Origin of the sequence: Snuella lapsa (genome assembly GCF_039539345.1) — a bacterium.
Lineage (GTDB): Bacteria > Bacteroidota > Bacteroidia > Flavobacteriales > Flavobacteriaceae > Snuella > Snuella lapsa.
The window spans coordinates 1-57,671 of record NZ_BAABCY010000085.1 but is presented as its reverse complement, the minus strand read 5'-3'; the positions used below and the strand labels follow the sequence as shown (position 1 = coordinate 57,671).

Here is a 57,671-nt window from a genome sequence, read left to right as displayed (position 1 = left end):
GCCTATTTATCTAAAGAATTTGGTGAAGCCAATTATATAGCTTACATGGACAAAACACAGGCCTATATAAGTAAAACCAAAACACCAAAGGAGGAAGTTATTAAAAAGGCCATTTCCTATTTAAAAAACGTAGAAGGTGTAAAAGAAGTTTTTGCTCCCGGATTGAATGAATGGAACGTAAAAAATAGTACTATAGGCTATTTTATCGCGAACAGTTATAACCCCGAAGAATCTGGAGACATATATTACCACATGTATTCTGGGTGGATGGAACAAAGAACTTATGGTACAACACATGGTACAACTTATACCAGTGATACCCATGTGCCTTTATTGTGGTTTGGAGCCAAAGTGCCAAAAGGCGAATCGGTAAAACAGCATAGCATAACCCAAATAGCTCCAACGATATCAATGATGTTAGACATTCCATTACCAAATGCCAGTGATCGTAATACTATAGAAGAGTTATTTGAATAGAGAGCCTTTAATTTTCTTAATGTCTAAGAAACAAGCAAAGTTAAATATTGAAAAGCTCATATGTAAGAAATATTTTTAGAAGTTCACGACACTATCCAAAGCATCATCAGTATCTTTTTTCAAAAAACTCGACTGATAGGCAATTGTAGTTGTAATAGATGAATGACGGTATAACTTTTGTAACATTTGAATAGGAATCTTATCACCAGATATATTACCAAACGTATGTCTAGCTATGTGCATACTTAACTTTTTATCTATTTTTAATTCTTTAGCAACCAATTCTAATCTTCGGTTTAAATTTCTTGTTACAGTTTTAATTCTCGTCAACAACTCCTTAGAATCATTAAAATTAGTCCCCCTTAAATAAGGAAAAATAAGGTCATGATTTCCTATACCGGGCTTATTGTATAAGTCCAAAATTATTTCGGCTTTACGTGGTACTTTGAGGGACACAACTTTCTGATTTTTATTCATTCTATACAATAAGCGGCCATCTTTAAAATCGGATTTCCGTAATTGTAACATGTCACTTACTCTTATTCCTGCAAAATAAAAACTAGTTAGCCAAACATTAACAGCATCTTGTTGAGCAAAGGATAAATCCTTAGCAGTTTCGAGCTTTTTAACTTCCTCAATAGATAAACCAACTTTATCCGATTCAGGAATACGAATTTGAATCTTTCCTTTTCCAAAAGGATAATTACTGTTCTCAGCCAAACCCTCCGAGATAGCAAGGTTATAAATCTTACGAATCATTATCATATAATTAACAGCTGTCCTCGGCTTTCTCTTTTTCTGATTAAGTAGATAGCCTTCAAAATTTTTTAACAAAAAGACCGTTATCTCTTTAAAATTCAATTTATCCTTACCTACGAATTCTTTAAATTTAGTAACCCTTCCCTTTTGTGTTAAATATTGAGAGTGTTTTTCTGCTTTCTTTAAATTTTCAAGATGTAATTCTGCTAAGCGAAAGAAATCTATTTTATTCTTTCCTTTAACGTTAGCTCTTACTTGAGAAGCCGAAACAAATTCCTCATTAATTTCTGCTTCTAACAATTTATCATTAACCTCAGATAGCTTTTTTAAAATTAAACGATTTATACGAGTAGCATTGGGATGAGATTTCTTTACTTTTTTGTTTTGCTCATCCCAAAACTTTAAAGCTATGTGCTGGCCTATAGAAATAAACGACGTTTTTCTATCTTTTATGATACGAATTGTTATAGGGTATAGATTTTGCGCATTTACTTTCTTGCGTAAAACTGTTTGAACGGTAGCCATGGTTTAAAATTATTTTTAAAAATACAAAAAATCAGGTACAACATAGGTACAACATTTATTAGTTTTAAACGATATTAATTGACTTTAATCGATATGTGTAAACCTGTAATTAGTTCATTATCAATTTATTTGTTGTATTTTGATGTTCTATTGTATATTTTCATAACCCGGAGGTCGCGGGATCGTGCCCCGCTCTCGCTACAAGTAAAGAAAAAGGACTTCAAGAAAATGAAGTCCTTTTTTTGTGACAATAATAGCTAGGATATAGGAAGGTGTCAAGTAAATTTTAAAACATCTAATTTTTGTCATCCATTAGCAGACGAAGTAAGGAAAGTTGGTTGGAGTATATTGAAAAGCTTTATGAACTTTAGTTAGATCTATATTTCGTGGGTGTTACCCCATATTTTTTTTTAAAGCAAGTACTAAAATATTTAGGATTGGAAAACCCGGTTAAATCACTAATTTCATTAATTGTATAACTACTATCTTTAATTAATTGGGCAGCTCTGGATAGTTTTACAGATTTTAAAAACTCATTAATGTTCTGACCGGTTAGAGCCATTATTTTTCGATATAAAACGGAGTGAGACATACCTATTTCTTTGGCAAGCATCGCCACTGTGAATTTTGAATCTGCCATATGCTCCTCGATAAGCGCCATCACTTTCTCAATAAATTGTTCGTCAACATTATTAATAGCAATATCTTTTGGTTTTAGCAATACTTCTTTTCTAAAGGTTTCTCTCAGGGTTTTTCTGGATGCTATTAAGTTTTTTACCCGGGCATTTAATATCTCCAGGTTAAAAGGTTTCGTCACATAGTCGTCTGCACCGTACTCCAAACCTTCAATTTGAAAGGCATGAGATCCCCGGGCGGTTAAAAGAATTATTGGGATATGTGATGTTCGGGGGTCGTTTTTTAATTACTCACAAAGTTCCAGGCCATTCATTTCGGGCATCATAATATCAGAAATAATTAAGTCAGGAACAGATTTAAACGCTTTCTGAACACCTTCAGTGCCATTGGCAGACGTAATGACTTTAAAGTCGTTTGAAAAGTGACTTTTAATAAGGTTTCTAATTTCAAAGTTATCTTCTACAATTAATAGTATAGGTTTTTCGATTGAAGAAGAACTAACATAAATAGTATCATCGTTTATAATGACACCTTCTTTTATTTCATCCATGGAGATCTCTGTTTCAATAGCAAAGGCCGTAATTTCATCATCACTATAAAATGTTTCGGTTATAGGGATTATGACATTAAAAATTGTGAATTGATTTAATTCGCTTTTAATTAAGATCTCTCCATAATGGATGTCAACCAAATTTTTGGTAATGGTTAAACCGATACCGGTACCTGTTGTTGAATTGTTCTTTTCTGATTCTATTTGATAAAAGTTTTGAAAAACCTTCGATATGTTATCTTGTGAAATTCCTTTGCCGTTATCTTTTATTTTAATGATGAGCCGCTCGTCTTTTTCATCCAGGTCAACATTTATATCAACTTTGTCTTTCGCAAATTTGAATGCGTTCGATAAAATATTATAAACTATGATTTCCAATTTATTCGTATCTATCCATCCCTCATCGCAACTATTGGAAACGGTTAATTGAAACTGAATATCCCTTTCTTTGGCATATTGATAAAATGGAATACACAGCTCATTAAAAAAATCTTTTAAATCTACTTTGGTAACCTTCAATTTGGCTATGCTGGATTCCATTTTTCTGAAGTCTAGTATTTGATTAACCAAATTAAACAGTCTTTGCCCGTTTCTATTCATGGTCATAACAAGATTACTAATCCTGTTGTTGGCATTCTTAATTCTGGTTAACTCTTCCAGAGGGGCAAGAATAAGAGTTAAAGATGTCCTCAACTCATGCGAAATAGTTGTAAAGAAGTTTATTTTAGATTGGTGTAACTCTTCATCTTTTTCATGCTTGTATTTTTCAATTAGTAATTCGTTTTTTAATCGTATTCTATTTTTTGCATTATAGTAAATGAATAATATAAGAGAAATAAGAATTACAGAATAAGTAAAATAAGCCAGGTTGGTTTGCCACCAAACAGGGGTTATTGTAATACCTATTTGTTTTTCGGAAACGGTCGCGTTTTCTAAACTATTCTCATCAATGGCTTTAACTTTAAATATATAAGAGCCATGTGGAATGTTGGAGTAACTGGCAAAATGATACTCGGAAGGTGTGCTGATCCATCGGGCATCTATACCCACAAGCATATACTCGTACTTAATATTGTGAGGGGCAGAGTACCCCGGGGTGGCAAAATCAAAAGAAAAATTATTTAAGTTATAGGGCAATGTGATATTATTGATAAAAACTATAGACGTGTCTAGTGGTTTATTGCCTTCAATTAACTCGTTAACGCGAACTGTTTTATTAAAGATTTGAAAGTTGGTTAGCAATAAATTAATGGGTTCTGGTTTTGTTATAAGTTTGTTTGGATAAAAGGAAACCAGCCCTTTTTTACTTCCAAAAAACAATTTCCCATCAGGTGCTTTAGCTATTGCGCCAGATTCAAAATCGTTTGTGAGCAACCCATCAAACGTATTGTAGGTTAAAATATTATTGCTCGATTTTTTTAGTGTTGTTATGCCTTTATTAGTACCAAACCAAAAATCGCCACTGTTGTCCTCCATTACACCATAAATAGAATTACTGGGGAATCCGTCATCCGTGGTGTAATGTTTAAAGTTTTTATCTTTATTATTAAGCTTGTAAACGCCCTCACCTTCAGTAGCTATCCATATATTCTTTTCAGAATCTTCATATATATCTTTTACGGGTTTGATTATGCGATGTTGGAGATTGAACCCAATGTCGTCAAGTGAAAGGAACGTTTTATTTTTTAAATTTAAAATTTGAATACCTTTATCTAAAGTCCCAATCCATATGTTGTCTTCACTGTCACATAAAAGACGCAAAATTTTATTGGTTTTTAGACCACTGGAATTATCATTTTTAATACTATAGTGTGTAATTTCATTTTTGTTTTTCTTGTAGCAATAAAGGCCCTCGTCGTAGGTGGCAATCCATATATTACCCTGAAGATCCTCAATTAAGTCAAATACCAAATTGTGTTTTAAGTTAGGGGCACCAATTGGGTTAAACTTGGGAGAATAAAAAACTGTTTCTCCATTTTTCTTATAGCTAACCCCTTTTTTAAAGTTCCCTGTCCAGACATAACCATCGGAGTCTTCCATGACAGTCATTACAATGTTTGAAGGTAAAGAAAGCTCATTTGCCGGATCATTTTTATAATTTAAAAATAAATTGTTCGTTATATCCAATCGATCTAAACCACCGCCACCAGTACCTATCCAAAGTATATTGTTATTTAAGTATAATGAAACTACCACGTTAAAACTCAAACTACTTTTAGGTAAAGAAGGGGATAGTTGATAAGTTTCAAAAGGCGAGGTGTTGGTTCGATTGACCGTTCCGTCTCCCATCCCTAACCAAAGGTCAAAGTTTGAATCAACAAATAAGGAGTAGGACGAATCATTAGTAATACTATTAGTGTTATAGATGTCGTTCTTGTAAACCGTAATTTTTCCCGTATTCGAATTTAAAAGGTTAAGACCACCTCCATCAGTTGTAAACCAAATTTCATTGGGTTTACCTTCTTTTACATCGGTTATAATATTTGAGCTAATTGATGGTTCATCCTTTTTGTAATTATAACTTTTAAAAGATTTCTTTTGGACATTAAAGTTAAAAAGCCCCTCTTCTTCAGTTCCAATCCATAGGTTACCTCTATGGTCAAGACATAGACGCTGTCCATTTCTAGTACTTTGATAATCTTTTTCGCTATATTTATAATGATAAAAAACACTTTTAGTCCTATCATAACAATCTAGAACACCTGTATTGGAAGTAATCCAGACATTATCATTTTTAGCAATGATAGAAAAAATGTCGTTGTTGATTATAGAGTTGATATCATTATTATAATGTAGAAAATTTTCAACTTCATTTAGTTTCTTGTTCAAATAAAAAACACCTTCACCGATGGTGCCGATCCAAAGGTTTTTTTCGGAATCTTCGGTAATGGTGGTAGTGTAGTTTTTTCTGTAAATAGATAAAGGGTTGTTCCTGTGATTAGTAAATGATTCATCCATCGGATCGAACTTATTGAGACCACCTTGTCTTGTGCCTATCCATATAAATCCATCGCTGTCTTCGAAAAGTGCAGTAATGTAATTGTCGCTTAGGGACAATTTATCATCATCGAGCGATATAAATATTTTAAAATTGAATCCGTCATACCGGTATAGTCCATGAGTTCCACCAAACCACATGAAACCATTTCTATCCCTCAATATACTATTAACCGAAGCCAAACCATCTTCTATTAAGAAGGCTTTAAAATTTAATTTATCACTTTGAGAAACAATAGTAAATGGGAAAAAGAATATAGCAATTAGTAATATATTGAGTATTTTACTATTAACGCCCATTGTAAGCCATAATTTGATTGTGAAAATAAGATAATAATTTTTTTTAGATAAATCTATAAACTGCCAATAGTTAAAAAAGAATGATAATTATACTATTGAGATTAATAATTAAACCAGAAGATGGGCATAGGTAAATAATTTTACCATCATATAACTAACAAATTTATAATATGAGAAAAACTTATTTTAAAATGAATTTGGTTTTGAGTTTGCTACTGTTGGTAACAGTAAGTATTTATGCCCAAAAACAAGTTTCAGGAAATGTAACCTCTTCGGTTAATGAACCGTTGCCAGGTGTTTCTGTTATTATTAAAGGGACGACAATTGGAGTTTCAACGGATTTTGATGGTAATTATGTATTACAAGATGTCTCAAACGAAGCTACTTTGGTGTTTTCTTATTTGGGATTCAAAACTAAAGAAGTATTAGTGGGTAACCAAACAACGATTAGCGTGTCCCTAGAAGAAGAAATTGCTACTTTGGATGATGTTATTGTAGTTGGGTATGGCACCAAGAAGAAACTTGAAGTCGCAGGGGCCGTGGCCCAAGTCTCCGGAGAACTAACAAAGAAGAGCCCGGAAGTAAACTTTGTTACTTCTTTGGCTGGTCGATTGCCGGGGTTGGCGGTGACTCAAACGGGAGCACAGCCTGGACGTGAAGGAATAAGTATTCTTATTAGAGGAACGGGAACCTTTGGAAATAATCAACCACTGATAGTAATAGATGGTGTTATTGGAGCCGATGGTTTAAGCGGACTTAATTCTGAAGATATCGAGAGCATATCAGTTTTAAAAGATGCATCTGCTTCGGTATATGGATCCAGAGCGGCTAATGGTGTAATTTTAGTTACTACAAAACGGGGTAAATCCGGAAAGCCGGTTTTTAACTATACCATTAACACGGGTATTGTGTCACCAACCCGATTTGCGGAACGAGCAACAGCTTTGGAGTTTGCAACCATGTCCAGATCCATTCTGGAAAGAGACCCCAGTGCCAATGTTATATCGTTTACGGATCAGGAAATAGCAGAATTTGCTGCTCCGGGTTTTAAAAATACGGATTGGTATAAAACAGTATTTGATAGAACTTCAGTACAAACAAGACATAATTTGTCTCTTAGAGGAGGTAACGAATCCATTAGTTATTTTACCTCTCTCAGTACCTCCCAAAGGGAAGGGATAATTGTGCAGGATAATGTGACAGATGTGAAGCAATATAATTTCAGATCCAATTTGGATGTTAACCCGACCGAAAGGATAAAAATTTCATTAAATCTTGCAGGACGGTATGATAAGAACCAGTTTTTTGGTGCGTCTCCCGGAGATGTGGGGAATGCCGCGGCCAAAGGACTTCCTTACGAAACGCCTACAACGTCAGATGGTAGGCCTTTGCGATTGAGGTTAACAAACTTAAATTTAAACCCATTAGCCATTGCTCGTACCGAAAGTGGCTATCAGCGTGAACGTAATACCTTATTTAATGGAAAATTGGGCGTTGCCTATAAAATACCAGGAATTGAAGGTTTAAATGCTGAAGTATGGGGGGCAGTTCGTTTTCGTCAAGATTATGATAAGCAGTTCGATAGATCCTTTTTACAATACGATATAGACGCCAATGGAAATATTGTAGAAGATATTATCTCCAGAGATGTTAAAGTGACTGAAGATTATGAAAGGGATTTAGAGCTAACAGGTCATATGAACTTAAGGTATGCCAATGTTTTTGGGAAACATTCTGTAAATGCATTTTTGGCAGTTGAACAAAGCGAACAGGAATTTAATAGTTCTAACTTGTCACGAAGAGATTTTTTGGCAAGTACCATAGATCAGCTTTTTGCAGGAGGCACCCAAAACCAAACAACTGGGGGATTTGCTTTTGAGAATGCAAGATTAAGCTATATTGGAACACTTGCCTATGATTTTAATAAGAAGTACTTTGTAGACTTTGGTTTTAGACATCAAGGTGGTTTTAATTTTGCTCCTGGAAGAAAATTCGGGTTTTTTCCTTCTGTACAGGTAGCTTGGAGGCTATCTGAAGAGAACTTCCTGAAAGACAGTAATACCATAAGTAATTTAAAATTAAAAGGAACTTGGGGAAGAACTGGTAACGATTTAATTGATGCGTTTCAATATTTGAACCGATTTGGAAATAATGGATCTTTTCCTTTGGGTACGGGTACTTTATCCAATTATCCTGTAGTGAGTCAAATAGGTACTGTAGCCAATCCATTTGTAACATGGGAAACATCTGAAACGTATAATTTTGGTCTAGAAGCTGGGTTTTTTAAAAACAAATTAACCTTAGATTTAAATGTCTTTACTGAGGACAGGAGTGATATCCTGGCACCCAGAAACGTAAGTATCCCGTTATATACAGGAGTTACTCCAGACCAAAGACCTGATGAAAATATTGGCATAGTTAAAAATAAGGGGTTTGACGCGATATTAGGCTATAGAACAAAATTAGGTAATGTAGATTTTTCGGTTGAAGGAAATGTAGCTTATGCCGAAAATGAGTTAGTATTCCAGGATGCAGTTGAGCCGGCAGAACTCTATCAGAATTTAGAGGGGCGACCTATTGGAAGCAGATTAGTATATAATGCTATTGGCATTTATCGAAGTCAGGCAGACTTAGATAATAATCCAGGATTGGCAGGTGCTGGAATTGGTGATCTCATATATGCAGATACCAATGAAGATGGTGTGATTGATGCAAATGACAGAATCGCTTTTGAACCAGACCCAAGTATACAGTTTGGGTTAAACTTAGGTTTCGACTACAAGAATTTTGAACTAAGCGTATTCTTTCAGGGGGTAGCCAATACAACAGCAACACAAACGGCTATTTTTGGGCAAGGTGATTTATCGTATTTATTAAGAAATGCCTACACTCCTGACAATCCTAATGCATCATTGCCCAGATTAGGCGCCACAGAATCAGCGAGAAATGGTTATTTGGGGGGAGATAATGCCTCTAATTTCTAGATCCGGGATGCTTCTTTTGTGAGGCTCAGAAATGTTCAATTAGCCTATACCTTACCTCAGGAAATTGTTTCGAAAGTAGGATTGTCCAATCTGCGTCTTTACGTCAGCGGTAGTAATTTATTCTTGTTTGATGACTTTAAAAATGATGGATTAGGAGATCCCGAACAAGGTATTGCCATATTAGGTACCGTACCAATTCAAAAGATTTTCAATTTCGGAGCCAGCTTAACTTTTTAATTAATAAAGAATAGAACGTTATAAAATATTATAGAATGATGAAAAATACTATTAATCATAAGAAAAGGGCTGGAGCGATTGCAATGTTATTTATTACTGTAATAACAACGGTCTTAGTATTCTCTTGTAGTGAGGATGTATTAAATAAACAGCCATTAGCAGACATCTCTGATGATGATATATTTAACGATGATGTATTATTGGATGCCTATGTTTTGGGAAATTATAGAGCCTTTAGGTTCTTTCAGTTCGGAGCCTTTTTTACCGAAGCAGGATCTGATAATGCTATGTATGTAGGAGATGGTGGAGGTCTTCAATTATATGGTAGAAATGAACATACCGCTGATAACTCTGAAGATTTTACCCAAAATGCGTGGCGTGAAAATTATGCAAATATTAGAAAAATAAATATTTATTTTAATAGGATAGAAAATACAGGAGCCTCTCCTGATTTAGTGAAAAAGTTAACTGCCGAAATGCGCTTTATAAGGGCATGGTGTTATTTCGACTTAATCAGTTTCTATGGCGACGTACCATTAATAACAGATTTGGTCGACCTTGGATCTGAATTTGATAGGACAAGAACACCTTATAATGAAGTGTCAGCTTTTGTTGTCAATGAATTAAATGCAGCTATTCCTGATTTACCTACCGAAGCGTTCGATGAAAATACAGGAAGAGCAACCAGAGGAGCAGCCATGGCATTAAAATCCAGAGTGTTGTTATATGCGGCTAGTGCATTGCATAACCCTGATGATGATCTAAGCAAATGGCAAGCAGCTAGTGATGCCGCTGAAGCAGCTATGAACTTATCTGAATATGGCATTGACCCAGATTATTCTAATATTTATAATGAAACACGCTCGCAAGAGGTGATGTTTGCTAGGGGGTATACCAACGAGAACAAATCGGCGGATGCCAGTTTACCAGGTGTTTGGACATGGAACTTTGTTATAGATCGCTATTATTTGCCTGCAAACTATTTTATATCAGACCCACGTTTCACAATGGCCATACAAAGTATAGTTGATGCGTATGAAACTATTGATGGTAGTCCGGTAGACCCACAAGATCCATGGGCCAATAGGGACCCTCGTTTAAATATGACCATTATACATCACAATAGTGTTATAAATAAAGAAGGGACACCCATAACCATAGAGTATCATTATGATAAAGACGATCCTAACAATGCTGCTAAAGCAGGGTTGGCTTCAAACCTTAATGGGGGAACACCGACGCATTATAACATTTTAAAGCAAACCGATACCTCTAAGCCATTGGCATTAGAAAACCCAGATCATCATGCACCATGGGTATATTTTAGGAAAGCAGAAATGTATCTGAATTATGCCGAGGCCCAAATAGAATTGGGTAATGACGCTAATGCGCGTAATGCTATAAATATAGTCAGAAGTAGAGCTAATGTTAATATGCCGGATGTTACAGAATCAGGTGAGGCATTAAAGCAGCGTTATAGAAATGAACGTCGGGTCGAATTTGCTTTTGAGAACCTGAGATGGTATGATATTACACGTTGGAAAATAGGAGCAGATGTTATAAAACCTGCTGTAGGGCTAACGGTATTAAGAGATAATTCGACCACCCCTCCAACAGATACCTATAGCTATGATAGGGTGATCGATGCTTTAAGAAAGTGGGATGATAGAAAATATTTTTTACCTATCCCAAGAGCAGAATTAGAGGCGAGTCCATCGTTATTACCTCAAAATTCAGGGTATTAATATTAATTAAAATAGAAAATTTATGATAAACGAAAGCATTAATTTTAAAGGTAAATTGATGCTTTCGTTATATAAATTCTACCGAAAATTATTGAAAATGAAACTAAATAATATTGTAATACCCTTAATTGCAACATTAATAATTATCGCTTGTTCAGATAGCAAAAGGCCGGTGCTTAAAAATAATAAGTTATTTGAAGAAATTGATAGTAAAGTATCTGGAGTCGATTTTGCCAATATCTTGCAAGAAAACGATTCGATCAATTATTTTAACTATGGCTATATGTACATGGGAGGAGGAGTTGCGGTTGGTGATGTAAATAATGACGGATTGGAGGATATTTTCTTCACGGGGAATATGGTTGAAGACAAATTGTATTTAAATAGAGGGGATTTACAATTCGATGATATTACAAAAATAGCTAAGGTTGAAGCAAGCAGTAATATATGGACAACAGGTGTTACCATGGTCGATGTAAATGCAGACGGTTGGTTAGATATTTATGTGAGCGTATCTGGTATATGGGCCAATACAAAAAATCTGTTGTTTGTAAATAAAGGACTAAATGAAAATGGTATACCCGTGTTTTCAGAAGAGGCAGAACGTTATGGTGTCGCCGATGTTGGCAATAGCGTGCAAGGTACTTTTTTTGATTACGATAATGATGGCGATCTTGATTTGTATGTTATAAATTACCCACCTACCGATTTTAAGACTTCAGTTCCAGAATATTACAAACTAATGAATAGTGTAACCGAATTACAATCAAATTCATTGTATAAAAATAATGGTGATAATACGTTTACAAACATAACTGTCGAATCTGGATTACTGGATTTTGGACTTTCACTTTCTGCTGCCATTGGAGATTACAATGAAGATGGTTGGTTGGATATCTATGTGTCAAACGATTTTGCATCACCTGATAATTTTTATTTTAATAATGGTGATGGCACATTTACAGATCAAATAAAACAAACGGTAAACCAAACCGCATTTTTTGGAATGGGATCAGATGTTGCCGATTTTAATAACGACGGTAGATTAGACTTTTTTCAATTGGATATGACGCCTGAAGACAATCGAAGATCTAAGGCCAATATGCAGAGTATGAATGTGCCCATGTTCAATCAGATGGATTACTATGGATTTCATACACAATACATGCATAATACCTTGCAATTAAACATTGGTAATAATAAAAATGGTCTTCCTCTTTTTAGTAACATTCCAAGATTAGCAGAAATGGCTTTGACAGATTGGAGCTGGGGAGCGTTATTTGCCGATTTTGATAATGATGGCTGGAAAGACCTTTTTGTGACCAATGGTACTAGAAGGGAAATAAATAATAAAGATTATTTTAAAAAGATAGGCAAACAGTACAATGAAAAGAAAACGGAGGGAACCAATTTACTGCCTTTAATAGAGGGCATTCCTTCAGAAAAAATCGATAATTATGCATTCAGGAATAATGGAAATCTTACCTTTTCAAACATAGGCGAACAATGGGGACTTAACTATAAAGGGTTTTCCAATGGCGTTGCTTATGCCGATTTAGATAATGATGGCGATTTAGATTTAGTAGTGAATAATTTGGATGAAACGAGTAAAATTTTCAAAAATACAACGTCAGATTATAATTCAAATAATTATCTCAAAGTGCGTCTTGAGGGGGGCGATAAAAACCTGCTAGGTGTCGGGGCAAAAGTATCTTTATTTTATGAGGGGAATATGCAATTACAACAGGTTATGAATTCCAGGGGGTTTCAATCGGCAGTGCCCTCAACACTGAATTTTGGAGTAGGGACAGTAAAGAGCATTGATAGTCTTAAGGTGATTTGGCCCGATGGGAAAGAACAAAGTCTTGTAGCTCTGGGAGTAAATAAACAAATTGAATTAAACTATGTTAATAGTAATTTCAAGTCCCCGTTAACCATTTCAAAACAGCAATTGTTTAAGGATCTAACAAATAAATTGGGGATAGGCTATAAACACGAAGAAAATAAATTTGACGACTATTTCTATCAAGTATTGTTGCCCAATAAAATGTCCCAATTTGGACCAGCATTGGCTGTGGGAGACGTTAATAATGATAATTTGGAAGACTTTTTTGTAGGCGGAGCGTCAGGGCAGCTAGGAGTGATATACCAACAAAGTAAGCAAGGAACCTTTGAAAAGATCATTTTGGATGAAAGTTGGACTGAAGATAAAATTAAAGAAGATGTTGGAGCACTGTTTTTTGACGCTAATGGAGATGGTTTTCAAGATTTGTACGTGGTTAGCGGTGGTAACGAATTTTATAAAAACTCAAAGCCTTATCAAGATCGTTTATATATCAACGACACCAAAGGGAATTTTGTGAAAAACCAAACAGCACTGCCAGACATGTACGTTAGTGGTTCTAAGGTGGTAACAGGTGATTATGATAACGATGGAGATATGGATATTTTCATAGGAGGACGTCATACACCAAGACATTATCCATTACCTGCGAGCAGTTATATCTTGAGGAATGATAGTTCCGATTCCGAAGTGCTTTTTACAGATGTCACCCAAGAAATTGCACCTAATTTGAAAGATATAGGAATGGTCACAGACGCGGTTTGGACTGATTTTAATAATGATGGGGATTTAGATTTAGTAATTGTTGGAGAGTGGATGCCTATTACCTTTTTAGAAAATGAAAGAGGGAAGTTTACGGATAAAACAAAAGATTTTGAATTGGAGAAATCTACTGGCTGGTGGAACAGTATTGTTGCCAAGGATTTTGATAATGATGGCGATGTGGATTTTGTAGCAGGCAATTTAGGCCTGAATTATAAATATAGAGCTACAGAAAAAGAGTCCTTTGATGTTTATGCTGATGATTTTGATAACAATGGAAGTGTTGATATTGTTTTAGGATACTATTATAGAGGTGAACAATTTCCAGTTAGGGGGCGTCAATGTTCCTCAGAACAAATACCGGCTATTAAGATTAAATTTAAAGACTATAATTCTTTTGCTGAAGCCAATTTGGAAGATGTGTATTCAACCCAAAGCTTAGAAGAGGCATTACATTACAAAGCCTATAATTTTGCAACTAGTTATATAGAAAATCTGGGAAGTGGCCATTTCAAAATGAACATATTGCCAAACGAAGCACAGGTGTCTTCGGTGAATAGTATCTTATCTGAAGACATAAATAAGGATGGAAATTTAGATCTTGTCTTGTCTGGAAATTTATATGCCTCAGAAGTTGAAACGCCACGTAACGATGCCTCATATGGTTTATATTTAGAGGGTGATGGTAAAGGTAACTTTAATCCTTTACTTCCATACGAAAGCGGTTTGTTAGTAAAAGGTGATGTTAAAGACTCTAAATGGATTAAGTTAAGTAATGGTGATCAAGCAATTCTTTTTGCAAAAAATAACGATAGTTTACAAATAGAGAAAATAAATCGATAATTACCTCATTATAGACTAATTGTCAAACCTCAAAGACAGATATTTAAACCCTACAATAACCCTGTGTTACTAGATTTGTTATATAATTTTTTCATACAGTTTGTTGAATAGTTATAATTGGTTTAGAGTAAAAAGGGTAGGTGCCTACCCTTTTTAATGATACATTAAGACAAAATTATATTAAAAATGGTTAAATCCAAAAGAGCTTTTTTATTTATTACTGTTATAAGCACTCTTATGGGGTGCCTCGGTAAGAACAAGTTGAGGAAAGATAATGTACTAGCCTTTACTCCAATCGAAAGTTTAGTGCAGCGAATTGCTCCAAATTTTTCAGGTAGGTTTGCTTTTGACATAATAGAAAATGTTGAAACAGATATTTTTGAAATCCAATCAAAGCATGATAAGATTTTAATTAAAGGTAATAGCTATAACGCTTTGGCGGTAGGCCTCAATTATTACCTAAAAAACTATTGTCGTACCTACGTGTCCTGGTATGCCAATGATAAAATAGAGCTCCCCGAAGAATTACCCAAGGTTCCCAATAAGATAACAAAGACTGCTCGCGTAAACAATCGCTTCTTTTTAAACTATTGCACTTTTGGGTATACCATGCCTTGGTGGCAGTGGAAAGACTGGGAACGCTTTATAGACTGGATGGCTCTTAATGGAATAAACATGCCATTGGCTATTACAGGCCAAGAAGCTATATGGTATGAGGTGTGGAAAGAATATGGATTATCCGATAACCAAATCAGATCTTTTTTTACAGGACCTGCGCACTTGCCATGGCATAGGATGTCTAATTTAGATAAATGGGGAGGACCATTACCTCAGTCATGGTTAACACACCAAAAAGAATTACAGAAAAAAATTGTAAAACGAGAACGAGAACTAGGAATGACTCCAGTGCTTCCTGCTTTTGCTGGTCATGTGCCGGAAGCCTTAAAAACTGTATACCCAGAAGCCAAAATAAGCCAGCTGAGTTCGTGGGGAGGTTTCAAAGATGAGTATCGCGCTTTCTTTTTAGATCCTTTAGACCCTGTATTCAAAGAAGTACAGCATAAATTTTTAACCAAGCAAACTGAATTGTATGGAACGGACCATATTTATGGAGCAGATCCTTTTAATGAAGTACACCCGCCAAGTTGGGAACCAGAATATTTGGCGACGGTGTCCAATACCATTTACAGTTCCATAACCGATATAGACCCTAAAGCCACTTGGTTGCAAATGTCCTGGATATTCTATTTTGAACGTGACCATTGGACTAACAAACGTATAGAAGCAATGGTAAAAGCCGTGCCACAAGATAAAATGATGCTGTTGGATTACTACTGTGAAAATAAAGAAGTTTGGAAAATGACGGATTCGTTTTTCAATCAGCCGTTTATATGGTGCTATCTGGGCAACTTTGGAGGTAATACCATGATGGCTGGAAATATTGATACGGTTGAAGAACGTATAGAAAATGCATTAGCGACCAATAAAAATATGTGGGGTATTGGCTCAACCCTGGAAGCATTTGATGTGAACCCTGTGATGTATGAATTTGTATTTGAAAAAGCGTGGTCAGAAGGAAAAACGGATACTAGGAAATGGATTAAAAACTGGGCGGATATGCGTTATGGTTCAAGTATTGAAAGTAGTCGTGCAGCCTGGGAAATTTTACATCGCGAAATCTATAAGGATTCGGCAAGATTAGGACAGGCTACCTTAACCAATGCAAGACCTACTTTAGCGGGAAGTGGTAACTGGACCACAGACCCGACAATTAATTATAATAATGAAGATTTGTTTAAAGCTTGGGAATTATTATTGGAGAGCCCAAGTAATACTTCAAGTTACAAATATGATATTGCTAATATTGGCAGACAGGTATTGGGTAATCATTTTGCAGTGCTTAGAGACGACTTTACCAAAAACTATAATGCTAAAAACCTTGATGGGTTGAAAGAGAGTGGGGAAAAGATGTTGGTGCTATTTGATGATTTAGATAAGCTTTTGGCAACACAATCGTCTTTTCTAATAGGGAAATGGTTAGAAGATGCTAAAGCTTTTGGAGCTAATGAAAAAGAACAAAAATATTATGAACATAATGCCCGTAATATTGTTACCACTTGGGGGACAGCCTCACAAAGCTTAAACGATTACGCCAATCGCTCTTGGGCTGGGTTGACCAAAAATTTTTATAAAAAGCGTTGGCAAATGTTTGTTGATAGGGTGATTAAGGCCGTTGAAAGCAACGAGGTATTTAATGAAGAAGCATTCTATGATAAAGTAACCCAATTTGAGTGGGATTGGACTCAGGGTAATGAAGCTTATAGCCGTGAACCTGTAGGAGATGCGTTAGAAATTTCAAAGGAATTAATAGAAAAATATAAAGAAGACTTGGAATGAGAATGGTTTCTAATTTAGCGATGGTACAGTATATAGTTCTTATGTGTTTTTTTGGATACGGATGTACTAAAAATGATAATGGTAGTGATATAGCCCAGTCTAGTCAGGAAACCAATATTAAAATAGGGTTTTTAAAGACAGAAAGAGGAGATTATAGCGCAGGAGATCAGGTAAAATTGGAAAGTTTTATTATTGAGAACTTGTCATCTACACCAGTAAGTATTTCCAGTGTTCTTGTAAGTATAAAAGATTTTAGTTTAAATAGGGTTTTGTATGAGTTGGAACTAATGACGGATGTAGAGATAGAAGTAGAGAAAACACATCAGGTTTCAGGACGATCAATTTTTACAATTCCTTCAGATTTTAAAAACGAGCCCTATGGAGTGTATATTAGAACGATTTTTTCCGATGGCTCAGCGAAAGAATTTTATAAAACATTTTTTAGGGTTAAGGACAACCAAACATTGCTCACTTATAAAATTGATAAAGAAGATTATAATGGTTTATCAGTTTATAAATTAAGAGGCGGTTTAAGTGCTGAATATACTATTCAAAAAGCAACAGCATCATTTGCTTCAGCAATATCCCATACATGGACTACTCCAATTGAAAGTGTGGTTTCAACGCCAGACTTTTTAGAACGATCCATTAACTATACCGTAGATTTTTACAATGAAGCCGTTGGTTCAACAACACCCATAGAAACTGTTATCATTTCAACAGGAATACCAGGTGTACAGTACTTGGCAAAAAATATGAAAGCCATTGTATTGCCATTACATTATTTAGTGGCATCGGGAACTGTTAAAGAAGCCCAAACTATTTTAGACCAAGCTAACAATACAGGATATTCTGTTTACGGAACCATTGGTCATGATTTTTCGATAACCAACACACAGAGTGTGGGTTGGATAAAATTATTGGAATTACCAGAGCAATATAAAAAGTTTATCAATGATCATCAGGTGAAGAACGTCATTCTATTAGGGCACACCGGGACAAATGATGGTGAAACTGCCGCACAAAAAGTAGCAGATACAAGAAGTAAGTATGAAGCTGGTTCTTTATATTTAATGCGTTTTTCGGGAGATGCATCAGATGGTTATTTAGAGCAAATATTAAGTGATTATAATAGAACAAGACTATCTGCTGTAACAAAGGTGGCAGATTGGGAAGCAGGAATAATTCCAGAACAAATAGACGGTTTTAGTAATACACTAAAAGCAGAAACAGGAGTTACCGTAACTTCGGTTACGGCAAGTGATGGTGTACATCTATGGAATTTAGGAACTTATACTTCGTTGGCCTTAGCAAAAAAGAATCAGGCTATTTTTGAAGTTGGTGGGCCTGCTGTAAGAGGAATTTCAACAAATCAATATATGCTTGGTAACCCTGGCTACGAAAGTTATATACGATATATTCCCTTTTTATATTTCGCGGGAATATCAGCAGAATTTCAATATGATAATTGGTTGGGCACCAAAATAAAATCTGCAATTAATGCTTATTTTCCAGATATCGTATTTGAGAACTTAACATTTTGGACAAATCGTTTAGATATGGATGTTTTGTTGAGGTCTAAAGGGTTGACCGTAAGATCAAGTAACTATCAAGAAGGACAAATTTGGAATCTTGGCAATGGTATAAACAGTTTAACAGAAGTGAGAGCAGATGATATAATTAATACCACCACTCCATCCGCATTTAAGAGTTGGAATGAAAGTTTACAGTATCTGGATGTAAGCGATTTGGAAGATATATCCAATAGATTTCCAGAAATCGTAGTAACAGCCAAATAATTAAAATAACATTTTAATATGAGAATAATAACGTGTATAGTCCTAATATTGACAATGGTTTTTATTGGATGTAAAGATTACAAGCAAGAAAATGTAGTTAGAGAAGGAGAACATCCCATAAAAATAGAAGTTACTTTGAATAAAGGAGCATATAATGCGGGAGAAACCATTAATGTCCGAATAGGTATTGAAAATCATAATAGTAAATCAGTGTCAATAGAAACAATAAGTCTTAAAATCGTAAATATTTCAGAGGGATTAAGCTTTCGGACATTGGAACTAAAAGAAATAGAGAACAGATGGGATGGTAAGAAGAAATATACGGAAATAACAGAGATAGATTTACCATCTAATATAAAAAAGGGAGCCTACGGTATTTATTTGGTTTTGAAGGAAGAAGGGTATATAAAAGAGGAAACCTATCAAACTTTTTTTAGAGTGATCGATAACAATGAACTAACCGTTTTTGATATTGAAACAGAAAAGGTTGACAACGTCCCTGTTTTTAAATTAGATGGAGGAATGAGCGCTGAATATATTGTTGAAAAATCAGCAGAAAACCTCTCTTCTGGAATATCGCACTCCTGGAAAGTCAATGCCCCAGGTTCAGGCCCAAATCATGTGTTGGCAACACCCAATTATTTAGAAAAATCTGTTAGCAAAACGGTAGATTTCTATAATGAAACTTTAGGAATTAATACAGAAATAGAAACTGTACTAATAACTACAGGCTTTCCATCAATTCCCTACATTTCAAATACTTTAAAAGCTCCAGTATTACCCATGCATTATTTAGTAAGTGTTAATACAGTTAAGGAAATTCAAACCATTTTAAAAACGGCAAATGATAATGGTATTGCATCCTATGCAACTTTAAGTCACGATCCATCTGTGCCCTATGCCGTGTCCTGGGTTAAATTATTGGAGTTGCCAAAAGAATATAAGGACTTTATAAAGCAGCATAAAGTAAAGAATGTGGTTGTACTCGGAGCCACAGGTACAAGTGGAGGAGAAACCAAAGCAAAACAATTATTGTATGATGGTTCTATAAAAGGAGAGTATGCAAACAAAAGTATTTACATCATGTATCCAGGAACTTCCCCAGATGATGTAAAAACCTTAAATGAAAAAATAGTCGATTTAAAAGATTTTAAACAACAGGAGAGCTATATAAGAATAGCCGATTGGGAAAGTGGCATTAATCAAAAACAAATAACCAATTTTAAAGAGGGAGCAAAGAGTGTAAGTCCTTCTATTTTTGTTGTAACAATAACAGCAGAGGATTTAGGAAGATTGTATGCTTTAGGAGGCTATAGTACTATAGCTATGATGAATAAAAATAAAGAAAAGTTTGATGGGGTTAAAGGTGTGGTATTTAACCCATATTTAATTTCCCATCCCGTAATTGAAATGAAAAAGGGTTTTGTACCCTTATTATATTGGCAACTGGTAGGAGCCGAATACACTGTGTATAATATGGAAAATGATCTTTTTAAAGCCATTAAACATTTTTATCCAACTACAGATGTAAAAGAGTTGAGTTTATGGTTAAATTCTACCCGCAATTTTGGAGCTAAGTGGTCAGCTAACAATTTGATGAATGAGTTGACCAAAAAAGGATATTCTAATTTTATTGAAAACAACTATGAAGTCGATGAGGTTTGGAATTTGTCGGATGGGCTAGATTCACCGTGTGAGTTGTTATTTAAAGAGATAAAAGAAAGTTCAGGTTTTGATAGCTTAAAGCATTGGAACAACTCATTAAAGCCGTTAACCATTAAAGATATTGAAGAATTATCGAGCATATTTGGGGGATTTCAGGTAGAAACGAATTGAGAGCGGAGCGAAAAGGGTAATAATAGTGTATTGATTTTAATACTGTTTTGACAAGTAAGGCATCAACCTAAACAGAAAGGATCAACAGTTAACACTATAATGGCGTATTAGGTTATTTATAACCCTAGTGTTTATATGACAAATGGACAATTAAGGGTACCAATGTCCAATGGTTAATTTGCCAATTGTATTAACATCCCAATAAAACCAATAATTAAGCAAAGGGGCGAAAATATTCTTGAATCAGCTTTTCCAAATTTGGTATTCTTTATTTTTTTTAAGAGACCTAGATATTTAAAATCTCCAATGGCACGTAAAATAAAAATAGAAGGAATGAACCAATATGTATAGTTTACCATCCAGTTTGAAAGTTGAATTGTAATAGCCCCAGATTTTATAAGGTACAATGCCCCAAATAAAACTAATATTATACCTACTGTCAAGGTAGCCAATTTGGGAACTGAAGGTATACGTGAAGTATTGTCTTTTGATGGGATAACCATTTCTAAACCTCTTTTGCCTCCAAAAAACCAATAGAAGTGGAAACCGCTAAGCGCTGTAAAAATTAAAAATAAAACTACGGATAGGATTTTAATGGTCATAAGTTTGGGATTTGAAAGATACGTTTAAATTGTTTTTTGTTGATAGTAGTTGGTGTTAATTTTAACAACAGGTTACGACAACCTCTAAGTATAGGATTTGAAAGGTGTGCCATTTTTCCAATGCGCCAACTCGTTTTTACTACTTGATGCGCTTTGGGTAATCTTAAATTTTGGTAGATTTCAAAAGCTTTCATGGTATCGTATTTACTCAGACATTCTGAAAGAACATAAGCATCTTCAACGGCTTGACAAGCACCTTGTCCCATGTTTGGTGTTGTTGCATGGGCAGCATCTCCAATGAGGCAGGCATTTTTTTTATACCATGCATAGGTAGGTTTTAAATCTGATATTTCTGCTGTATTTATTAGTTCCATTTTGGTAGCGGCAATAATGGACTTAATAACTGGATTGTAGGTGCTAAAGTATTTTTCAATAGCGTTTAAGGACAATTCATTTTTGCTACTGCTAAAGGTCTTTAAAGCGTACCAATACACACTATTTTTGTTAATTTGAACAAAGCCAAATCTTCCAGATTCACCCCAAGCTTCGTTTAACTCGTTTTTAAATGCTATTGGTAGATTATATTTAGTAATCCCTCTCCAGCATATTTGATTCGCATGCCTAATTCTTTTATTTGGGAATAGATTCTGTCTAACTACTGAGTTGATGCCGTCAGCTCCCAAAAGAATTGAGGTTTGACTTTGCTTTTTAGTGTTAAATTCTAAGGAATAACCATTAGCGTTTTCTATGACTTTTTTAAGGCTATGATTTAAGTGGATTTCGGTAGAAGTTAAACTATCAATTAAAATCTGCTGTAATGTACCTCTATGAATTGCAATGCTTTTTATATTATGCTTTTGTTCAAAATTAGATAGATCAACTTTTGTAAGCGGTTTCAAGTTAGCCTTGGTGATATTCATTTTGGAAATTGGATATCCATTCTGCTCAATTGTTTTTCGTAATCCTAATTTTTCATAGACTTGCATTGCATTACTGGCTAAAATGATTCCTGCACCTACAGGTTTTAGTTGTTCCGTTTTTTCATATAGCCTTACTTTAAAGCCCTTTTGTTCTAGTGCTATAGCAGTAGTTAAACCTCCTATTCCTGCACCAATAATTGTAATTTCTTTCACGTGTTTATGCTTATTACTCGTTTATTTTTTTAGGTCAAATGTACTAATAAATTAATTATTAGGTCAAGGTTACTAATTTTATTATTTTTGTATAATGAAAAAAACGAAAGCGGTCATATTAGATGTAGCATTAGAATTGTTTAATAATCAAGGCTTATCGAAAGTTACCTTGAGAACAATTGCTAATAAAATGGGGATTAGTCAAGGCAACTTAAATTATCATTTTAAAAAGCGGGAGGACATTATTGAAGCTTTATATTTTCAATTGGTTAAAAATATTGATGAAAACTTTATATCTGAAATTCAACCTAAGAATAGTTTGAATGCTCTTTTTAGTATTTCAAACTCAATAATGAAAAGTTTTTATGAGTATCGTTTTATCTTTCTTGATTTTGTGCAGGTTATGAGAGAAAACGATAAGATTAAAGCGCATTATTTGCAACTAATGAAAGAAAGAGAAGGACAATTTATGAAATTGATTGATTTGTTGATAGAAGGCGGTTTTATACGGCTTGAAATGATTAAAAATGAATATTTAAACCTATATAAGCGTGTTCAGGTTGTTGGTGATTTTTGGATATCTTCTGCTATAACAGCCTCCAATTACGTAACCGAGGAAACGATTCTTGGTTATACTGAAATAATGAATCAAACTATTTTTCCTTATTTAACTGAAAAGGGCAGGCAAGAATATGAGTTGTTTGTTTTTGATTAATAAATGGAAGCCGGAAGCATATTGGATATATAAAGGAAAAGCCTCTGTTTTTAGCAGAGGCCTTTTGTTTAAAACCAAACTTTAGGGAGTGATTAATTCTATTTCTAGAAACAGCTTAATGGTAAAAAGCAGATTGAGGTATGCTCGATTTTGTAATATTGTTAGTTTCCCATTCCAGTTTAAATGGTTTTGCTGTCATGTTGGCATTGTATAAATAAATACGGATAGGATGTAATCCTTTTTGAAGGATCATGGTTTCCGTTTTAGTTGTATTGGCTTGATAGCTATAGTCGGCATCAACTAAAATGGCATCATGTAATTTAATAACAGCTTTACCACTAGCACTAAAACTAAAGGTATATGTGCCGTCCTTTGGCACTTCTAAATAGCCTTCAAATAAGTAAAGGTCTTGCTCTTGTTCGGTATAATCAAAATTATTCAGATTTTTTGTTTTTCCTTTTTTCGAGGGATTAAGAACTTCCAGGTTGGGTAACCATGGATAAATACCGGAATAAGATGTCCATCTCAATCCTTTCTTTATTTTTCTGACAGTAACCGAAGGTATCGTTAAATCATCGTAAGGGCGTTTTGCAGAGGTATTGGTACGACGCATTTGGAGTATGCGAGCTTTCATCGTACTTTGCAGTTCAGACATAGCATTGTTAATAGCCAGATTATTTGCTTGGTGAGTATCGTTTTTAATATCGTATATTTCAAAATCAGCATTAACATCTTCAATATTATAACGAATGCCAACGTAGTCGTCTACACGAATCATTTGCATTTCCTTTCTAGGCCGATTGCGGTTATTTTCATTAAAGGCTTTGTAGTTAGGTGTTTTTCCTCCAACACTGTATTCTACGTATATTTTACTATCCTTTTGTCCTTTACTATTTGTTAATGAAGGTAATAACGATACGCCATCACTGTTTGCAGGAGCAGGTAATCCGGCAGCTTCCATAAATGTAGGCAACCAGTCGTAAGAAATACTAGGCGTATTGTTTATAGTGTTTTTTGCAATCCTTTTTGGCCACCTTACAACCAATGGCATGCGTAGTCCTCCTTCAAGAACATCACGTTTAATGCCATCAAAAGGGCCATAACTGTCGAAGAAAGTGGGGTGGTTGGGAACGTATGGTTTTGGTAAGTATGATTCTTGTGAGGGACCATTATCTGAAGTGAAAACGACTAGTGTATTATCATCTATGTTTAAATCTTTTAATAGCTGTAAAATATCACCAACCGCATCATCTATTCTACGCACGCTTGTAGCATATCGTTTGTAGGTATTGGGCCAAGGGACTTCGGCTGTTGCGGTATTGGTATCGTGATCGTAAGTAGCATTGGCATAATCGGGGTGCATCCAAGAATCTGGCTGTCCGCTGGCAGTATTTATCATGTGTCCAGGAGTTCCTAACCATTGTATACCACCGTTTAGGCCACCTCCTTTAGGATATGCTTGGGTTGGTAGTTCTAAAACGGCATGAGGTGTATCGTAAGCTAAGAACATAAAAAATGGTTTTTCGTTATTTTTAACGGTATTGGTAATCCATTGTTTAGCTTTCGCTGTCCATAAATCGCCAGTAAAACATTTGTCTAATGCTTCGGTTACGTCGGTGTCGTTTTCCCAAACTTGGCCGTGGTTTCTGTATAATCTTTCTTTAGGATAATGTTCGTGTCCATCTACATGTGTCATATAGCCATAAAAATAGTCAAAGCCCCTGTTAGTAGGTCGGGCAGGCCAACTAGCTCCGTTTTCAGACCAACGCTTATCTCCCTGTAACCCCCATTTTCCAATTGCAGCTGTAGTATAACCTGCTTTTTGTAATGTATTGGCTAAGGTATGGTTGTCGGCCAAAGCTTTGTCAAATTGGTTGTTTCTTACATTGGCATGTCCTTGACTCAAGCCACTAAGTAAGGATGCTCTGGAAGGGGCACATACTGGGGCTGCTGAATAATGCTGAAGCATTACGGCTCCTTCGTTGGCCATAGTATCTAGGTGTGGTGTAAAAGCCCAAGGTTTTGACCTGTCATTATTCTTTTTCCTTTCATTTTGATATAATACTCCCAAATCCCCGTAACCTAAATCGTCGGTTAAAATAAAGATAATGTTGGGTTGCTTTTCATTTTCTCGTTTGTTTTTTTGACTATGGCCAGATTGTACAAAAAGTACGCTAAGTATAAGAAGAACGAATGGTGTTAATTTCATTGTTAAGGGATTTTAATGTGTTTTTAATTTTTAGTAGTAGGAGATAGTTTTGTATGATGAGCAAAATTATTTGGTACCAAATTTAAGCTTCCTAAAACATCCAAACTGGCAGCCTTAAGATTGTAGGGGAGTTTGTTGTTTTTTGCAAGTTCTGTTATAGTTGCAATAAATGGTGTTTTATTGGATACGTATAACAAATGGTTTAAAGTCATTAGTGCCAGATGTTCATTGTTGGTTTTACAATAGGATTTTAGTTTCTGTTCGGCAAGCTTATTATGAAAGCTGTTATAAGCTATAACCGAAGCAGTAATGGAAACAGGAGCATAACTGTCATTAATGGCTTCTTGTATAGCTGTTTTATTGGCCTTTAAAATGGTTTCATTTTGATTTCTTAATCCTGTAATAGCCCAATAACGAATGATTTTATTTTCATTGTTAAGTGCTTTAATTTGCATCTCGGCAATAGCCTTTCCTCGCTTTCCAGATAATGCAGCAATTTTGTAGATTTTGGCAATAGGGTAGTTGTGGGCGTCTAAACGAAATTGGTAAGGTGTTGTTGTTTTAGAAATCTCATTAATTTCATATTCAGGTAAAAACATAACATCCTTAGAACTCAAAATCTTTTTATCCAAAGCTTTTCTAAAGCGTTTTAAAACTTTTTGCATTTCTGGTTTGCTCGCTAAATTTTCTGTTTCCCATGGATCTGCTTTAGTGTTGTATAATGTTTCCGCTAAGCGAGGTTTAAAGAGATCGGATTGTAAGTCGTTCAATTTACCGTTTTGTAAATCGTTTCGCATTAGCTGTTTTATATCGCCTATTTCCATAAACCGAATGTATCTAAGTTCTGGCATAAATGGCATATAGTTTCTAGAGTAGGTATAAGTACCATCGGTAATACTTCTTATCATGTCAATACCATTGTCGGAACGGTCGCTAGAAAGTTCTAAGTATGGAGTTGGTTTAGAGTGATTGCTCGATGCAAAAACACGGCCTTTCATATGTTTGGGCACGGGAACTCCAGCAATGGCTAGCATAGTAGGAGCCAAGTCTTCAAAACATATCATTTCATTGGTTATGGCTCCAGTGGTTTTTATAGGTGATAAATGTTTGTATTTTTCTGGAAACCATGCAATAAAAGGAATTTGATACCCATAGTTAATGCCATTAGTCTTGCCCCTTGGCATACCTTCTCCGTGATCGGCAAAACAGAAAATTATGGTGTCGTCTCTTAAACCATCGTCTTCCAAACGTTTTAGTAGTTTTCCAATATTTATATCGGTAAGAGCAATGCTATTGTATACACGAGCAAATTGTTTGCGCATTTCGGGAGAATCCCTATATATTGGAGGCATAGGAAAGTCTTGCTCTCCAATTTGATTTGTTTCTGGCAATTTATCTATTACCAGTTTTTCATAGTTTTTATAAGAAAAGGTCATGGTTCTAGACTGATGCGAATCCATAAAGTTAAAAACAGCGAAAAAAGGTTGATCTTGTTCTCTTTTCCACCAACCAGCTTTGTTCGAGTTTTCATTCCATGCAGCATCAATAAAATCTTTTACATTTTTTATATTATAGTCCGTTTTATAGTTGTTGGAAGTATAATAACCTGCTTGCCTTAAATAGTATGGAAATCCATGTATAAAATCAGGAATGGGGAAACTACTGCGATGGTTACCAGTACCCATTTCAAAGGTACGTACTCCTGTGATTAGGGTAGAACGCGACGGTGAACAAACTGTTCCTGTTGAAAACGCATTGTTATAGCGTATGCCTGTTTGTGCCAGTTTGTCCATTACTGGTGTACGAGCGTCTTTGTTGCCATAGCAACCTATAAACTGGGGAGATGTATCTTCAAAAGTTACCCATAAAATATTAGGACGATCTTGCGAAAATCCTAAAAGTGAAATATTGTATAATATTAAAAATAGAATCTTTATTTTCATTCGTTTAAATTTTATAATTATTTAATAGTGAGTTAATTATAAGATTGAGAATGTATGCAACCGCTACGCTCTCACATTAAAAATTTTAAACATTCCTCTCTCAAAGAGAGTTTGCAAATCTTGTATTTCGCTGTGGGACAAAATTCTTAACTAGGAATTTGTCATCCACATTATATATATAACTAAAAAGCAAAAATGGGTGAAAAACTTTTTAAAATCAAAACCAGAATATAGCAGCTTTACTTTTTCTTAAGAGCTTCAAATTCTTTACACATTTTAGTTTCTTTTTATCTCTATAAACGAGATTTAAATGTTCCTAAGCTAACTAACAACTACCTCGTGTGTTTGTACCGAGGTAGTTTGTTGATCTCATATTGATAGGTTGAAACATGTTGTTTAACTGTTTAAATACGTTTATTAAGCTTCAGTAAAAACTAATTTATCTGTATTAGTAGTTTTTGCTTTTATATTTTTAAAGGTTTGACTTTTCCCAGAATTGAGGTTTGTACACACAATGGTGTATTTTCCCTTCTCAAATACTTTAGGGCTAAATGCATTGTTGTGCATTCTTATATTGTATATCAATGCTCCTTTGTTGTTATAAATGGCTACTAATGGTTGTACTTTGTTGGTATCTATAATCGTTGGGAGCCATGCTTCTGCTTTTTTGCCAAAATTGTCTTTTTCGTTTATGGTAATAGGCCAACCTGGGAATTGGCTATCGGGATCTTTAGGGTTGCTAAATCGTTTATAACAGTCTGTTTTTATAGTTCTGTCCTTTTTGTTAAAGGTTACAATACCGTAGCCGACAGCCCTGTTGTAAAGTATTTTTGGTTCTTTGTGCATATTGTGTGGGTTTCCAGCAGCCAACACCGTTATTTTATTCCCAAAGCCATCAATGTGGTTACCTGTATATGCAGGATTTTCATAGGAGTGCTTTGATGTATCTTCAATAGGAGGCCAGAAACGTCTGGGCCAAACATTGTTAAGTGCGGGTCCAGCAAAAGCAAATCCACTATCTCCGTGAGTGTCTACACCATATTGCACGAAGGATCCTAAATGTTGATCTCCAGCAATATGAAAGGCATGGGCTTTGCGTATAATTTCAACTGCTTGGTCTCTTTTTATAGCTGGCCATCCGTTCGAGTCCATGTCAACTGTTGGCTTATCCCCAACTACATACTCTCCAATTTCTGGTATTGGTAGGGAGGGGACAACTTCATCGTTAACAGCATCTTTGGGTAGGGTAGCAACTGTTGCAAAATTGGTTTGAGACAGTACCGCTTTCATTTTGGTGTCTTTGGACCAGTTTTCAACCCAGTGTTCTAAAAAGGTTTCTTGACGCTCTCCTAGTAGTTCGGCGTCAAGATGTTTATATTCTTTTATATCAAAATCTTTATTCAAGATCCAGCCATTTTGGACCTGGGCACTTTCGGGAAGTATGTGTTTAGGTGCAGACTTGAACTTTCTATCTTCTAGAATGGCAAAGCTTACACCTGCATAGTCCCAGCTGGTATAATAGACTCCGATATTATTTTTTACGGGAGTGGGGTCGTATGGATCTGGTAAATGGCTAGTTTGTGTAAACTGCACCATGTTAACCCATTCGGGAGGCATTTTATAACCTCCAGAATCTTGTGATTTATAACCAAAACCTTCGGAGTTATTAGCAAGTTCACCTCCTTCTCCCCAAACATTGCCGTGGTATACATCATGATCGTCTGGAATGATCGCACAAGGGATATGGCGGAAAATCTCTCGGTAGGACCAACCAAACATCATCCACTTTCTTAAGTAATCTAAACTGGATTTATCCAGTTCGCCATTGTACTGGGCTCCGTAGCCACCTGTAAACTCGTAAAATTGATCGCCCAAAAACATACTAATGTCTGGCTTTAATAATGAGACACTTTCATGGATATCGGCATCTGGAAATCCATAATGTGCGTTACAACTAAAAACAGCTGCCTTTAATAGGTCATTGTCTTTGGGTTCGGCAGCAATTGTTCCTTCATAATCGTATTGGTATAATTCGTTATTTTTTAAAGGTACTTCCAGACGCACACGGTAAGGGATATTTACTTGATGTGCCCAATTAGGCACTTGAAAGTTAACGGCGCGGCCTATGTTGTTTAACGTAGTTTTATGTTGTGTTGTCCAAGCGCCATCCATTTTAAACTGCAATTTTATTTTATGGCCTTTAATTAGCTCTACGGGACTACATTGAGCTGTAAGTTTTAATTTCTGTTTATGCAATGTATATTGAGCAAAGCATATTGGCCCAAAAAAGTTATTTGGATTATAGTAAAGGGCTTCGGAAGCTATGTTCCAGTTTTCGAAGGCAACACTAGGTTGCTCTAAGGTTTTTCGTTTTAAGTTAACATCACTTAATAAGGCAAAATTGCCTTGTAAGTTTTCTGAAGCTATTTCTATATTACGCTGTTCAGTGATAGGCGTATTAGTTTTAGTGTCTATTATTGATACAGTTAGGGCAGCAGTTTCTAAACTTATTGGGGTAGAAGTAATCTCTAGGGTGTAAGTGTTTGGAACCGTTTGGATATTCGTTTCATATTGTTTTTCTCCTATTTTGAGTTTACCATTAGGTGTTAGACCTACATCGAGTCCTTTACCAAAAACGGCAGCTGAGCGGTAATCATCAAAAGGTCCTTTTGCTCCGATGCGTAGTCCAATGCAACCATCGTTGTATTGCGATAAGTTGTTGTTTAAATTGCTAATGCTTACCGAAGTTTGGAACGGTACGTTGCCTTTAGGATTTTGTACTGTTAATAAATGTAAATTCCTATTTGAGGTAGTGACATCACATATAACACGACCTTCTTCAAGCCTCCAGTCTTGCAGACGGTTACCCCAGTATTGGGGGCCTACCCATTTCATGTCTTGCCAGAGATGCCATTCACTTTTAAAATTAACAGGTACAGGTCCTTTAAAGAATGTAGAAAAGGATTTAGAAAAGGCGTAGCCAGAAGTCATAGGTAAGACGGAACCTAATAAAAAGGTTTTAATGTAATCTCTGCGTTTCATATGGATTTTATAATATTAATAAATTTAGTTTTAACAGTTAAGTTGTTTGGACTGTTTGGTCCAAATTTAAGTTTTTTTAAATGCTTTTAGGATGACTTATTCTTCATAAATTGGGTATAAATCCTTCTAAAGGAACAAAGCAGGCATGTTTGATTGTATTCTTGAATAAGCACTACTCAAATAATTTAGCTCATTCTTTCCCAGTAACAGTAAGTGTATGAGGTGTCGTGAAGCATGCCGTACTATGCTTGTAAGTTGTTTAAAACTGGAATACCTTATTTCGATGATAGAGGAGTCCTTCTTAAGTTTGAATATTGTTGTAGATGCTTTACAGGTCATTCTAAGTTTATTGATAGGTGTGATGTGAATTTTAATGTTTGTGTCATGTGTTTATAATTACGCCTCCTTTATATAATACGAGTTTTTTAACACCTTCCCCTATATCATGCTTCGGTAAATAGCAGATCATCGGTATTTGTGTTTGTAAATTGTTTAAAACAAGAACATCTTATTTCGATGGTAGTTGAGCCCTTCTTAGGTTTGAATATTGCTGTAAACGTTTTGTTAATCATTCTAAGTTTATTGATTCGTATGATGTAAATTTTAATTGTACCATGCATTCATTTTTATAGAGTCTATTTCTACTGTTAAAATCCTTAAGCAAATCACCTGGGTAATTGGCGATGCTTATTATATATATAGCTAAAGATTGAAAGTGGGTGAAAAAACAACTTTTTTTATTGTGAATTTATGGGTGTCGAAAGTAAGACTGTTATCTGTGAAGAAAGTTTAATTTTATGAATTTTTGCAAGTATACCCAAGAGCACCTATAGCGTTTTGGCAATCTAAAGCTAGTAAAATAATGTAATTAAGGTGTTTGTTTAACAGCTTGTTGGATGTGAATGCTTAAATGCATTTAATCACTAATAATAAAATAGGAGCCATCTAGTATAAGAAATGGGCATTCTTCAATTCCTTTTGCTTAAGGCAATTTTAGACTGAGGGTAAAAGGGGCTAACGATGTAAGGCAAAAGGTCTATTCTTTAATAATTTCGACTTCAAATAATTTATCCCAGCGTTTTCCGGTAACAAAGATGGTATTGGATGCACTATTATGTGCAATACCATTTAAAACATCTAATTTTTCGTGTTGTGTTACTTTTTTCTTTAAAGAAGAGAAATCTATTACGGCAATAACAGCTCCATTTTTTGGATTAATAATAGCCACACCATCCTTTTGGTAGATGTTGGCATAAATTTTTCCATCGATCCATTCCAGTTCGTTAATTCTACCTATTTTACCTTTGTTAGTATATACCTGAATAAACCCTTGCTCAGTCAAGGTATTGGGATCTAATGTCCATATTTTTTCTGTACCATCACTTTTGTAAATAACGGTATCATTATTACATAAGCCCCAACCTTCTTTACTATTACCATATTTAAAGCTACTTAGCTTATCAAACGAGCTAACATCGTATACAAAACCTGTACCTTCTTGCCAGGTTAGTTGGTATATTTTATCATTTAAAATAGTAAGCCCCTCTCCAAAATATTCATCGGCTAAATTAATATTCTTTAAAACCTCTCCAGTTTTGTAATTCACACGTCTCAGTTTCGATTCTTTGTACTGTCCTGTGCTTTCGTACAAGTTGTTATCAAAAAATTCAATGCCCTGAGTATAAGAGGTTATATCATGCGGATATTCGTTAATAATCTTAAAAGTGTAAATCTTTGGTGCTTCCCCATTTAATAAAGTTATAGAGGTGTTTACGGTTTGTTCGGTATTATTAAAATAGACTTTAGCTTCTAATGTGTGTTTTCCTAATTTAAAGTCGTTTAAAGCAGTTGCTTCTTTAATTGATTTACCATCCAAGGTGTAGAAAACAGAATCAATAGTGTGCTTTTTTTTATTTTCTAAAGTGATCTTTAAGGTCTCGTTTATGGAAATATCCCCTTTAATAGCATTGGTTTTTATGATAAAGTCTGTCTTTTTTTGATTAGACTTAGATCCACAAGCACTAATTAGTGTTATTAAAAATATGATTGTGAGACGTTTAAATGTATTCATGATTTACCTTAAATTTTAAGCAAGATATTTATTTAAAATCGGTTTAAAAAATCATTGTGGAAATTTTAAAAGATTGTATCTTTGCACTGGCAAGTCCTACACAACCAGCTCCTGTTGAATCCTCCAGGTCGGGAACGAAGCAAAGGTAGATGGTCGTAGCGGTGTGATGTAGGTAGCTTGCCTTTTTTTATGCCGTTTTCTTTCCCAATATGTACAACAATGCTAACTTTACGAACAAAAATAATACATGTCTAAAGTCGTTTTAATCACGGGAGGTTCTTCTGGAATAGGTAAATCAATAGGAACGTATTTAATTAAAAAATCATTTAAGGTTTATGGTACTAGTAGAAATCCAGATAGATATAAAGAAAGCCTGTTTCCTATTTTACAATTGGATGTTAAGGATGTAACCTCTATTGAAAAGGCTGTTAAAACGATAATCGATACAGAGGGAAGATTGGATGTTTTAATCAATAATGCTGGAGCTGGGATAACTGGTCCCATAGAGGAAATACCGGAAGAAGAAATTAGAGCTAATTTTGATACTAATTTTTTTGGTCCTATTAATGTAATTAAAGCAGTGTTGCCACAAATGCGGAAACAACATTCAGGGTTGATTATAAACGTTACTTCCATTGCAGGCTACATGGGGTTGCCCTACCGTGGTATCTATAGTGCCAGTAAGGGAGCTTTAGAGCTTTTAACCGAAGCTTTCAGAATGGAAATTAAGGGTTTTAATATAGAAATGACTAATGTGGCTCCTGGTGATTTTGCAACAAATATTGCGGCAGGTAGGTACCATGCACCTATTTTAGAAAATTCACCTTACAAGAAACCTTATGGAGATACCTTGAAGCTCATGGATTCGCATGTGGATTCAGGAAGTGATCCCAATCTAATGGCAGAAGCTGTTTATAAGGTTATCCTAATCAAAAAACCAAAAGTACACTATAAAGTAGGAGTGTTTATGCAGAAATTTTCTATTATTTTAAAACGAATCCTTCCTGATAGGTTGTATGAGAAACTACTCATAAACCATTACAAACTTTAGAAAAATCAATGTTTAGTTGGTTTAACAAAAAATGAGTTTAACCTTACCATTTAAAGTTGTAAATTTGCAGCTCAAAATAAAATATTTTAAGAATGAAGTTTTTTATAGATACAGCTAACCTAGACCAAATTAAAGAAGCGCAAGACCTTGGAGTCCTTGATGGGGTAACTACAAATCCATCATTGATGGCTAAAGAAGGTATTACAGGGACAGATAATATACTAAAGCATTATGTCGATATCTGTAATATTGTCGAAGGAGATGTTAGTGCAGAAGTTATTTCTACAGATTTTGAAGGAATGGTTAGGGAAGGTGAAGCTTTGGCCGAGTTACACGATCAAATTGTTATAAAGCTACCTATGATTAAAGATGGAGTAAAGGCTTGCAAGTATTTTTCGGAGAGAGGAATACGAACCAATGTAACTTTAGTGTTTTCTGTAGGGCAGGCTTTATTGGCTGCAAAAGCGGGAGCTACTTATGTGTCGCCTTTTATTGGTCGTTTGGACGATATTTCTACAGATGGACTTAATTTAATTGCCGAAATTAGACAAGTATACGATAATTATGCTTTTGAAACTGAAATCTTAGCGGCTTCTGTAAGACACACTATGCATGTTATCGATTGTGCTAAATTAGGGGCAGATGTTATGACGGGACCTCTTAGTTCTATTGAAGGCTTGTTAAAGCACCCGTTAACCGATATAGGTCTAGCAAAGTTTTTAGAAGATTATAAAAAAGGTAATAAATAATATACAACCTTCGTAAATGTTAAAAAGCCGGTATTCCCGGCTTTTTATATTTATTGTATTGTTGTTGTTTGTCTTATTTGTTGATTAGTCCCAATAACTGCTCTTCAAAATTCCTTTCAAAAATATTGGTGTTACTATTAACTATCTTTTGGTCCTCGTCTACTAAAATCGTTTTGGTCATGTGCCAGATAGCTAATGCTTTTGTTGATTCGGATGGATTTTGGAATTTGTACTCATCTTTATTTATGATCTTATTCCTTTCTACAATGGTTTTCCATTTTTGAGTATCATAGTCATCAATATTTATGCTTATAAACTTAACTTCAGGATATTTTAGTTTTAATTCATTTATTTTATTATGGCTATCCTTAAAATGATTGTAAAATTTATGAGACCAAAAGAATATTACTGTAGGTGAGTTTATTAATGAATTAATAGGGTTTTCATTGCTGTTATGAAGGTTAATTACTTTTACATTTGGTATGCTTGTACCTACTTTTAATTTACTTAGCGAGTTGGCAAAAAGCTTTATTTCTTCATTGTTTTCTTCACTGGAACTTTTACTTAAATAACTAGCGATTATTTTTTTGTTTGTTGTTTCATTATTATTTCTTGTTAAAAAGTTCATGGTGAATTTAAATAACAATTCATTTTTTAAAGTGTTGTTGGCAACCAAACTGTCTATGAGATTCAACCTGTCTAGATTGTAACAAGTAGAAAGCCAGTTAAAATTATCTTCCTGAGAATGTTTAAAATGACTAGAAAGAGCTAAGTTACTAAGGCTGTATTTTAAAAACGATTTATAAATGTGGTTGTCCTTTAAATTGTTGTCACTATAGTTAATTTGCTGTCTAAAGGCATAGAAGTCTTTTGGAAGCTCCTTTAAAATTTCAGCCTTATTGCCATAATGCACAAACGGATAAATTTCTTTATTATAATAGTAGTTAAAATCAATATTAGCCCTAGCTATACTATTGAATAAATCGGAAGTTTTGTTTTTTCCCTTAAAGGTATCAAGGTTTTTGTCTTTGCTATGCTTTATAGAGTCTACGTGTTTATCGTAGGCTGCTGGTGTTAATTGGCATAATTTGAATATCTCTTTAACCTCGTTTTCATTTTTTAAAAACTCATCAATGAAATAATTGTTCTTTTTAGCACCTATACCAGTATAAACCAAGGATTCATCAAAGTCTAAGGTGTTCAGTCTAAACAAAATACTATCGTTAGGTTCTAAGAGTACTGTTTGGTATTCAAGACCTTCTGAGGATTGTAAGCTAAACGAATACAAACCAGGTATAAGATTGTCGAATTTATATATAAACCTATTGTTTTTATCAAGTCTAACCGTATCTATAACTTCGTTGGAATGATTAATGAAGACAATATCGTTTTTGGGGCTAACAACTTCACCTCCAATATAAGCATAGTCATTCTTACTATCATGTTCGCAACTAAGAACGGTTATTAATATAGTTAATATCCAAAAATATAATTTCATAAATCTCCCTCTAAAAGATGAGCAGCATACGCGCTTTTCTATACAAAAATATAGGTTGTAATTAAAAAGTGTTGTTAATACGCTGTTAAATAAACTAGACTTGGGAATTAAGGAAAATCTGCCATAACCCATAAAAAGCGGTTATCGATTAGAAACAAAGGCATAAACAGCTTGCTTTAACCTGTTAAATTATTAGTAATGGATGTTTCGTCTTACGGTTTGAATTTTCTACTTTTGCAGAAAATAAAAAGACTCATATATGTTATCAGTTTCGAATCTTTCGGTTCAGTTTGGGAAACGCATTCTTTTTGATGAGGTGAATACAACCTTTACTCAGGGGAATTGCTATGGAATTATTGGAGCTAATGGATCAGGAAAATCTACGTTTTTAAAGATTCTTTCTGGAAAGCAAGAGCCTACTTCGGGGCATATTTCATTAGAACCGGGCAAGCGCATGTCTGTATTGGAACAAAACCATAATTTGTACGATGCGCATACAGTTTTAGAGACCGTTTTAATGGGAAATAAGCCTTTATTTGAAATAAAATCTGAAATGGATGCGTTGTATGCCGACTACTCAGATGAAAATGCAGAAAGAATAGGGGAGCTTCAGGTACAGTTTGAAGAGATGAATGGATGGAATGCCGATAGTGATGCAGCCGCAATGTTGTCTAATTTAGGGATAAAAGAGGAGTTTCATTACATGCTAATGAGCGACATGGATGGTAAGCAAAAGGTACGGGTGCTTTTGGCACAAGCCCTATTCGGAAATCCTGATGTGTTGATTATGGATGAGCCTACCAACGATTTGGATTACGAAACTATTTCCTGGCTAGAGAATTTTTTAGCAAACTATGAAAATTGTGTTATTGTGGTGTCTCACGACCGTCACTTTTTAGATGCTGTATGTACACACATCTCTGATATTGATTTTGGTAAAATTAACCATTATTCGGGTAATTACACGTTTTGGTATGAATCTTCTCAATTAGCTGCGCGTCAGCGTGCTCAGCAAAACAAGAAAGCCGAAGAAAAGAAAAAGGAATTAGAAGAGTTTATCAGGCGTTTTTCTGCCAATGTGGCTAAAAGTAAACAAGCTACAAGTAGAAAAAAGATGATCGATAAACTAAATATAGCAGATATTAGACCTACTAGTCGTAGGTATCCAGCAATTATTTTTGAACGAGATAGAGAAGCAGGAGATCAAATTTTGAACATTCAAGGTTTGGCAGCTTCTATTGAAGGGGAAACATTATTTAAAGAAATCGACCTAAATCTTAACCGGGGAGATAAAGTAGTTGTTTTTTCAAAAGATTCGAGGGCGACTACTGCTTTTTATCAGATTATAAATGGGAAGGAGCAGGCTGATGCAGGTGAGTACGCTTGGGGAATAACAACAACCCAGTCTTATCTTCCATTAGATAACAGTGAGTTTTTTAGCAATGATTTGACATTAGTAGATTGGTTGCGTCAATGGGCAACGACCGAAGAAGAGCGCGAAGAGGTTTATATTCGTGGGTTTTTGGGCAAAATGATTTTTAGTGGAGAAGAAGCCCTTAAGAAGTCGAATGTGTTATCGGGAGGGGAAAAAGTACGTTGTATGCTAAGTAGAATGATGATGGTAAGAGCAAACGTGCTTATGTTGGACGAACCTACAAACCACTTGGATTTGGAAAGTATTACGGCATTTAATAATTCGCTTAAAAACTTTAAAGGTACCATTTTGTTTACGACTCACGATCATGAATTTGCCCAAACAGTAGCAAATCGTGTAGTAGAATTAACACCTAATGGCATTATTGATAGATATACTACTTTTGACGAATATATGCAGGATGCAAAAATTAAGGAATTGCGTAATAAAATGTATTCAGTTACTGCCTAAAGAGATAAATATAGCTCTTAAAAACGGTTAACCGTTAAAGACTATAGAATGAAGTTTTTAAAATCCGGAGATTATTATGCACTCCGGATTTTTTAGTTTTTGTATACCGGTATCTTATGCTTTTGTTATGGGAGAGTCAATTTTAGTAGCCTTTTTATAATCAAATAATCACAATTGAAGAACACACAATGCCTAATTTTAAAGTATAATGTCGTGTTGTTAGAAATAGGCTATTTAAAATTATGGCATGTTTATTGAAAATAAAAGTCAAGTCACTAAATATTATGAAATTATGAACAAAATCTACTTTCTATTTTCGTTATTGTTAATGCTAAGCCTTGCTTCATGTGGAAGTTATGGTTATGTACGTTTGGATTACCCTCAAAAACCAATGGTGGTACTTCCAGAAGGTATTAATAACATAGTTGTACTAAACCGTTCATTGACAAAAGAGGAGGACAAAAGGGGAGAGGTGTTGGAATCAATAGCAACAGGTGAAATTGCAGGATCTGATAAGTTGGCTTCCGATGAAGTAATAAAAGGAGCGTTTGATGGTTTACAAAACAAGAGCCATCTTAATATCGTGATACCTGACACATTAAGGATTTATGGTACGGGTACTCGACAAATGCCGGATAAGTTAAACTGGGAACGCGTGGCCTCAATTTGTAATTCAGCACAAGCCGATGCTCTTTTAGTACTGGAGACCTTCGATTCCAATTCCAATATTTTACGCTCTGCTATTGCTGATCAGGTATCGTCTGTGATGACAACAGGAAAACCAAATTTACGACTTCCATCGCGGGTACGCGTTGATGTAAAGAGCTATTGGCGATTATACGATCCCGTAACGAAAAGTATTTCTGATCATTTTCAACAAACCTACTACATGGATTTCGATTTAGTTAATGATTTACCTCCCGTTAATGCACTTCATGAAACAGCTTATGCAGCAGGTCTTGATTATGTTAGTAGGTTTTTACCTGGGTATTATAGGGTAAAACGGGATATGTATAAAAAAGGAAAAGGAAAGGATAAGCGGTTATTTGATAGAGGATGGCGATCTACTGAAGTTGCCAGATGGAAGGAAGCTATTGAAATATGGAGAGAGATTGCAGAAGATACAAATAGCAAATCTGCAGGAAGAGCTGCTTTAAATATAGCTGTTGCTTATGAGGTGTTGGGAGAAACCAACCTAGCTTTGCAATGGGCACAACAAGCCTATAGAGATTATGGGGATAAACTAGGTCGTGATTATTCAAAAACACTTCTTAGAAGAAGAAACTTAGAGTTTTAAAGCTACTTTCAAAGTCATACAGGAGAAGTAAACTACCTCTGTGCAAACACGCGAGGTAGTTAAAAGAAATTATTCTTGATTTCGGATGAGCCTCAGAGCATTTAAATCTCGATTGTCGATTTCAGATCATTTAGTAGCTATTATAGCACTTGAAGGTCCCGTTAAAGGCATAATTTTCGTTTTTGAAAAACCTGTATTTAAAGCCCACTGGTTAAAGTCAGAAGCTGTAAAATCAAAGCCTTGATTGGTTTCAATAGCCATGTTTAAGGACATCATTAAACCAAAGGCATTTTTATTTCTTTCATTATCAATTATATTTTCTATAACGACAAACAATCCACCTTTTGGTAATGCGTCGTAAGCTTTTTTTATTAGCATTAACTTATCCTCCATACCCCAATCGTGCAAAATATTGCCCATGGTAATAACGTCGGCTTTTGGGAAATCATCTTTAAAAAAGTCGCCAGAAACAACATCTATTCTATCATCTAGCCCAATCATTTTAATATTTTCTTTTGCAATAGGACCAACAGGAGGGAGGTCGTATGAAATACATTTTATATGAGCATTGTGTTTGGCAATATGTATTGAAAGATTACCTCCAGAGCCCCCAATATCACAAAGCGTGTTATAATTGGAAAAATCAAATTCATGAGCCAATTTCATAAAGTTGCCCGCTTGTACCCCTCCCATACCATGTATAAACTCCCTTAAAGTATCTTCATTACTATAGAGTGCTTCAAAAATTGGTTGCCCTCCATGCTTTGTTTCGTTTTGAGGCTTACCAGTTTTTAAACATGTTTCCAAATCGTTCCAAAATGGGTATAATCGATTGTTGGACATTTCTAAAATGCCTCCTATATAGCTTAATTTGTTTTTATCTAAAAACATATCTGTATCTTCCGAATTGCTATACAACGCATTCTCTTTAATTCCAGTACGTTTTAAGAACCCTAGAGCTACCAGGGTGTCTAAAAAATCAAAAAGAGATCTTTTGTGCAATCCTAATTTTTCTTGAATTGCCTCACCTGTTAGCGAACCATTTGCTAAATGTGTGAACAGCCCCATATTAACAGCCGATAAAAGGGTTTTTGAGGCCCAAAAGCCCATGCCTATTTGCATGATTTTAGACGGGGTTACTTGATTTGTGTTTTCTGTGTCCATTTTGTTGGTTGTTTAGCGTTTCTTATTGGATGTAATGTATTTATAATAATAAGTTGTTAGATATTAAATATAGTGAATTTAAGCCATTCGGGATGTTTTTCTGGTTATAGATATTAAATGTATAATCGAAAAGAATTCTTCATGGTTCTGACTCCGGGATATTTCGTTTTAAGAAATCCTTTGTTTTTTGTAAATTTCAGTTACTTAACAAAACGAATAAAGATTATTTGTAGATGGAGGTTAAAAACAATAAAATCAACTATGTAGAGTTTAAAGCAACAAATCTTGAAACAATAAAAACGTTTTATAGCCAAGCTTTTGGTTGGGATTTTACAGATTACGGCCCTGACTATGTAGCATTTTCAAATAGTGGCTTAGAAGGCGGTTTTGAGAGAACAAAAGGAGAGATCGTTAATGGCGCGTTGATGGTACTCTACCATGAAGATTTAGATGCGATAAAAGCAAAAATACTAGAAGTTAAAGGAAGGCTTTCTAAAGATATATTTTCATTTCCCGGAGGGCGTAGGTTTCATTTTTTAGACCCATCAGGAAATGAACTGGCAGTTTGGTCTGATAAATAAGCCATTTAAATAGCTGTAAACTACTATTCAAATGGCTTATGCTAACTAGGTAATCAAGGTTTAAAGGAAACGATATCTATAAAATAAAAGATAAACTTAAAATAAGCTGATCGGGTCTTGCATCTAATCGGCTTGTACCAATATTATTATTGTTTAAAAAGCTCGCTTCATTATCGCTAAAACCACGTTCATATCTTACATCTAAACCAATCTTTTTAAAGTTAAGGCCGATACCAAAATTTAATCCAACAGAAAATTCGTTTTCAATGTCATTAATAGATATACCATCAAATTCGGTATCCAAAATGTACTGCAAAGCAGGGCCGCCAAAAACACTAACAGGCCCTATAACTTTTAAACCTACAAGCAATGGGGCATCTAGTTTTTGCATGCTAAAGCTATCATCATTATAATCACTTTTTGTTTTTGTAAAAACAACTTCAGGCTTAAAATAGACCTGGTTTCCTATTTTTCCAAACAATCCAAAGTTGTATCCTATATTTCTATCAGGGTGTTTTGCATTGCTACCAATGGATTCAAAATAATCTCCATTGGCATTGTAGTTTAAACCGGCTTTAAAGCCAAAGCCATGAGCCGTTTGGGATATTACAGAAGTAGGAATGGCTACTAGGAGTAGTAAAATAAAAATGGGATGTTTCATAATAGTATTTTTTTTATTGGTAATACATTAATCAAAAACGTTGCCAAAGCAATATTATTTTCTTTTTATAACATTTCATATAGTTTATAGTAATTATATTTGCCAACGATTGTCTTTAAATTTTAAAGTGAATTATACCAGATCATGTTTAACGATTGGCTCACTTAATAATGTAAAATGGCGTATAGATTAAAGACATGATAAATAGATATACATGAAATTTGAATTAAAAGCTAAAGATTCACAAAGTAAGGCAAGAGCAGGAAAAATAACGACAGATCATGGTGTTATAGAAACACCAATTTTTATGCCTGTTGGAACCGTAGCTTCTGTAAAAGGAGTTCATCAGCGTGAACTTAAAGATGAAATAAACCCAGATATTATATTGGGTAACACTTACCATTTATATTTAAGACCCCAAACCCCAATCTTAGAAAAGGCAGGAGGCCTACACAAATTTATGAATTGGGATAGAAATATTTTAACTGATTCTGGAGGGTATCAAGTTTATTCATTATCATCTAATAGAAAAATTAAAGAAGAAGGAGTTAAGTTTAAATCCCATATAGATGGAAGCTATCATGTATTTACTCCAGAAAATGTAATGGAAATACAGAGAAGTATTGGAGCAGACATTATTATGGCCTTCGACGAGTGTACTCCATACCCGTGTGATTATAATTATGCAAAACGATCAATGCATATGACGCATCGTTGGTTGGATCGTTGTATTGCCCATTTAGAAAAAACACCATTGAAGTATGATTATGGTCAAGCTTTTTTTCCAATAGTTCAGGGAAGTACTTATAAAGATTTGCGTATGCAATCTGCAGAGTATATAGCCAATGCAGGTGCTGTTGCTAATGCTATTGGAGGCTTGTCGGTTGGAGAGCCTGCCGAGGAGATGTATGCTATGACCGATGTAGTATGTAGTATTTTGCCAGAAGACAAACCACGTTATTTAATGGGAGTAGGAACGCCTATCAATATTTTAGAAAATATTGCGTTAGGTGTAGATATGTTCGATTGTGTGATGCCTACACGAAATGCTAGAAATGGTATGTTGTTTACTGCACATGGAACAATAAATATTAAAAACAAAAAATGGGAAGACGATTTTTCTCCCATTGACGAAATGGGCATAACATTTGTAGATACCGAGTACAGTAAAGCTTACTTAAGACATTTGTTTACTGTTAACGAGTTGTTAGGTAAGCAAATAGCTACCATACATAATCTAGGTTTTTATTTATGGTTGGTTCGTGAAGCTAGAAAACATATATTAGCAGGTGATTTTAGAGAATGGAAAGATAAAATGGTGAAACAAATGGATAAACGTTTGTAATTAATATAAATAAGATAATTAATTAACTAAAATTTAAACGTGTGAAAATTTTAGATTGGTACATTTTAAAACGTTATTTGTTTACATTTTTCATGATGCTATTGCTGTTTATTCCGATTGGAATAACAGTCCATTTAGCCGAGAAGATTGGTAAAATCCTAGAAAATGAGGTCCCATTTGGTGAAGTGATGCTGTATTTTTGGGACTTTACCATTTATTTTGCCCATCTTTTATTTCCATTATTTTTGTTTTTATCGGTTATTTGGTTTACATCAAAGTTAGCCAATAATACAGAGGTTATAGCGTTTTTAAGTTCAGGAGTTTCATTTACACGGTTTTTACGTCCTTATTTGATAGGTGCTTTTTTTGTTGGGATTTTGTCTTTGGTATTGGGCATGTATTTAGCCCCCAAAGCAAGTAAAGGATTTAATGATTTTAGCTATAAATATTTTAGAAAAGGTAGGAGCGCTGTACAAAACACTAACGTATTTAGGCAAATTAATGATAACGATATTATTTACGTTAGTAGTTTTAACATAAAAAATAAGGAGGGGAGAGACTTTACACTTGAACACTATAAAGACAATAAATTAGTTTACAAAGAGAAGGCAAGAACGATTAAATATATTGAAAAAGACTCCACTTACAGATTAACCGATTACGTAAAGCGTATTGTTAAAGAAGGAGCGGATAGTTTGGAAATAGTTAGAAGAAAAGATACCCTGTACGCTTTTGATGTAGATGATCTTACGCCTGTTATCTATGCTGCCGAAATCAAACAATATTCTGAGTTAAAAAGTTTTATAGATAAAGAGGAAGCTCGTGGCTCATCGAATGTAGGACGGTATAAACTAGTCCTTTATAGGAAATGGAGCTTGCCAGTTTCTGTATTTATTTTAACCATTATCGCCGTAGCCGTTTCCTCCATTAAACGCCGTGGAGGAATGGGAGTCAATTTGGCCGTAGGTATTTGTATTGCCATGGTGTTCGTGTTTTTTGATAAGATCTTTGGCGTGATGGCAGAACAGTCAGATTTCCCTCCATTAATAGCTGTATGGTTTCCTAATGTTATTTTTGGAATTTTGGCTATTTATCTCTTAATAAAAGCCAAACGCTAGGGTAATTATGAAATTAATCATAAAATTGACTTAAGTATTTAGTGTATTAATAGCTTAATAAGGAGAACTGAATTTAGACTAAGCCTTTTAACAGAGTTAGGGCTTAAAAGAGTAAGTTAAAATGAATAGATTGCTTCACAATAAGCCTAAGCTTAAAAACTTTTTGCATCTTCATTTTTTGGTTTTTATAGCCGGATTTACGGCTATTTTAGGAGAATTGATTAGTATTAAGGCAATCGATTTAGTATGGTATAGAATGCTAATTGCTTCGTTAATTATGTTAATCTATGTTAAGGTTGCTAAGGTTAAAATAAAAATTACTCCAAAAGCTATTTTAAGGCTGTCCGTGGCAGGTGTTATCATAGCCTTGCATTGGATCACATTTTTTGGCTCTATTGACGAAGCCAACGTATCCATTGCATTAGCAATGTTTTCAACAGGAGCATTTTTTGCTTCATTTATAGAACCCATTGTTTATAGAAGACGTATTGTTGGGTATGAAATTTTTCTTGGAGTTCTTGTTGTAATAGGTGTTTATATAATAACCCAAAGCGAAATAAAATACGTAACGGGTATTGTTTTAGGTATTAGTTCTGCCTTTTTGTCCTCATTGTTTGCTGTCCTTAATGGACATTTTTTAAAACAGCATACAGCAACGGTTATTTCTTTTTATGAGTTTTTAAGTGGCGTAATTTTCATTTCTATTTTTATACTGCTCTTTGGTGATGGATTTTCCTGGAATTTTTTTAATATCAGTAAAGCTGATTTTGGCTATCTTTTTATTCTAGCATCCATTTGCACGGCCTATGCATTTATAGCAGCCGTGCAAATAATGAAGTATATAAGTCCTTATACAGTGGTTTTAACCTATAATTTAGAACCAGTTTATGGTATTATAATAGCCATTATTCTCTTTCCAGAAAAAGAAAAAATGAGCCCAATGTTTTACTATGGTGCCTCTATTATTATTGGTACAGTATTCTTGAATGCTATTTTAAAAAACACAAGAATATTAAAAAGAAAAGAATCTTAGCAGTGTATCATAATTAAAGTTTTTATATTTGTACGCTAACCAAATTAATAGCTAATAACATAAATTCTTATGGAATATTTAGAATTTGAACTTCCAATAAAGGACTTAGAGCAGCAATTGCAAAAATGTAAAGTGATAGGAGAAGAAAGCGATGTAGATGTTTCCGAAACTTGTGCGCAGATTGAAAAAAAGCTTACAGACACTAAGAAAGAGATCTATAAAAATTTATCACCATGGCAACGCGTACAGTTGTCTAGGCATCCAGATAGACCGTATACATTAGATTATATAAGAGCCATTTGCGGAGATTCTTTTTTAGAGTTGCACGGTGATAGAAGTTTTAAGGATGATAAAGCAATGATTGGTGGTCTTGGAAAAATAGGAGATCAAAGCTTTATGTTTATAGGACAACAGAAAGGATATAATACTAAAACACGCCAATATAGAAATTTTGGAATGGCAAATCCTGAAGGTTATAGAAAAGCTTTGCGATTAATGAAATCGGCCGAGAAGTTTGGTATACCAGTAGTAACCCTTTTGGATACTCCAGGGGCTTACCCCGGGCTTGAAGCAGAAGAAAGAGGTCAAGGAGAAGCTATTGCCAGAAATATTTTAGAGATGACTCGTTTAAAAGTGCCTGTAATAACCATTGTAATTGGAGAAGGTGCATCGGGTGGAGCCTTAGGTATTGGTGTTGGAGATAGAGTGCTTATGTTGGAAAATACATGGTATTCTGTTATTTCCCCAGAGTCGTGCTCATCCATTCTTTGGCATAGTTGGGAATATAAAGAGCAAGCTGCCAAAGCATTAAAGCTAACAGCAAGCGATATGAAAAAACTAAAATTAGTAGATGAAATAATCAAGGAGCCTCTAGGAGGAGCCCATAGAGATAGAGAGAAGACATTTAAAACTGTAGCGAATACTATTTTGAAAAATTATGAGGCATTAAAAAACTTATCACCAAAAGATTTAGTGTCCCAACGTATGGATAAATATGTTCAAATGGGAGTCTATAAAGGCTAAGCCTTTTAAAATCATATCATCTTAAAATCTGAAGCATATAGCTTCAGATTTTTTTTGTAGTTATTCACAATATTTGTAATTTATTAACAGCTATATTGTTAATGAATGGTTAACAATGATAACCAGCTTTATCTTAAAAACATTTTCATTTTAATTACATTCGTAGTCATGAAACAACCCAGCCAAATTCAAGGATACAAAGTTGATAAAAGCACCATAATTAATCTCGAAAAAGGGAAAATCCCCCCGCAAGCCATTGATATTGAAGAGGTTGTGCTGGGAGCGATGATGATCGATAAGAAAGGCGTTGATGAGGTTATTGATATATTAAATCCAGAAGCTTTTTACAAAGAAGGACATCAACATATATTTGCAGCTATTTTTCAGTTGTTCGAAAACAGTGAACCTATAGACTTATTAACTGTTTCAACGCAGTTAAAGAAAAATGGCAAGCTAGAATTGGTTGGAGGGGATTTTTACCTCATTTCTTTGACACAAAAGGTATCGTCATCAGCGCATATAGAGTTTCATGCTCGTATTATTTTGCAAAAATTTATTCAACGTAGTTTAATTAAGATTTCTAGCGAAATCATTGAAGAAGCTTACGATGAAACTAAGGATGTTTTTGATCTGCTGGATAATGCCGAAGCAAAATTATACGAAGTTACCCAAGGTAATATTAAAAAATCTAGTGAAACAGCCCAGGAACTGGTTATTCAGGCTAAGAAAAAAATTGAAGAGATTTCCAATAAAGAAGGACTCAGTGGTATTCCCACGGGGTTCGATAAGCTAGATAAATTAACTTCAGGATGGCAACCATCCGATTTAATTATTGTTGCGGCACGTCCCGGTATGGGTAAAACGGCATTAACCCTGTCTATGGCAAGGAATATAGCGGTCGACCAAAATATACCAGTGGCTTTTTTCTCATTAGAGATGGCTTCTGTTCAATTGATTACCCGACTAATTTCAAGCGAAACAGGTTTGTCTTCAGAAAAGTTGCGTACAGGAAAATTGGAAAAACATGAATGGGAACAACTTAATGTAAAAGTTAAAGGCTTGGAAAAAGCACCTTTATACATAGATGATACACCATCTCTTTCCATATTCGATCTAAGAGCAAAGGCTCGAAGGCTATCTTCCCAGCATGGTATTAAGTTAATTATTATCGATTATTTACAGCTAATGACTGGTGGTAATAGTCATGGAGGTAACCGTGAGCAGGAGATTTCGATGATTTCCAGAAACCTTAAAGCTCTAGCAAAAGAATTAATGGTTCCCGTTATTGCACTGTCACAGCTATCTCGTGCTGTTGAAACACGTGGAGGCAGTAAACGTCCATTATTGTCAGATTTACGTGAATCTGGTGCGATAGAACAAGATGCAGATATTGTATCGTTTATTTATAGACCTGAGTATTACAAAATTGAAGAATGGGATGACGATGAGCGATCACCAACAGAAGGTCAAGCAGAATTTATAATAGCAAAGCATAGGAATGGAGGTTTAGAAAATATTCGATTGAAATTCCTTGGGCACTTAGGTAAGTTTGATAATTTGGATGACTTTGATTCACCGTTTGAGTTCCATAGTAAAATGAACGCAGGCGATAATGATGACCCGTTTAAGTCATCAGACAATTTTACAGCAAGTCCGGATCAAGCTTTTGGAAGTGCATTTAATGAAGATGATGACTCCGATGTACCATTTTAATCATAGAATATTCTTTAAAGAATTTTAACTCAAGATAAATTTGATTACCTTTCGGTCTATGAAAAAACCTTTGGTTATCATATTATTTGTATTCCTATCAATTAATACGTTTGCATCATATTTGCTTATTCCAATGGATGCTGAAAGTCAGAAAAACCATTTAAAAGCTTATGGTGTTACCTATTGGACATTAAATAAGCAGTTAAAAGTAAAGTGGTTGCTGAATTATCGTGGAGGTTCATTTTTGCTACCAGATATAGCAGAAATACAACAGGAGTGTCAAATTAGAGGCGTATCCTTTGAAGTCATTTCAAACAGTGAAGCCGAAAGTATTTTAGAACATGTTAGCAGTCCCAGCCAAAATATGGAAGCAGTTGTTTTGGAAAAGGCGCCTAAAATAGCTGTTTACACGCCTAAGGGTAAGTTGCCTTGGGATGATGCTGTTACAATGGTACTACAATACGCAGAGATTCCTTATGAAACCGTTTATGATGAAGAAGTGTTAAATGATGGTTTGTTATTATTTGACTGGCTACATTTGCACCATGAGGATTTTACCGGGCAATATGGAAAGTTCTATGGGACTTACAGAGCTACCTCATGGTATATTCAAGAAAAGAAAGATGCCGAAGCATTAGCTTCAAAGTTAGGTTATAGTAAAGTGTCACAAGAAAAGCTCGATGTGGCTTTAAAGATTAGGGATTACGTTGTTGGAGGAGGTTTTATGTTTGCGATGTGTAGTGCAACGGATAGTTTTGATATCGCTTTGTCTGCCGAAGGTGTTGACATTTGTGAACCTATGTTCGACGGTGATGGTAGTGATCCAGGTTACCAAAACAAGATCGATTATAGTAAAACCTTTGCTTTTAGAGATTTTACATTAGAGCAAAGCCCAACGGTTTATGAGTTTTCTTCAATAGATATGACTAGGAAACGTTCAATGATTTCCAGAACTACCGATTATTTTACGCTTATGGAATTTTCAGCAAAATGGGATCCTATACCTACCATGCTATGCCAAAACCATACAGCTTTGGTTAAAGGTTTTATGGGACAAACCACTGCATTTACAAGAGATGAAATAAAATCGAATGTATTGATAATGGGGGAAAACAAATCGAATGGGGAGGCTAAGTACATCCATGGCATAAAGGGAAAAGGTTTTTTTACCTTTTATGGAGGGCATGACCCGGAAGACTATCAACATCGTGTTGGTGACGCTAAGACAGAACTTGATTTACATCCAACTTCTCCCGGGTATCGTTTGATATTAAATAATGTATTATTTCCAGCAGCTCGAAAAAAGAAGCAGAAAACCTAATATGTTTTATTGAACAACTTCTACAGTTCGTTGAAAGTTATATATAAAACCATCTGAACCAGGGCCTGAAGACGTCTCATTTTCATTAAGAATCATTTCTTCTAGAGAAGGGAAAGTTATGCCTCCTATTTCTGTATTGCCTACAGTCAAGAAAGTATTACCGTCAATAGTTTGAATTGAGAAATCGTATACGCCCGAATCCAAGCCATCCTCCTTCTCGGGATCGTCATTTGAATTAGTAACCGTAATCTTACCGTTTACTTCGTCAAAAACCCAAACAACTGTGTCTAACGAAAATTGCTCATCTACACCAGAAATACCACCAGTAACATTTACCAAATGCCACAAGTACCTATATACCTGATTGTTATTTTCGTCGCTAGTATTAACCGAGCAACCAGTTAATAGAAAGGTAAAGGATAATACAATTAAAAAAGTACGCTTCATTCTTAAATAATATTTAGTTTATACTATAAGATGAAAAAAAATGAAAAAGGTTGCGTAATCTTTTCGAATAATTTTAAAGGCTACTCTGTGACCAGTTTTTCTTTATCAAGTAGGAGTTTATGCAAAATATGTTCGACACCAAAGTCGTTATTACTTTTAGTTTCAAAGCGTGCGACAGACTTTACTTTTGGATGGGCATTTTGCATGGCATAGCTAAAGTATGCCGTTTCAAGCATTTCAAGATCATTGTTGTAATCGCCAAAAACCATGGTTTCTTCCTCTTTTATGTTATACATGTTCTGTATTAAATTAACAGCATGCCCTTTATTGGCAATGTTTTCAGAAATGTCTACCCAATGGTTTGCGGAGATTTTTATCTTAAAGTTAGACTCTAGGTGTTTAACATGAGGGTATATGTGTTTTTCAGAGTTTTCTTCATGAAACAATGCTATTTTGTAGATGTCTTCATCAATGTATTCGGGCGTTTCAATTAATTCATAACAAGCATAATATTCCGATAATAAATCTAAAAGCGGTTTAGATTTACTCATTACATAAGCTTTTTGTTTGGTGCAGAACACAGGATGTACATTGCTTAATGAAGCTACCAGACCAGTGATTTCCGATAAATTATCTTTCTTTATGGGGTTTGAAAGAAGTGTGTTGCCGTTTTTAACCACTAGGCCGCCATTTTCGGCTACAATAATCATGTCATCTTTTATTGTGTCAAATTTGGTTACTATGCCATAATATGGACGTCCACTGGCAGCAACAAAGAGAATATCATGAGTTTTCATTTTTTTAAAAAGTTCAAAGAAACGGGAACTAACTTCATGATTGGAATTTAATAAGGTGCCGTCCATGTCGGTCACAACTAATTTTACTTGGGATAAATTCATATAAACTAATTAAGGCACAAATTTAAATTTATCAATTGACATGGCAATTTGTTTCATATTAACTTATTATGAATATTTTAAGGTAGTTAAAGATTAATTGTGCAATTTTGGAACAATATACAATAAGAGGATAAAGCAATAAAGTATGAAGTTGTTTCAAAGAGAAATAAAGTTACAGCCATATCCAAGGGGATTTCACTTAATAACAGATACGGTTTTAGAGAGTACTCCAGAGTTAAATCAAATTGCAATGGGGCAGTTGCAGGTATTTATAAAGCATACGTCTGCAAGTTTAACAATTAATGAAAATGCCGATTATACGGTTAGAAATGATTTTGAACGCCACTTTAATGAAATGGTTCCAGAAAACGCTCCTTATTATGAACATACTTATGAAGGAGCTGATGATATGCCGGCACATATCAAGGCCTCAATTTTAGGGGCCTCTGTACAAATCCCCATTACAAGAGGTAAGCTCAATTTAGGAATTTGGCAAGGTATTTATTTATGCGAGCACAGAGATTACGGAGGTGCAAGAAGCTTGGTTGTTACTGCATATGGAGTATAAAAAAATATAAAAGGAAGCATTCAGTTGTTATTAAAACACCCTCATAGAACACTTCCTTTTAGGCTTTATTTTTAGTGAGAACCCACATGACAGCCACAACCTGGTATGGTAAAACTTTCACTTTCCTCATGCCAGGGAAAGGCTTGGTTGTATTTGTTGTTTTCCCAATAAAACTTGTCGCGTTTTTTTGAGTAATTGCCTATTTCATTCATGGTTTCTGTATCGTATAAACGCCCATTAATCATTGTGTAAATAATACTTTCGGAATTTTTGATGTCCTCTAAAGGGTTCTTATCCATAACGATTAAATCGGCTAGTTTGCCAACTTTAAGGGAACCAATATCATTGCCAGCTCCAATGTACTTAGCTCCATTGATAGTAGCGGCTTTCAGAGCTTCATGATTACTCATACCTCCTTGTTGGAGCATCCATAATTCCCAATGGGCTCCTAGACCTTGTAACTGGCCATGAGCCCCTAAATTAACCTTCACTCCAGCGTCGCTTAAAGCCTTACAGGTTTCAGAAACTAAAATATGACCATTAGTGTACTCTTCATCTGGAACCATGGTACGGTGTCTGGAACGAGAATCAATAATACCTCTAGGTGTATATTTTAAGAGTTTTTCATTCTCCCATACATTAGTTTTTTGGTACCAATAGTATTCACCATTAAGACCACCATAGTTTACTATAAGTGTTGGTGTATAACCAGTATTACTATGACTCCAAAGTTCTAAAACATCCTTATAGATGGGAGCTACTGGTATGTTGTGTTCCACTCCCGTGTGACCATCCATAATCATGGTCATATTATGATAAAAAGTAGAGCCACCCTCGGGAACAACAAAAATACCTTCTTCACGAGCGGCTTGAATGACCTGTTGACGCTGTTCACGCCTAGGTTGATTGTAACTCTTTACAGAAAGTGCACCAAATGCCTTAGTACGCCTAATAGAAGAACGGGCATCATCTAAATTGTTTATAACTGCTTTAAAATCACCATCTGCTCCATATAAAATAAAGCCAGTAGAGTAGAGACGAGGGCCAACCAAGCTACCGTTTTTAAGTAATTCAGATAAAGTGAATACCGTTTCTGTATGTGCAGATGGGTCGTGAGCAGTAGTTACACCATAAGCTAAATTGGCATAAAATTGCCAGTGCTTTTGTGTGGTTAAACCATATCGAAATCCTCCAATATGTGCATGAACATCTACAATGCCAGGCATAATGGTTTTTCCTGTTACATTATAAACTTTAGCATTAGCAGGGATTTTAACACCTGAAGCTTTTCCAATGGCTTTAATTCTATTATCCTTGACTAGAATGGTGCCGTTTTCAATGACTTCATCTCCCTCCATGGTTATAATAGTAGCGCCCTTAAAAGCAATTAATCCTTCAGGTTTATCTGTTTTTACTTCTAAATTTATTTTTATACCATCTTCAACAAGTTTGGAACCTTCCTTGGCTTCGGCCGAATAATATGTGTTGCCTAATGTCCAGTGGAGAGTTTTACTATCTCTAGACCAATGCAGGTTAATACCTGCATCTTTTGATAGTTGTGTAACCGGAATGAATTTGGTCTTATCAGTAATATCCAGTGTCTGACCAGATTTAGGCATTGGAGCCATGTAAACCTTATGCAAATGTATAAATGCTAACCAATTACCGTCAGGGCTTGGTACTAATCTGTTGCCGTGTTTGGATTTTACAAGCGTGAGTTTATCGAAACCATTAATGTCTACACTTACTAATTCTTTTGTTAGGGACCCCATAAAGGAACCTCCAGTTTGATATATAATTCGGGAATCATCTATAGTGTAAACAGGGTAGTCTCCAGCTTTAGAAATTAATTTTATATTGGAGCCATCAGCGTTCATGGTATATAGGCCTGGGTTTTTAGAAAATGTTCTTCCTTGTTCGTTATTTCCAGCTTCTTTTCTATAAACAATATGTGCACCGTTATTTGAATATGAGGGATTTCTGTAAATCCCTTTTTCTGTTGAAAGTTTTACAATACTATCTCCATTAACAGATAGGCTATAAATAGCACCAAGGTTTTTATCGTTCCAAGTAACATAAACAATATTCTTGCCATCAGGAGAAAAGGAAGGTTCAAACTCAAAGTCTTTTCCACTGGTTAATCGTTTTGGTTTACCGTTGGGTAGTTTTTGGATCCAGAGATAACCAAGAGCATTAAAGACTATTGTTTTTTTATCAGGTGAGGTAATGGCATGTCTTATAACTTTGGCTTCAAAGGTATCGGGAGCTACCGGACTATTAAATTCCAGAGCTTTGGCAATTTTTATTTTAGCATCAACGTGAAAGGGGATAGGGGATACTTGTAATGAGCTCGTATTTATTTTATTTATTTTTCCTCCAGACCATATAATAATGTCTTCATTGTTTGGTAACCAGGCAAAATTTGGATAAACACCAAAAATAGCCCAAGCCTCCTGTTGGTCTTTATTGAGTTGGTCATAAATGGGCCATTCTTCACCAGTTTCTAGATCATGAATATATAATACCGTTTGGGTTCTAATACGTTTAATAAATGCTAGCTTTTTGCCATCTCTAGAAATTTGTGGTCTAGCAGCTCCGCCTGGTCCTCCAGTTATGGTTTCGATCTTTCCTGTGGTCATGTCATATCTTTTTATGACATAGATTTGGCTATTTGGGTCTTTGTTGTATTCAAATGCGCCTCCAGGATAAACATCTTCACTATAATATAAATAGTTTCCATTAGGAGAAATGCAGGGCTCATTAACATCCTGTTGATCATTTTTACGTTTGGTTAATTGTATACCGCTGCCACCTGTTTTATGGTACATCCATAATTCTCCAGCTCCTAATGAGCGGCTTGAGGTAAAATGTTTACGAGTAATGAGGTATTGGCTATCCGGCGTCCAAATAGCATTGTTCAATAATCTAAAATCTTCTTTGGTAATTTGTTTTGCATTGCTACCATCTGCATTCATAACCCATATATTATCCCCACCGCCAGCATCACTGGTAAACGAAATATATTTGCCATTTGGGCTAAAGCGTGGTTGAACTTCAAAGGGTAACCCTTCTCTCAGTGCCTCTGCTTTCCCTCCATTTATGCTTAGTTTATAGATATCGCCTAGCATGTCGAAAACGATAAATTTACCATCGGGGCTTACATCTAAATTCATCCAAGTTCCTTCATTAGTAGACAATTCTAAAGTTTTAAAACCCCATTCGCCTTTGGGGTTTGAAACATCCCAAGCCGTTTCTTTTTCTTGGCCAAAAGCATTAATAGAAAGAGTGATAAACAAGAGGGTAATAATATGGATACGATTCATTAGATTGTGTATTTTAGTTTGGGTTAAAGATAGTTAGTTGCGCTTGGTTCTACTGTTAAAATAAACTGAAAATTTGGGCACAAAAAAAATCCGATTCAATGAAGAACCGGATTTTTATTAAGCGAATATAATATGTTTTACAATAGGCGGAACGCCTTATTTTACTTTCTCTATTACAGCTTTAAAAGCCTCAGGATTGTTCATAGCTAAATCAGCTAAAACCTTACGGTTTAATTCGATATTGTTAGCTTTTAATAATCCCATGAATTGAGAATAAGATAAACCATGTTCTCTGGCTCCAGCGTTAATACGCGTGATCCATAAAGCACGGAATGTTCTCTTTTTGTTTCTACGGTCTCTATACGAGTATTGCATCGCTTTGTCAACCGCATTTTTAGCTACTGTCCAAACGTTTTTACGTCTTCCAAAGTAGCCTTTAGCTTGTTTAAGAACCTTTTTTCTTCTGGCTCTTTTTGCTACAGAATTTACTGATCTTGGCATAATTTTTAATTTTTTTGTAGTAGGCGATCCATTAATTCTAAATTTTGAATTCCGAATTTTGAATTCTTTTGTTGCCTAACTCCAGGGTTTGTAAATTTATTTAACCGGTTAAAACGGTGTTACTTTAAACGTAACATGGTTTTAACATTATCCTCGTCCGACTTATGTACTAATGTATCATGAGTTAGAGCAAGTTTACGCTTTTTAGACTTCTTTGTTAAGATGTGACTTTTAAAAGCGTGCTTTCTTTTAATCTTACCTGTACCTGTTAACTTAAAACGTTTTTTGGCACTGGATTTAGTTTTCATTTTAGGCATCTTCTTCTCCTAGTTTTAATTACTTCGCTTAATTATTTTTGTGCTGAAGATTTCAGCATTATTTATTTTTTAGGGGCTATGAACATTGTCATACGTTTACCTTCTAATTTTGGCATTTGTTCAACTTTTCCATACTCTTCAAGATCTTGAGCTAAACGAAGCAACAATATTTGACCTTGCTCTTTGAATATTATCGAACGTCCTTTAAAGAATACAAATGCTTTAAGTTTGGCTCCTTCTTTAAGGAACTTTTCGGCATGTTTCTTTTTAAATTCGTAGTCGTGGTCATCGGTTTGAGGGCCAAAACGAATTTCTTTAACAACAACCTTGGTCGCTTTCGATTTTAAAGCCTTATCCCGTTTCTTTTGTTCGTATAGAAACTTTTTGTAATCCATAACCTTACAAACAGGTGGATCTGCTTTAGGTGAAATTTCGACAAGATCTAAACCTTGCTCGTCAGCTATTTTTAAAGCATTACGAGTATCATAAATACCAACTTCAACATTGTCTCCAACAAGACGAATGCTTGGCGATGTGATCTTAGAGTTAATTCTGTGTTTATCCTCTTGTTCTACCCTTCTTGAGGGTTGTCTTCTTCTTCGAATTGCTATGGCTTTATTTTTTTAATTAAACTTTATTTTAAAATGTTTTTAGCGTATTGCTTATTTCTGTTGTTATTATTTTAGAGAACTCCTCAACTGAGATCATTCCTAAATCTTCACCACCATGTCGACGCACAGTTACTTTCCCTTCCTTCTCTTCTTGCTCTCCTATAATAATCATATAAGGATGTTTTTGCATTTCGGCTTCCCGAATCTTCTTTCCAATAGTTTCATTCCTATGGTCTACAAGGGCGCGAATTTCGTTATTTTCTAGCAAATTTAAAACTTTTTCGGAGTATTTTTCGTATTTCTCGCTAATTGATAGGATAATAGCTTGTGTTGGCATTAGCCAAAGAGGGAAATTCCCACCTGTGTGTTCTAATAAAAGAGCAACAAAGCGTTCCATACTTCCAAAGGGAGCACGATGTATCATTACGGGTCTATGTAGCTCATTGTCACTACCTTTGTATGTTAGGTCAAACCGTTCAGGTAAGTTATAATCTACTTGAATGGTGCCTAATTGCCAACGCCTTCCCAATGCGTCTTTAACCATAAAATCTAATTTGGGACCATAAAACGCGGCTTCACCGGTTTCTATTACGTAATTTAAACCTTTGTCTTTTGCAGCATTTATTATTGCTTGTTCTGCCTTTTCCCAATTTTCGATTGAACCTATATATTTTTCAGGATTTTCAGGATCCCTTAGTGATACTTGAGCCGTGAAGTTTTCAAAACCTAATGACCCAAAAACATAAAGTACTAGGTCTATAACATTTTTAAATTCTTGATCTAATTGCTCAGGCATACAAAATAAATGTGCGTCATCTTGCGTAAAGCCCCTTACACGAGTCAAGCCATGTAATTCCCCGCTTTGTTCATAACGGTATACTGTTCCAAATTCTGCATAACGCTTTGGAAGGTCTTTGTACGACCATTGACTGTTTTTGTATATTTCACAATGATGTGGGCAATTCATTGGTTTTAACAAAAACTCTTCATCCTCTTTTGGTGTGTGTATTGGTTGAAAACTATCTTCTCCATATTTAGCATAGTGACCAGAAGTGACATATAGTTCTTTTTGACCAATGTGTGGTGTTACTACCATTTCATAACCAGCTTTTTTTTGAGCTGCTTTCAAAAAGTTTTCTAACCGTTCACGAAGTGCAGCACCTTTTGGGAGCCATAAGGGTAAGCCCTGTCCAACCTTTTGGGAAAAAGTAAACAGTTCTAGCTCTTTTCCTAGTTTTCTGTGATCTCGTTTTTTTGCTTCTTCTAATAGGTTTAAGTATTCTGTAAGTTCCTTTTGCTTAGGAAAAGAAATACCATAAACTCGGGTCAACTGAGGATTATTTTCATTTCCTCGCCAGTAGGCTCCAGCTACCGATAAGATTTTTACAGCTTTAATAATGCCTGTGTTTGGAATATGGCCTCCACGACATAAGTCTGTGAACGTTGAATGATCGCAAAATGTAATTGTGCCATCTTCAAGGTTTTCTATTAACTCAGTCTTGTATTCGTTATTTTTATATAACTCCAAAGCCTCTGATTTACTTGCTGAACGCATTTTAAAATCATGCTTTCCTCGAGCAATTTCTAACATTTTATTTTCAATGGCTTTAAAGTCTTTTTCAGAAACGCTGTGTGTTCCAAAATCTACATCATAATAAAAGCCGTTTTCAATAGCGGGGCCAATAGTTAGCTTAGCTCCTGGGTATAACTCTTCAATAGCTTGTGCTAAAACGTGTGCAGACGAGTGCCAGAAAGCGGTTTTACCTTCATCATTATTCCATGTATAAAGTATTAAAGAACCATTAGTTGTTAATGGTGTAACCGTTTCAATGGTGTTACCATTAAAACTTGCCGAAATCACGTTTCGGGCTAATCCTTCACTTATACTCTTGGCTACGTCCATAGGAGTAACGTTCGCTTCAAACGTCTTTATGCTTCCATCGGGCAATGTTATATCTATCATTGAAATAAATTAAATTCAGTTGGCAAAGATAATAGGATATAAAGAGACATACAATATATATATATGTATAATTTTCATGATTCGTTTTGGCTTGGTCTGGAATTTCTTTTTGTAGGGTATTTTGTGCAGTTTGAAGAGGTTGTAGATATATTCCGTGTTGTAACCATTTGGTTTCCAGTGTTGTTGTTTTGTGGTGTA

38 protein-coding genes, 1 other RNA gene and 1 pseudogene (1 of these 40 running past the window's edge) are annotated in these 57,671 nt (G+C 35.0%); 22 read left to right on the top strand and 18 right to left on the bottom strand.

Going from position 1 to position 57,671, the window contains the following annotated elements:
- Positions 1–477: the final stretch of an alkaline phosphatase PafA gene (gene pafA, locus ABD792_RS15920; RefSeq protein WP_345007356.1), read on the top strand. 1,167 nt of this gene lie to the left of the window's left edge; the window shows 477 of its 1,644 coding nt (coding positions 1,168–1,644); the start codon falls outside the window, past its left edge; the stop codon is at positions 475–477.
- Positions 478–552: 75 nt separating this feature from the next.
- On the opposite strand, the gene ABD792_RS15915 is transcribed toward pafA, so the two are convergent.
- Together ABD792_RS15915 and ABD792_RS15910 are read right to left on the bottom strand one after the other, a co-directional pair.
- A complete protein-coding gene (locus ABD792_RS15915; protein WP_345007355.1) occupies positions 553–1,761 on the bottom strand; it encodes a phage integrase SAM-like domain-containing protein in 1,209 nt (402 codons plus the stop codon).
- A gap of 367 nt (positions 1,762–2,128) precedes the next feature.
- Positions 2,129–6,085: pseudogene (locus ABD792_RS15910) on the bottom strand (hybrid sensor histidine kinase/response regulator transcription factor).
- Between the two features lie 329 nt (positions 6,086–6,414).
- Here ABD792_RS15910 and ABD792_RS15905 point away from each other — a divergent pair.
- The 7 genes from ABD792_RS15905 (at position 6,415) to ABD792_RS15875 (ending at position 20,690) form a co-directional block, all read left to right on the top strand.
- Positions 6,415–9,228, top strand: coding sequence for a SusC/RagA family TonB-linked outer membrane protein (locus ABD792_RS15905; protein ID WP_345007354.1), 2,814 nt, complete (start codon positions 6,415–6,417; stop codon positions 9,226–9,228).
- A gap of 18 nt (positions 9,229–9,246) precedes the next feature.
- The gene (locus ABD792_RS15900; RefSeq protein ID WP_345007353.1) at positions 9,247–9,465 is read left to right on the top strand and encodes a hypothetical protein; all 219 of its coding nucleotides are present in this window, start codon (positions 9,247–9,249) and stop codon (positions 9,463–9,465) included.
- Between the two features lie 35 nt (positions 9,466–9,500).
- Complete coding sequence (locus tag ABD792_RS15895; RefSeq protein WP_345007352.1) at positions 9,501–11,210, top strand: RagB/SusD family nutrient uptake outer membrane protein; 1,710 nt, start codon at positions 9,501–9,503, stop codon at positions 11,208–11,210.
- Positions 11,211–11,307: 97 nt separating this feature from the next.
- Entirely contained in the window at positions 11,308–14,658 is a 3,351-nt protein-coding gene (locus ABD792_RS15890) for a VCBS repeat-containing protein (RefSeq protein WP_345007351.1), read from the top strand.
- A gap of 186 nt (positions 14,659–14,844) precedes the next feature.
- Entirely contained in the window at positions 14,845–17,055 is a 2,211-nt protein-coding gene (locus ABD792_RS15885; protein ID WP_345007350.1) for an alpha-N-acetylglucosaminidase, read from the top strand.
- Positions 17,052–18,854, top strand: coding sequence for a hypothetical protein (locus ABD792_RS15880; protein WP_345007349.1), 1,803 nt, complete (start codon positions 17,052–17,054; stop codon positions 18,852–18,854). Before ABD792_RS15885 ends, ABD792_RS15880 begins: the two co-directional genes overlap by 4 nt.
- Before the next feature lie 18 nt (positions 18,855–18,872).
- Entirely contained in the window at positions 18,873–20,690 is a 1,818-nt protein-coding gene (locus ABD792_RS15875) for a hypothetical protein (protein ID WP_345007348.1), read from the top strand.
- 173 nt (positions 20,691–20,863) lie between these two features.
- On the opposite strand, the gene ABD792_RS15870 is transcribed toward ABD792_RS15875, so the two are convergent.
- Together ABD792_RS15870 and ABD792_RS15865 are read right to left on the bottom strand one after the other, a co-directional pair.
- Positions 20,864–21,292, bottom strand: a complete 429-nt coding sequence (locus ABD792_RS15870) for a DUF3995 domain-containing protein (protein WP_345007347.1) — start codon at positions 21,290–21,292, stop codon at positions 20,864–20,866.
- Positions 21,289–22,425, bottom strand: coding sequence for an FAD-dependent monooxygenase (locus ABD792_RS15865; protein WP_345007346.1), 1,137 nt, complete (start codon positions 22,423–22,425; stop codon positions 21,289–21,291). The genes ABD792_RS15870 and ABD792_RS15865 overlap by 4 nt, the downstream gene beginning before the upstream one ends.
- 94 nt (positions 22,426–22,519) lie before the next feature.
- Between ABD792_RS15865 and ABD792_RS15860 the strand changes: the two genes are divergently transcribed.
- Positions 22,520–23,140 (top strand): TetR/AcrR family transcriptional regulator, encoded by a 621-nt coding sequence (locus ABD792_RS15860; RefSeq protein WP_345007345.1) that lies wholly within the window; start codon positions 22,520–22,522, stop codon positions 23,138–23,140.
- Positions 23,141–23,255: 115 nt separating this feature from the next.
- Here ABD792_RS15860 and ABD792_RS15855 read toward each other — a convergent pair whose 3' ends face one another.
- The 4 genes from ABD792_RS15855 to ABD792_RS15840 form a co-directional block, all read right to left on the bottom strand.
- Positions 23,256–25,349, bottom strand: coding sequence for a sulfatase-like hydrolase/transferase (locus tag ABD792_RS15855; RefSeq protein WP_345007344.1), 2,094 nt, complete (start codon positions 25,347–25,349; stop codon positions 23,256–23,258).
- Positions 25,350–25,372: 23 nt separating this feature from the next.
- Positions 25,373–27,292 carry a sulfatase family protein gene (locus ABD792_RS15850; RefSeq protein WP_345007343.1) on the bottom strand — a complete coding sequence of 640 codons (1,920 nt, stop codon included), beginning with the start codon at positions 27,290–27,292 and terminating at the stop codon, positions 25,373–25,375.
- A 417-nt stretch (positions 27,293–27,709) separates the two neighbouring features.
- The gene (locus ABD792_RS15845; protein ID WP_345007342.1) at positions 27,710–30,334 is read right to left on the bottom strand and encodes an alkaline phosphatase D family protein; all 2,625 of its coding nucleotides are present in this window, start codon (positions 30,332–30,334) and stop codon (positions 27,710–27,712) included.
- Positions 30,335–31,370: 1,036 nt separating this feature from the next.
- Entirely contained in the window at positions 31,371–32,405 is a 1,035-nt protein-coding gene (locus ABD792_RS15840; protein ID WP_345007341.1) for a glutaminyl-peptide cyclotransferase, read from the bottom strand.
- 87 nt (positions 32,406–32,492) lie between these two features.
- On the opposite strand from ABD792_RS15840, the gene ffs reads away from it, so the two are divergent.
- The 3 genes from ffs (at position 32,493) to fsa (ending at position 34,205) form a co-directional block, all read left to right on the top strand.
- An RNA gene (ffs, locus tag ABD792_RS15835) (signal recognition particle sRNA small type) lies at positions 32,493–32,591 on the top strand.
- Positions 32,592–32,652: 61 nt separating this feature from the next.
- Positions 32,653–33,456: an SDR family oxidoreductase gene (locus ABD792_RS15830; protein WP_345007340.1), complete on the top strand. Its 804-nt coding sequence runs from the start codon at positions 32,653–32,655 to the stop codon at positions 33,454–33,456.
- A 92-nt stretch (positions 33,457–33,548) separates the two neighbouring features.
- Positions 33,549–34,205: a fructose-6-phosphate aldolase gene (fsa, locus tag ABD792_RS15825; protein WP_345007339.1), complete on the top strand. Its 657-nt coding sequence runs from the start codon at positions 33,549–33,551 to the stop codon at positions 34,203–34,205.
- Positions 34,206–34,278: 73 nt separating this feature from the next.
- Here the strand turns inward: fsa and ABD792_RS15820 are convergent, their stop codons facing one another.
- Positions 34,279–35,703, bottom strand: coding sequence for a TlpA family protein disulfide reductase (locus ABD792_RS15820; protein WP_345007338.1), 1,425 nt, complete (start codon positions 35,701–35,703; stop codon positions 34,279–34,281).
- 259 nt (positions 35,704–35,962) lie between these two features.
- Here ABD792_RS15820 and ABD792_RS15815 point away from each other — a divergent pair, with 259 nt between their 5' ends.
- Together ABD792_RS15815 and ABD792_RS15810 are read left to right on the top strand one after the other, a co-directional pair.
- A complete protein-coding gene (locus tag ABD792_RS15815; RefSeq protein WP_345007337.1) occupies positions 35,963–37,588 on the top strand; it encodes an ABC-F family ATP-binding cassette domain-containing protein in 1,626 nt (541 codons plus the stop codon).
- 292 nt (positions 37,589–37,880) lie between these two features.
- On the top strand, positions 37,881–38,885 hold the full coding sequence (locus ABD792_RS15810) for a DUF6340 family protein (protein ID WP_345007336.1): 1,005 nt from the start codon (positions 37,881–37,883) through the stop codon (positions 38,883–38,885).
- Between the two features lie 126 nt (positions 38,886–39,011).
- On the opposite strand, the gene ABD792_RS15805 is transcribed toward ABD792_RS15810, so the two are convergent.
- Positions 39,012–40,049 carry a methyltransferase gene (locus tag ABD792_RS15805; RefSeq protein ID WP_345007335.1) on the bottom strand — a complete coding sequence of 346 codons (1,038 nt, stop codon included), beginning with the start codon at positions 40,047–40,049 and terminating at the stop codon, positions 39,012–39,014.
- Positions 40,050–40,282: 233 nt separating this feature from the next.
- Here ABD792_RS15805 and ABD792_RS15800 point away from each other — a divergent pair, with 233 nt between their 5' ends.
- A complete protein-coding gene (locus tag ABD792_RS15800) occupies positions 40,283–40,630 on the top strand; it encodes a VOC family protein (protein ID WP_345007334.1) in 348 nt (115 codons plus the stop codon).
- A 76-nt stretch (positions 40,631–40,706) separates the two neighbouring features.
- Here ABD792_RS15800 and ABD792_RS15795 read toward each other — a convergent pair whose 3' ends face one another.
- Positions 40,707–41,291 carry an outer membrane beta-barrel protein gene (locus tag ABD792_RS15795; RefSeq protein WP_345007333.1) on the bottom strand — a complete coding sequence of 195 codons (585 nt, stop codon included), beginning with the start codon at positions 41,289–41,291 and terminating at the stop codon, positions 40,707–40,709.
- Positions 41,292–41,505: 214 nt separating this feature from the next.
- Here ABD792_RS15795 and tgt point away from each other — a divergent pair, with 214 nt between their 5' ends.
- From tgt to ABD792_RS15765, 6 genes are all read left to right on the top strand, one after another.
- Positions 41,506–42,636, top strand: coding sequence for a tRNA guanosine(34) transglycosylase Tgt (gene tgt / locus ABD792_RS15790; RefSeq protein WP_345007332.1), 1,131 nt, complete (start codon positions 41,506–41,508; stop codon positions 42,634–42,636).
- A 41-nt stretch (positions 42,637–42,677) separates the two neighbouring features.
- Positions 42,678–43,754, top strand: a complete 1,077-nt coding sequence (locus ABD792_RS15785; RefSeq protein WP_345007331.1) for an LptF/LptG family permease — start codon at positions 42,678–42,680, stop codon at positions 43,752–43,754.
- A 121-nt stretch (positions 43,755–43,875) separates the two neighbouring features.
- Entirely contained in the window at positions 43,876–44,787 is a 912-nt protein-coding gene (locus ABD792_RS15780) for a DMT family transporter (protein ID WP_345007330.1), read from the top strand.
- A gap of 69 nt (positions 44,788–44,856) precedes the next feature.
- On the top strand, positions 44,857–45,810 hold the full coding sequence (locus tag ABD792_RS15775) for an acetyl-CoA carboxylase carboxyltransferase subunit alpha (RefSeq protein WP_345007329.1): 954 nt from the start codon (positions 44,857–44,859) through the stop codon (positions 45,808–45,810).
- Positions 45,811–45,978: 168 nt separating this feature from the next.
- Positions 45,979–47,523: a replicative DNA helicase gene (gene dnaB, locus ABD792_RS15770; protein ID WP_345007328.1), complete on the top strand. Its 1,545-nt coding sequence runs from the start codon at positions 45,979–45,981 to the stop codon at positions 47,521–47,523.
- Positions 47,524–47,656: 133 nt separating this feature from the next.
- Complete coding sequence (locus ABD792_RS15765; protein ID WP_425568186.1) at positions 47,657–48,844, top strand: asparagine synthetase B; 1,188 nt, start codon at positions 47,657–47,659, stop codon at positions 48,842–48,844.
- A gap of 6 nt (positions 48,845–48,850) precedes the next feature.
- Here the strand turns inward: ABD792_RS15765 and ABD792_RS15760 are convergent, their stop codons facing one another.
- Both ABD792_RS15760 and ABD792_RS15755 read right to left on the bottom strand, forming a co-directional pair.
- Positions 48,851–49,291 carry a hypothetical protein gene (locus ABD792_RS15760; protein ID WP_345007326.1) on the bottom strand — a complete coding sequence of 147 codons (441 nt, stop codon included), beginning with the start codon at positions 49,289–49,291 and terminating at the stop codon, positions 48,851–48,853.
- Positions 49,292–49,371: 80 nt separating this feature from the next.
- Complete coding sequence (locus ABD792_RS15755) at positions 49,372–50,190, bottom strand: HAD family hydrolase (RefSeq protein ID WP_345007325.1); 819 nt, start codon at positions 50,188–50,190, stop codon at positions 49,372–49,374.
- 145 nt (positions 50,191–50,335) lie between these two features.
- Here ABD792_RS15755 and ABD792_RS15750 point away from each other — a divergent pair, with 145 nt between their 5' ends.
- Positions 50,336–50,758 carry a secondary thiamine-phosphate synthase enzyme YjbQ gene (locus ABD792_RS15750; protein ID WP_345007324.1) on the top strand — a complete coding sequence of 141 codons (423 nt, stop codon included), beginning with the start codon at positions 50,336–50,338 and terminating at the stop codon, positions 50,756–50,758.
- Between the two features lie 71 nt (positions 50,759–50,829).
- Here the strand turns inward: ABD792_RS15750 and ABD792_RS15745 are convergent, their stop codons facing one another.
- The 5 genes from ABD792_RS15745 to thrS all read right to left on the bottom strand — a co-directional run bounded on the left by ABD792_RS15745 (position 50,830) and on the right by thrS (position 57,473).
- Positions 50,830–54,081: an amidohydrolase family protein gene (locus ABD792_RS15745; protein WP_345007323.1), complete on the bottom strand. Its 3,252-nt coding sequence runs from the start codon at positions 54,079–54,081 to the stop codon at positions 50,830–50,832.
- Between the two features lie 156 nt (positions 54,082–54,237).
- Positions 54,238–54,582, bottom strand: coding sequence for a 50S ribosomal protein L20 (gene rplT / locus ABD792_RS15740; protein ID WP_199113810.1), 345 nt, complete (start codon positions 54,580–54,582; stop codon positions 54,238–54,240).
- Positions 54,583–54,701: 119 nt separating this feature from the next.
- On the bottom strand, positions 54,702–54,899 hold the full coding sequence (gene rpmI / locus ABD792_RS15735; RefSeq protein ID WP_102754533.1) for a 50S ribosomal protein L35: 198 nt from the start codon (positions 54,897–54,899) through the stop codon (positions 54,702–54,704).
- Positions 54,900–54,961: 62 nt separating this feature from the next.
- Positions 54,962–55,510: a translation initiation factor IF-3 gene (gene infC / locus ABD792_RS15730; RefSeq protein ID WP_345007363.1), complete on the bottom strand. Its 549-nt coding sequence runs from the start codon at positions 55,508–55,510 to the stop codon at positions 54,962–54,964.
- A gap of 28 nt (positions 55,511–55,538) precedes the next feature.
- On the bottom strand, positions 55,539–57,473 hold the full coding sequence (gene thrS / locus ABD792_RS15725; RefSeq protein WP_345007322.1) for a threonine--tRNA ligase: 1,935 nt from the start codon (positions 57,471–57,473) through the stop codon (positions 55,539–55,541).
- Between the last annotated feature and the right edge of the window lie 198 nt (positions 57,474–57,671).

Bases quoted from the DNA above. Each gene is read 5' to 3' on its own strand.
- ABD792_RS15915 (WP_345007355.1), bottom strand. From the start codon at position 1,761: ATGGCTACCGTTCAAACAGTTTTACGCAAGAAAGTAAATGCGCAAAAT.
- ABD792_RS15905 (WP_345007354.1), top strand. From the start codon at position 6,415: ATGAGAAAAACTTATTTTAAAATGAATTTGGTTTTGAGTTTGCTACTG.
- ABD792_RS15895 (WP_345007352.1), top strand. From the start codon at position 9,501: ATGATGAAAAATACTATTAATCATAAGAAAAGGGCTGGAGCGATTGCA.
- ABD792_RS15890 (WP_345007351.1), top strand. From the start codon at position 11,308: ATGAAACTAAATAATATTGTAATACCCTTAATTGCAACATTAATAATT.
- ABD792_RS15885 (WP_345007350.1), top strand. From the start codon at position 14,845: ATGGTTAAATCCAAAAGAGCTTTTTTATTTATTACTGTTATAAGCACT.
- ABD792_RS15880 (WP_345007349.1), top strand. From the start codon at position 17,052: ATGAGAATGGTTTCTAATTTAGCGATGGTACAGTATATAGTTCTTATG.
- ABD792_RS15875 (WP_345007348.1), top strand. From the start codon at position 18,873: ATGAGAATAATAACGTGTATAGTCCTAATATTGACAATGGTTTTTATT.
- ABD792_RS15870 (WP_345007347.1), bottom strand. From the start codon at position 21,292: ATGACCATTAAAATCCTATCCGTAGTTTTATTTTTAATTTTTACAGCG.
- ABD792_RS15860 (WP_345007345.1), top strand. From the start codon at position 22,520: ATGAAAAAAACGAAAGCGGTCATATTAGATGTAGCATTAGAATTGTTT.
- ABD792_RS15855 (WP_345007344.1), bottom strand. From the start codon at position 25,349: ATGAAATTAACACCATTCGTTCTTCTTATACTTAGCGTACTTTTTGTA.
- ABD792_RS15850 (WP_345007343.1), bottom strand. From the start codon at position 27,292: ATGAAAATAAAGATTCTATTTTTAATATTATACAATATTTCACTTTTA.
- ABD792_RS15845 (WP_345007342.1), bottom strand. From the start codon at position 30,334: ATGAAACGCAGAGATTACATTAAAACCTTTTTATTAGGTTCCGTCTTA.
- ABD792_RS15840 (WP_345007341.1), bottom strand. From the start codon at position 32,405: ATGAATACATTTAAACGTCTCACAATCATATTTTTAATAACACTAATT.
- ABD792_RS15830 (WP_345007340.1), top strand. From the start codon at position 32,653: ATGTCTAAAGTCGTTTTAATCACGGGAGGTTCTTCTGGAATAGGTAAA.
- fsa (WP_345007339.1), top strand. From the start codon at position 33,549: ATGAAGTTTTTTATAGATACAGCTAACCTAGACCAAATTAAAGAAGCG.
- ABD792_RS15820 (WP_345007338.1), bottom strand. From the start codon at position 35,703: ATGAAATTATATTTTTGGATATTAACTATATTAATAACCGTTCTTAGT.
- ABD792_RS15815 (WP_345007337.1), top strand. From the start codon at position 35,963: ATGTTATCAGTTTCGAATCTTTCGGTTCAGTTTGGGAAACGCATTCTT.
- ABD792_RS15810 (WP_345007336.1), top strand. From the start codon at position 37,881: ATGAACAAAATCTACTTTCTATTTTCGTTATTGTTAATGCTAAGCCTT.
- ABD792_RS15805 (WP_345007335.1), bottom strand. From the start codon at position 40,049: ATGGACACAGAAAACACAAATCAAGTAACCCCGTCTAAAATCATGCAA.
- ABD792_RS15800 (WP_345007334.1), top strand. From the start codon at position 40,283: ATGGAGGTTAAAAACAATAAAATCAACTATGTAGAGTTTAAAGCAACA.
- ABD792_RS15795 (WP_345007333.1), bottom strand. From the start codon at position 41,291: ATGAAACATCCCATTTTTATTTTACTACTCCTAGTAGCCATTCCTACT.
- tgt (WP_345007332.1), top strand. From the start codon at position 41,506: ATGAAATTTGAATTAAAAGCTAAAGATTCACAAAGTAAGGCAAGAGCA.
- ABD792_RS15780 (WP_345007330.1), top strand. From the start codon at position 43,876: ATGAATAGATTGCTTCACAATAAGCCTAAGCTTAAAAACTTTTTGCAT.
- ABD792_RS15775 (WP_345007329.1), top strand. From the start codon at position 44,857: ATGGAATATTTAGAATTTGAACTTCCAATAAAGGACTTAGAGCAGCAA.
- dnaB (WP_345007328.1), top strand. From the start codon at position 45,979: ATGAAACAACCCAGCCAAATTCAAGGATACAAAGTTGATAAAAGCACC.
- ABD792_RS15765 (WP_425568186.1), top strand. From the start codon at position 47,657: ATGGATGCTGAAAGTCAGAAAAACCATTTAAAAGCTTATGGTGTTACC.
- ABD792_RS15760 (WP_345007326.1), bottom strand. From the start codon at position 49,291: ATGAAGCGTACTTTTTTAATTGTATTATCCTTTACCTTTCTATTAACT.
- ABD792_RS15755 (WP_345007325.1), bottom strand. From the start codon at position 50,190: ATGAATTTATCCCAAGTAAAATTAGTTGTGACCGACATGGACGGCACC.
- ABD792_RS15750 (WP_345007324.1), top strand. From the start codon at position 50,336: ATGAAGTTGTTTCAAAGAGAAATAAAGTTACAGCCATATCCAAGGGGA.
- ABD792_RS15745 (WP_345007323.1), bottom strand. From the start codon at position 54,081: ATGAATCGTATCCATATTATTACCCTCTTGTTTATCACTCTTTCTATT.
- rplT (WP_199113810.1), bottom strand. From the start codon at position 54,582: ATGCCAAGATCAGTAAATTCTGTAGCAAAAAGAGCCAGAAGAAAAAAG.
- rpmI (WP_102754533.1), bottom strand. From the start codon at position 54,899: ATGCCTAAAATGAAAACTAAATCCAGTGCCAAAAAACGTTTTAAGTTA.
- thrS (WP_345007322.1), bottom strand. From the start codon at position 57,473: ATGATAGATATAACATTGCCCGATGGAAGCATAAAGACGTTTGAAGCG.